The organism is Streptomyces sp. NRRL B-1347, assembly GCF_000720325.1.
Classification (GTDB): Bacteria; Actinomycetota; Actinomycetes; order Streptomycetales; family Streptomycetaceae; genus Streptomyces.
Genome location: NZ_JOJM01000042.1, coordinates 1 through 56,369, shown reverse-complemented (window position 1 = coordinate 56,369; position 56,369 = coordinate 1). Strand labels below are relative to the sequence as shown.

51 protein-coding genes (1 of these 51 running past the window's edge) are annotated in these 56,369 nt (G+C 73.6%); 20 read left to right on the top strand and 31 right to left on the bottom strand.

Going from position 1 to position 56,369, the window contains the following annotated elements:
- Both IG74_RS0129685 and treY read right to left on the bottom strand, forming a co-directional pair.
- Positions 1-235, bottom strand: the beginning of a protein-coding gene (locus tag IG74_RS0129685) for a M14 family zinc carboxypeptidase (protein WP_030683648.1). The gene continues 1,016 nt to the left of window position 1, outside the view; 235 of the gene's 1,251 nt are visible here — the first part of the coding sequence; its start codon is at positions 233-235; its stop codon lies off the left edge, out of view.
- Between the two features lie 179 nt (positions 236-414).
- Positions 415-2,898 (bottom strand): malto-oligosyltrehalose synthase, encoded by a 2,484-nt coding sequence (gene treY / locus IG74_RS0129680; protein WP_030683646.1) that lies wholly within the window; start codon positions 2,896-2,898, stop codon positions 415-417.
- Positions 2,899-2,979: 81 nt separating this feature from the next.
- Here treY and IG74_RS0129675 point away from each other — a divergent pair, with 81 nt between their 5' ends.
- Entirely contained in the window at positions 2,980-4,302 is a 1,323-nt protein-coding gene (locus IG74_RS0129675) for an MFS transporter (RefSeq protein ID WP_051855619.1), read from the top strand.
- On the opposite strand, the gene glgX is transcribed toward IG74_RS0129675, so the two are convergent.
- Entirely contained in the window at positions 4,277-6,388 is a 2,112-nt protein-coding gene (glgX, locus tag IG74_RS0129670; protein ID WP_030683642.1) for a glycogen debranching protein GlgX, read from the bottom strand. The two genes, IG74_RS0129675 and glgX, sit on opposite strands and share 26 nt — an antisense overlap.
- Positions 6,389-6,605: 217 nt before the next feature.
- Between glgX and IG74_RS0129665 the strand changes: the two genes are divergently transcribed.
- From IG74_RS0129665 to IG74_RS0129650, 4 genes are all read left to right on the top strand, one after another.
- A complete protein-coding gene (locus tag IG74_RS0129665) occupies positions 6,606-7,343 on the top strand; it encodes a Tat pathway signal sequence domain protein (protein WP_234334492.1) in 738 nt (245 codons plus the stop codon).
- Positions 7,344-7,398: 55 nt separating this feature from the next.
- Positions 7,399-8,715 carry a copper amine oxidase gene (locus tag IG74_RS0129660; protein ID WP_030683640.1) on the top strand — a complete coding sequence of 439 codons (1,317 nt, stop codon included), beginning with the start codon at positions 7,399-7,401 and terminating at the stop codon, positions 8,713-8,715.
- A 109-nt stretch (positions 8,716-8,824) separates the two neighbouring features.
- Positions 8,825-10,066 carry an SAV2148 family HEPN domain-containing protein gene (locus IG74_RS0129655; protein WP_030683639.1) on the top strand — a complete coding sequence of 414 codons (1,242 nt, stop codon included), beginning with the start codon at positions 8,825-8,827 and terminating at the stop codon, positions 10,064-10,066.
- A gap of 103 nt (positions 10,067-10,169) precedes the next feature.
- Positions 10,170-10,889: a 3'-5' exonuclease gene (locus IG74_RS0129650; RefSeq protein WP_030683637.1), complete on the top strand. Its 720-nt coding sequence runs from the start codon at positions 10,170-10,172 to the stop codon at positions 10,887-10,889.
- Positions 10,890-11,015: 126 nt separating this feature from the next.
- Here IG74_RS0129650 and IG74_RS0129645 read toward each other — a convergent pair whose 3' ends face one another.
- Complete coding sequence (locus IG74_RS0129645) at positions 11,016-11,882, bottom strand: phosphotransferase enzyme family protein (RefSeq protein ID WP_030683636.1); 867 nt, start codon at positions 11,880-11,882, stop codon at positions 11,016-11,018.
- 201 nt (positions 11,883-12,083) lie between these two features.
- On the opposite strand from IG74_RS0129645, the gene IG74_RS0129640 reads away from it, so the two are divergent.
- From IG74_RS0129640 to IG74_RS0129630, 3 genes are read left to right on the top strand one after another with little or no spacing between them, the layout of a single operon-like run.
- The gene (locus IG74_RS0129640; RefSeq protein WP_199818899.1) at positions 12,084-13,016 is read left to right on the top strand and encodes a carbohydrate ABC transporter permease; all 933 of its coding nucleotides are present in this window, start codon (positions 12,084-12,086) and stop codon (positions 13,014-13,016) included.
- Positions 13,013-13,885, top strand: a complete 873-nt coding sequence (locus tag IG74_RS0129635; RefSeq protein ID WP_030683632.1) for a carbohydrate ABC transporter permease — start codon at positions 13,013-13,015, stop codon at positions 13,883-13,885. Before IG74_RS0129640 ends, IG74_RS0129635 begins: the two co-directional genes overlap by 4 nt.
- Complete coding sequence (locus IG74_RS0129630; protein WP_030683630.1) at positions 13,885-15,174, top strand: ABC transporter substrate-binding protein; 1,290 nt, start codon at positions 13,885-13,887, stop codon at positions 15,172-15,174. Before IG74_RS0129635 ends, IG74_RS0129630 begins: the two co-directional genes overlap by 1 nt.
- Before the next feature lie 13 nt (positions 15,175-15,187).
- Here the strand turns inward: IG74_RS0129630 and IG74_RS0129625 are convergent, their stop codons facing one another.
- Positions 15,188-16,222: a hypothetical protein gene (locus IG74_RS0129625; protein WP_030683628.1), complete on the bottom strand. Its 1,035-nt coding sequence runs from the start codon at positions 16,220-16,222 to the stop codon at positions 15,188-15,190.
- A gap of 141 nt (positions 16,223-16,363) precedes the next feature.
- Between IG74_RS0129625 and IG74_RS0129620 the strand changes: the two genes are divergently transcribed.
- From IG74_RS0129620 to IG74_RS0129595, 6 genes are all read left to right on the top strand, one after another.
- Positions 16,364-16,816 (top strand): MarR family winged helix-turn-helix transcriptional regulator, encoded by a 453-nt coding sequence (locus IG74_RS0129620; RefSeq protein WP_030683626.1) that lies wholly within the window; start codon positions 16,364-16,366, stop codon positions 16,814-16,816.
- An 85-nt stretch (positions 16,817-16,901) separates the two neighbouring features.
- Positions 16,902-18,143 (top strand): macrolide-inactivating glycosyltransferase, encoded by a 1,242-nt coding sequence (gene mgt / locus IG74_RS0129615; protein ID WP_037826232.1) that lies wholly within the window; start codon positions 16,902-16,904, stop codon positions 18,141-18,143.
- A 277-nt stretch (positions 18,144-18,420) separates the two neighbouring features.
- A complete protein-coding gene (locus IG74_RS0129610) occupies positions 18,421-19,461 on the top strand; it encodes a CDP-alcohol phosphatidyltransferase family protein (protein ID WP_051855617.1) in 1,041 nt (346 codons plus the stop codon).
- Positions 19,462-19,764: 303 nt separating this feature from the next.
- Complete coding sequence (locus IG74_RS0129605) at positions 19,765-20,973, top strand: S8 family peptidase (RefSeq protein ID WP_030683620.1); 1,209 nt, start codon at positions 19,765-19,767, stop codon at positions 20,971-20,973.
- 109 nt (positions 20,974-21,082) lie between these two features.
- The gene (locus IG74_RS0129600; protein ID WP_030683618.1) at positions 21,083-21,649 is read left to right on the top strand and encodes a DUF1697 domain-containing protein; all 567 of its coding nucleotides are present in this window, start codon (positions 21,083-21,085) and stop codon (positions 21,647-21,649) included.
- Positions 21,646-22,032 (top strand): DUF4440 domain-containing protein, encoded by a 387-nt coding sequence (locus IG74_RS0129595; protein WP_030683616.1) that lies wholly within the window; start codon positions 21,646-21,648, stop codon positions 22,030-22,032. The genes IG74_RS0129600 and IG74_RS0129595 overlap by 4 nt, the downstream gene beginning before the upstream one ends.
- A gap of 9 nt (positions 22,033-22,041) precedes the next feature.
- Here IG74_RS0129595 and IG74_RS0129590 read toward each other — a convergent pair whose 3' ends face one another.
- The 15 genes from IG74_RS0129590 to IG74_RS0129525 form a co-directional block, all read right to left on the bottom strand.
- Positions 22,042-22,947, bottom strand: a complete 906-nt coding sequence (locus IG74_RS0129590; RefSeq protein ID WP_030683614.1) for a transglutaminase domain-containing protein — start codon at positions 22,945-22,947, stop codon at positions 22,042-22,044.
- Between the two features lie 52 nt (positions 22,948-22,999).
- Positions 23,000-23,809, bottom strand: a complete 810-nt coding sequence (locus IG74_RS0129585) for a sirohydrochlorin chelatase (protein ID WP_051855628.1) — start codon at positions 23,807-23,809, stop codon at positions 23,000-23,002.
- A gap of 5 nt (positions 23,810-23,814) precedes the next feature.
- Positions 23,815-24,723, bottom strand: a complete 909-nt coding sequence (locus tag IG74_RS0129580) for an ABC transporter permease (RefSeq protein ID WP_030683609.1) — start codon at positions 24,721-24,723, stop codon at positions 23,815-23,817.
- A complete protein-coding gene (locus tag IG74_RS0129575; protein ID WP_030683608.1) occupies positions 24,710-25,519 on the bottom strand; it encodes an ABC transporter ATP-binding protein in 810 nt (269 codons plus the stop codon). The genes IG74_RS0129580 and IG74_RS0129575 overlap by 14 nt, the downstream gene beginning before the upstream one ends.
- A gap of 43 nt (positions 25,520-25,562) precedes the next feature.
- A complete protein-coding gene (locus tag IG74_RS0129570) occupies positions 25,563-26,624 on the bottom strand; it encodes an aliphatic sulfonate ABC transporter substrate-binding protein (RefSeq protein ID WP_420709956.1) in 1,062 nt (353 codons plus the stop codon).
- 332 nt (positions 26,625-26,956) lie between these two features.
- Complete coding sequence (locus IG74_RS0129565) at positions 26,957-28,306, bottom strand: sulfate adenylyltransferase subunit 1 (protein WP_030683606.1); 1,350 nt, start codon at positions 28,304-28,306, stop codon at positions 26,957-26,959.
- 2 nt (positions 28,307-28,308) lie between these two features.
- Entirely contained in the window at positions 28,309-29,280 is a 972-nt protein-coding gene (gene cysD / locus IG74_RS0129560; protein ID WP_030683605.1) for a sulfate adenylyltransferase subunit CysD, read from the bottom strand.
- A gap of 91 nt (positions 29,281-29,371) precedes the next feature.
- On the bottom strand, positions 29,372-29,938 hold the full coding sequence (cysC, locus tag IG74_RS0129555; protein WP_030683604.1) for an adenylyl-sulfate kinase: 567 nt from the start codon (positions 29,936-29,938) through the stop codon (positions 29,372-29,374).
- A complete protein-coding gene (locus IG74_RS0129550) occupies positions 29,935-30,654 on the bottom strand; it encodes a phosphoadenylyl-sulfate reductase (protein WP_030683602.1) in 720 nt (239 codons plus the stop codon). Before IG74_RS0129550 ends, cysC begins: the two co-directional genes overlap by 4 nt.
- A complete protein-coding gene (locus IG74_RS0129545; protein ID WP_030683601.1) occupies positions 30,651-30,839 on the bottom strand; it encodes a hypothetical protein in 189 nt (62 codons plus the stop codon). The genes IG74_RS0129550 and IG74_RS0129545 overlap by 4 nt, the downstream gene beginning before the upstream one ends.
- A 193-nt stretch (positions 30,840-31,032) precedes the next feature.
- Entirely contained in the window at positions 31,033-32,730 is a 1,698-nt protein-coding gene (locus IG74_RS0129540; RefSeq protein ID WP_030683599.1) for a nitrite/sulfite reductase, read from the bottom strand.
- Positions 32,731-32,842: 112 nt separating this feature from the next.
- Complete coding sequence (locus IG74_RS54445) at positions 32,843-32,926, bottom strand: putative leader peptide (RefSeq protein WP_318783855.1); 84 nt, start codon at positions 32,924-32,926, stop codon at positions 32,843-32,845.
- Positions 32,927-33,002: 76 nt separating this feature from the next.
- On the bottom strand, positions 33,003-33,575 hold the full coding sequence (locus IG74_RS0129535) for a GNAT family N-acetyltransferase (protein ID WP_030683597.1): 573 nt from the start codon (positions 33,573-33,575) through the stop codon (positions 33,003-33,005).
- Positions 33,576-33,719: 144 nt separating this feature from the next.
- Positions 33,720-35,021 carry a GAF domain-containing protein gene (locus IG74_RS0129530; protein WP_030683595.1) on the bottom strand — a complete coding sequence of 434 codons (1,302 nt, stop codon included), beginning with the start codon at positions 35,019-35,021 and terminating at the stop codon, positions 33,720-33,722.
- A 312-nt stretch (positions 35,022-35,333) separates the two neighbouring features.
- Positions 35,334-36,968, bottom strand: coding sequence for an acyl-CoA dehydrogenase family protein (locus IG74_RS0129525; protein ID WP_030683594.1), 1,635 nt, complete (start codon positions 36,966-36,968; stop codon positions 35,334-35,336).
- Positions 36,969-36,985: 17 nt separating this feature from the next.
- On the opposite strand from IG74_RS0129525, the gene IG74_RS0129520 reads away from it, so the two are divergent.
- On the top strand, positions 36,986-38,116 hold the full coding sequence (locus tag IG74_RS0129520) for a YihY/virulence factor BrkB family protein (RefSeq protein WP_030683593.1): 1,131 nt from the start codon (positions 36,986-36,988) through the stop codon (positions 38,114-38,116).
- Positions 38,117-38,138: 22 nt separating this feature from the next.
- Here IG74_RS0129520 and IG74_RS0129515 read toward each other — a convergent pair whose 3' ends face one another.
- Complete coding sequence (locus IG74_RS0129515; RefSeq protein WP_051855615.1) at positions 38,139-39,011, bottom strand: NmrA family NAD(P)-binding protein; 873 nt, start codon at positions 39,009-39,011, stop codon at positions 38,139-38,141.
- A gap of 80 nt (positions 39,012-39,091) precedes the next feature.
- On the opposite strand from IG74_RS0129515, the gene IG74_RS0129510 reads away from it, so the two are divergent.
- Positions 39,092-40,027: an AraC family transcriptional regulator gene (locus IG74_RS0129510; RefSeq protein WP_030683589.1), complete on the top strand. Its 936-nt coding sequence runs from the start codon at positions 39,092-39,094 to the stop codon at positions 40,025-40,027.
- 10 nt (positions 40,028-40,037) lie between these two features.
- Entirely contained in the window at positions 40,038-40,787 is a 750-nt protein-coding gene (locus IG74_RS0129505) for a DUF6597 domain-containing transcriptional factor (protein ID WP_030683585.1), read from the top strand.
- Between the two features lie 48 nt (positions 40,788-40,835).
- Here IG74_RS0129505 and IG74_RS0129500 read toward each other — a convergent pair whose 3' ends face one another.
- Positions 40,836-41,246 carry a VOC family protein gene (locus tag IG74_RS0129500; RefSeq protein WP_030683581.1) on the bottom strand — a complete coding sequence of 137 codons (411 nt, stop codon included), beginning with the start codon at positions 41,244-41,246 and terminating at the stop codon, positions 40,836-40,838.
- A gap of 122 nt (positions 41,247-41,368) precedes the next feature.
- Between IG74_RS0129500 and IG74_RS0129495 the strand changes: the two genes are divergently transcribed.
- The gene (locus IG74_RS0129495) at positions 41,369-41,791 is read left to right on the top strand and encodes an NUDIX hydrolase (RefSeq protein ID WP_030683580.1); all 423 of its coding nucleotides are present in this window, start codon (positions 41,369-41,371) and stop codon (positions 41,789-41,791) included.
- Here the strand turns inward: IG74_RS0129495 and IG74_RS0129490 are convergent.
- The 3 genes from IG74_RS0129490 to IG74_RS0129480 form a co-directional block, all read right to left on the bottom strand.
- On the bottom strand, positions 41,772-42,578 hold the full coding sequence (locus IG74_RS0129490) for a hypothetical protein (protein WP_107059050.1): 807 nt from the start codon (positions 42,576-42,578) through the stop codon (positions 41,772-41,774). The two genes, IG74_RS0129495 and IG74_RS0129490, sit on opposite strands and share 20 nt — an antisense overlap.
- A 58-nt stretch (positions 42,579-42,636) precedes the next feature.
- Positions 42,637-44,028 (bottom strand): hypothetical protein, encoded by a 1,392-nt coding sequence (locus IG74_RS53580; RefSeq protein WP_030683576.1) that lies wholly within the window; start codon positions 44,026-44,028, stop codon positions 42,637-42,639.
- 135 nt (positions 44,029-44,163) lie between these two features.
- Positions 44,164-47,079: a glycoside hydrolase family 2 TIM barrel-domain containing protein gene (locus tag IG74_RS0129480; protein ID WP_030683574.1), complete on the bottom strand. Its 2,916-nt coding sequence runs from the start codon at positions 47,077-47,079 to the stop codon at positions 44,164-44,166.
- A 384-nt stretch (positions 47,080-47,463) separates the two neighbouring features.
- Here IG74_RS0129480 and rsgA point away from each other — a divergent pair, with 384 nt between their 5' ends.
- Together rsgA and IG74_RS0129470 are read left to right on the top strand one after the other, a co-directional pair.
- On the top strand, positions 47,464-48,603 hold the full coding sequence (gene rsgA / locus IG74_RS0129475) for a ribosome small subunit-dependent GTPase A (protein WP_030683572.1): 1,140 nt from the start codon (positions 47,464-47,466) through the stop codon (positions 48,601-48,603).
- A gap of 165 nt (positions 48,604-48,768) precedes the next feature.
- A complete protein-coding gene (locus tag IG74_RS0129470) occupies positions 48,769-50,160 on the top strand; it encodes a bifunctional transcriptional activator/DNA repair enzyme AdaA (RefSeq protein WP_030683569.1) in 1,392 nt (463 codons plus the stop codon).
- Here the strand turns inward: IG74_RS0129470 and IG74_RS0129465 are convergent.
- From IG74_RS0129465 to IG74_RS52270, 6 genes are all read right to left on the bottom strand, one after another.
- A complete protein-coding gene (locus IG74_RS0129465; protein WP_037826224.1) occupies positions 50,150-52,246 on the bottom strand; it encodes a hypothetical protein in 2,097 nt (698 codons plus the stop codon). The two genes, IG74_RS0129470 and IG74_RS0129465, sit on opposite strands and share 11 nt — an antisense overlap.
- A 16-nt stretch (positions 52,247-52,262) precedes the next feature.
- The gene (locus IG74_RS0129460) at positions 52,263-52,796 is read right to left on the bottom strand and encodes a hypothetical protein (protein ID WP_030683564.1); all 534 of its coding nucleotides are present in this window, start codon (positions 52,794-52,796) and stop codon (positions 52,263-52,265) included.
- Positions 52,797-52,958: 162 nt separating this feature from the next.
- Complete coding sequence (locus tag IG74_RS0129455; RefSeq protein WP_030683562.1) at positions 52,959-53,336, bottom strand: PPOX class F420-dependent oxidoreductase; 378 nt, start codon at positions 53,334-53,336, stop codon at positions 52,959-52,961.
- A gap of 97 nt (positions 53,337-53,433) precedes the next feature.
- Positions 53,434-53,919 carry a DUF456 domain-containing protein gene (locus tag IG74_RS0129450; protein WP_030683561.1) on the bottom strand — a complete coding sequence of 162 codons (486 nt, stop codon included), beginning with the start codon at positions 53,917-53,919 and terminating at the stop codon, positions 53,434-53,436.
- Positions 53,920-53,994: 75 nt separating this feature from the next.
- A complete protein-coding gene (locus IG74_RS0129445; RefSeq protein WP_030683559.1) occupies positions 53,995-55,002 on the bottom strand; it encodes a helix-turn-helix transcriptional regulator in 1,008 nt (335 codons plus the stop codon).
- 283 nt (positions 55,003-55,285) lie between these two features.
- Positions 55,286-55,741 carry a hypothetical protein gene (locus IG74_RS52270; RefSeq protein WP_158857823.1) on the bottom strand — a complete coding sequence of 152 codons (456 nt, stop codon included), beginning with the start codon at positions 55,739-55,741 and terminating at the stop codon, positions 55,286-55,288.
- Positions 55,742-56,369 lie beyond the last annotated feature (628 nt).

Below are 56,369 nucleotides of genomic sequence, written 5' to 3'. Positions count from 1 at the left end.
ACTCGGCCAGGGCGACGAGGGTCGAGCCCCCGGTGGGTTCGTTGGCGTGCGCGCCCGCCACCACGAGCACCGCGCGCGGGGCGTGCCCGACGGACAGCAGGTGCAGGGGGCGGCCCGCGCGTGAGACGCCGACCTGGCGCAGCGTGCACAGATCAGGACGGTGAGCCGCCAGCTCCCGTGCGGACACGACGAGTTCGGGAACACTGGGATAGCGGTTCGCCGCCAGTTGACTCACCCCCGACTGGTCCGCTGACGCAATCCGCAGTACGCCACGCGACGGTACGGGTGTCAAGCACCCGGTGGACGGGCTCCACGGGGTCCACCCCCGGTACACACGGCTCCGCTCGCTCCTTGCGTCCCACCCACTAGGCGGTATGCCACGTTCCGCTCGGCGCACGCTCCTGGCGCCCGCCGTCAAACACGCTCCAAAAGAGCCACCGGAAGCGGCGTGAGCAGATCGCTCACGCGCGTGCTGCCATCGAACTCGCGCCCCGGCGTGAGCAGATCGGCCCACGCCCCCCGCGGCAGCGCGAGCGCGGTGTCCCGCCAGCCGCCCGCTTCCGCGAGGCGCAGCGAGAGCCGCGTCACGGCCACCACCACGCCCCCGGAGCGGCAGTAGGCCACGCAGTGCGCCGCGCGCGGCCCGGTCGCCGCGAGCGGCTCGTACGTGCTCCCGCCGCCGAACAGGCCGGGGCGCCGCGCGCGCAGCCGCAGCGCCGCCGCGGTGACCGCGAGCTTCTCGTCCGACAGGTCCCAGGAGTCCCGGCGCGCGCCGAGCCCCTCCAGCAGGCCCGTGTCGAAGCTGGCGGGGCGGCGGTTGTCGGGGTCCACCAGGGCGTGGAAGGCCCGCTCCGTGCCCTGGTAGAGGTCGGGCACCCCCGGCATCGTCAGGTGCAGCAGCGTGCCGCTGAGGACGTTCACGCGCGCGTGCGGGGCGAGTTCGGCCGCGAACGCGGCGACCGTGTCCAGCGGCGGCCCGCACGGACCCGCCGCGAGGAACGCCGTCACGGCGCCCTCGTAGCCCTCGTCGCGCTCCGTCCAGCTGGTGTGCAGGCCCGCCTCCCGCACGTGCTTCAGGAGGGCCTCCTGAAGCCGCCGACCGTAGCCCCCGGACTCACCGCGGCCCTCGGACTCACCGCGGCCCCCGGAATCACTGCCGCCGTCGGGCTCGCCGCGCGCGGCCGGGGCGAATCCCACCGCCGTCTGCCAGGCCGCCCAGGCCAGTTGGGGGTCGGGCGCCCGGGTGCCGCCCGCGCGCGCGGTCTGCCGCGTCACCTCGGCGAGCAGCGCGTCCCACCGCCCGGGAGCCTGCGTCAGGACGCTGATGCCCGCCCGCACCTCGGCGCTGCGCTTGGTGTCGTGGGTCGTCAGGACCGTGCCCGAGTACGGCCAGTCGCGCCGCACGCGCGCGCAGTACGCGTGGAACTCCGCCACGTCCAGCGCGGGCCGCCCCGGCTCGGCGCCCACCTCGGACGCCGACAGGAGCGGCACGTGCCGGTAGAACGCCGTGTCCTCCACGGACTTGGCCCGCAGCGCCGCCGCCGTCTGCGCGAACCGCGCCCGGAACTCCGCGCACCGCTCCCCGTCCCCCCGCCTGCCGAGCGCCAGGTCCCGGACCGCGTCGACCGCCTCGGCCTCCTCGGGCACCGCGAACACCGCCCTGGCCTCGGCGGCCGCGCCCGCCGTCAGGACCGTCGCCGGGTCGGCGCCGCCGACCGCGTACGGACGGTAGACCTCCAGGCGCACGAGCAGCTCCCGCAGCGCCGTCCGCAGCGCCCACGGGGCGTGGTCCCGCAGGCCGGGGTCCGCCGCGCACAGCGCGTCCGCCGCACGCGTGAGCCGCTCCACCTCGGCGGCCAGCTCCCGCGTGACGACCTTGTACGCGGCGCGCCGCACGGTCGCCCGCCAGTCGCCGCCGCGGTCGGCGGGCGGCGCCGCGAACCGGCGGTAACGGCTGAGCAGTTCGCGCGCGCCCGCCCCGTCCGTGAGCACCCCGTCGACGTGCCGCAGCGCGTCGTAGCCGGTGGTGCCCGCCACCGGCCAGGCCGCGGGCAGCCGCTCGCCGTCGGCCAGGATCTTCTCGACGACCGTCCAGCGCCCGCCCGTCGCCTCGTGCAGCCGCTGGAGGTAAGCCCCCGGGTCCGCGAGCCCGTCCGGGTGGTCGACGCGCAGCCCGTCGACGACGCCGTCGCCCAGCAGCCCGAGGACCGTGGCGTGCGTCGCGTCGAACACCTCGGGGTCCTCGACCCGCACGGCGATCAGGTCCGAAATGGTGAAGAAGCGCCGGTAGTTGAGCTCGGTGCGGGCCAGCCGCCACCAGCCGAGCCGGTACCACTGCGCGTCGAGCAGCCGCGGCAGCGGCAGCCGCTCGGTGCCCGTGCGCAGCGGGAACACCCGGTCGTGATAGCGCAGCACGCCGCCGTCGACGCGCAGGTGCGCGAGGTCCGCGCCGACTCGGTGGGCGAGGACGGGCAGCAGCAGCTTGCCGCCGCCCGCCGCCCAGTCGACGTCGAACCAGCGCGCGTACGGCGACGCGGGCCCGTCGCGGAGGACCTCCCACAGCGCGCGGTTGTGCACCGGGTCCGCCGCCATGTGGTTCGGCACGATGTCCACGACCAGGCCGAGCCCGGCCGCCCGCGCCGTGCCCGCGAGCGCCCGCAGCCCCGCCTCGCCGCCCAGCTCGCCCCGCACGCGCGCGTGGTCCACGACGTCGTAGCCGTGCGCGGAGCCGGGTACCGCCTCCAGGACCGGCGACAGATGCAGGTGCGAGACCCCGAGGGCGGCCAGGTAGGGCACCGCCGCCTCGGCCGCCGCGAACGGGAACTCCGGACACAGCTGCAGCCGGTACGTGGCGGTGGGCGGCTGCGGGACATCGGGCGCGGGGCGCGGAGACGTCATGCGAACGTACGTACCCGCCTGGGCGGCTTTCGTGCCTTCGACGCATGCGCGGGTTCGCAGGAGCGTCGATAGCGTCCGACGATGACTGAGAAGGGGCGGTACGGGCGGGGCGGCCGTCGCGGCCGGATCCGGCGCACGGCCGACGCCTACGGGGACGCGCTCGCGATCACCGGGGCGGCGCTGCCGGTGCTCTCGTTCCTCGGCCGGCTGCCCGTGGCCGTGATCCAGTTCGGCAGCGTGCTCCTGGTCGCCGAGACCAGCGGGTCGCTCGCGACCGGCGGAGCCGTCGCCTGCGCCCTCGCCCTGGGGCAGGTGACCGCGGGGCCGTTCGTCGGGCGGCTCGCCGACCGGCGCGGGCAGCGGCCGGTCGTCCTCGCCTTCGCCGCGCTCAACGCCGTCGCCGTGGCCGCCTGCGCGCTCGGCGCCCTGCTGCGGCCGCCCACGCCCGTGCTGCTGGTCCTCGCGGCCCTGGCGGGCGCGAGCGTGCCCGGGATCGGCCCGCTGGCCCGCGCCCGCGTCGTGGCGCTGCTGCGCCGCGGGGACGCGCCCCCGGGGCTCGTCAACACCGCGCTGTCCCTGGAGTCCACGATGGACGAGCTGTCCTTCGTGCTCGGGCCCGCCCTGGTCGGCCTCGCCGCGGTCGCGGGCCACCCGGCGTACGCGTTCGCCGTCGCGGCCCTCCTGGTCGCGGTCTGCGGCACCGGCTTCGCGCTGCACCCGACGGCACGGGCGGCCGCCCCGGCTGCCGCCTCCCGCGCGCGGGAGGCGCACTCCGCGCTCCCGCGCGCGGTGTACGTCGTCCGCGTCGGACTCGTCTTCCTGGGCGTCCTGCTGGGCGCCTGCGGGGCCGGGATCGCGGCGCTCACCGATGAGCTCGGCGCGCCGGGCCACGCGGGTCTGGTCTATGCCGCGATGGGCGTCATGAGCGCCGTCGCGGGCCTTTCCATGGCCGCGCTGCCGGACCGCTTCGGGCTGCACGGCCGCTGGCGCGCCGCCACGGCGGCCGCCGCGCTCCTGTCGCTGCCGCTGGTGTGGACGGACAGCCTGCCGGCCCTGTACGCCGTCGTGACGGTCTTCGGCGCGGTCTACGCCCCGAACCTCGTCACCGGCTTCGCGCTGACCGAGCGGGCCGTGCCCCGGCCGCGGCTCGCCGAGGGCATGACGTGGGCGGCGAGCGCCTTCGTCGGCGGCCAGGCGGTCACGCTCGCCGTGGCCGGGCGGCTCGCCGAAGCCCACGGCGCGGGCGCCGCGTTCGCGCTCGGCAGCGCGGCCGCCGTGGTCGCCTTCGCCATCGCCCTGGCGGCCCGCCCGGAGGCGCTCGCGGTCGAGCGCGTCGGCCACGTCGGCCACGCGCGCGTGGCCGACGCCGCCGACGCGCCTACGCCGGGCGCTGCAGCACCGTGAGGCTCCGGTCGGTCAGCGTCACGCGCTCGCCCGCCCGCACCTTCACCCCCGTCCCCGGCGGCACCCCTTCCTCGCGGGCCGTGTCGACCACCACCTGCCACTGCTGGCCCTGGTTGACCGGCACCACGAACTCCAGCGGGTCCGGGGACGCGTTGAACATCAGCAGGAACGAGTCGTCGGTGATCCGCTCGCCGCGCGGCCCCGGCTCGGAGATCGCGTTGCCGTTGAGGAACACCGTCAGAGCCCGCGCCTGGGCCGCGCCCCAGTCCTCCTGAGCCATCTCCTCGCCCTCCGGCGTGAACCAGGAGATGTCCGACAGCTCGTCGTGGGTGCCCTCGACGGGACGGCCGTGGAAGAACCGGCGCCTGCGGAACACCGGATGGTCGCGCCTGAGCCACGCCATCGCGCGCGTGAACTCCAGGAGGGTGCTCTCGCCCTCGGGCCAGCACACCCAGGCGACCTCGTTGTCCTGGCAGTACGCGTTGTTGTTGCCGCCCTGGGTGCGGGCGAACTCGTCGCCGTGGCTGAGCATCGGCACGCCCTGGGACAGCATCAGCGTGGCGAGGAAGTTCCGCAGCTGCCGGGCGCGCAGGGCGAGGACGCCGGGGTCGTCGGTGTCGCCCTCGACACCGCAGTTCCAGGAGCGGTTGTGGCTCTCGCCGTCCTGGTTGTCCTCGCCGTTGGCGTCGTTGTGCTTGTCGTTGTACGCCACCAGGTCGTGCAGGGTGAAGCCGTCGTGGCAGGTCACGAAGTTGATCGAGGCGAGCGGACGGCGGCCGTCGCCCTGGTACAGGTCCGACGAGCCGGTGAGCCGCGAGGCGAACTCCGCGAGGGTGCGCGGCTCGCCGCGCCACAGGTCCCGCACGGTGTCGCGGTACTTGCCGTTCCACTCCGTCCACAGCGGCGGGAAGTTGCCCACCTGGTAGCCGCCCTCGCCGACGTCCCAGGGCTCGGCGATCAGCTTCACCTGGCTCACCACCGGGTCCTGCTGCACCAGGTCGAAGAACGAGGAGAGCCGGTCCACCTCGTGGAACTGCCGCGCGAGCGTCGCCGCGAGGTCGAAGCGGAAGCCGTCCACGTGCATCTCGGTGACCCAGTACCGCAGCGAGTCCATGATCAGCTGGAGCACGTGCGGATTGCGCATGAGCAGCGAGTTGCCGGTGCCCGTGGTGTCCATGTAGTACGCCGGATCGTCCTCCACGAGGCGGTAGTACGAGGCGTTGTCGAGACCCCGGAAGGACAGCGTCGGGCCCAGGTGGTTGCCCTCCGCCGTGTGGTTGTAGACCACGTCCAGGATGACCTCGATGCCCGCCTCGTGCAGCGCGCGGACCGCCGACTTGAACTCCAGGACCTGCTCGCCCCGGTCGCCCCAGGAGGCGTACGCGTTGTGCGGGGCGAAGAAGCCGATCGTGTTGTAGCCCCAGTAGTTGTTGAGGTCCATGTCGACGAGCCGGTGGTCGTTCACGAACTGGTGGACCGGCATCAGCTCCAGGGCGGTCACGCCGAGCCGCGTCAGGTGCTCGATGACCGCCGGGTGCGCGAGGGCCGCGTAGGTTCCGCGCAGCTCGTCCGGCAGCTCCGGGTGCAGCATCGTCAGGCCCTTCACATGGGCCTCGTAGATCACGGTCTCGTTGTACGGCGTGCGCGGCGGGCGGTCGTCGCCCCAGTCGAAGTACGGGTTGACCACCACCGAGGTCATCATGTGCGGCGCGGAGTCCAGGTCGTTGCGCTTGTCCGGGGCGCCGAAGCGGTAGCCGTACACCTCCTCGCCCCAGTCCACCGCGCCGCCCACCGCGAGCGCGTACGGGTCGAGGAGGAGCTTCGCCGAATTGCAGCGCTGCCCGCGCGCGGGTTCGTACGGGCCGTGCACGCGGAAGCCGTACCGCTGGCCCGGCATGACGCCGGGGAGGTACGCGTGCCGCACGAAGCCGTCGGACTCGCGGAGCTCCACCGCCGTCTCCGAGCCGTCGTCGTGCAGCAAGCACAGTTCGACGCGGTCCGCGGCCTCGGAGAAGACCGCGAAGTTCGTACCGGCGCCGTCGTACGCGGCGCCGAGGGGATACGCCTGCCCAGGCCAGACCTGCATGTCGTCGACTCTTCCACGCTCGTCACTCCCGTGGGGGCTGCCTTGGCCAGAGTGTGCTCGAAAGTGGGGCAACCACAAAGGAGTTGAGCCCGTCTAACCGACTGACCACATACTCGACATGCCCATGAATTGGGCCCATCAGGGGAGATTGGGGGAGGATGTGCGCAAGCTAGTCAGACGTCACCTCGGGAAGGTCGTGGCGGGGGGTGCCCTCGCCGTGGCGGCCACCGCGGCGCTCGTGGCCGTCACGCTGCCCGACCAGGCGGGGGCGGGGGAGTCCGACCGCAGCACGGCCGCGGGCTCCTCGCGCCAGGACGCCGTGGCACCGGACGGCCGGGTGGAGGCCGCGCCCGACGAGGGCTCCGAGGGGGTCGGCAGCGACCCGCTGACCGACGCCGAGACCGAGCGGGCCCAGAAGATAGCCCTGGACAGCAACGGCCTGCGCTCCAGCGCACGGGACGTGGAGGGCGACAGGGGGCCGGAGCGCCTGTCCACGAACCTCGCGGAGAACGAGCCGGGGGCGACCGGGGACGACGCGGCGCGCCGGGCCGAGATCGTCTACTACGACTACAAGAAGGACGCCGTCGTCGCGAAGACGGTGAACCTGAAGACCGGCAAGGTCGAGTCGACCAACACGGCCCAGGACGTCCAGCCGCCGCCCAGCGAGGAGGAGCTGAACGAGGCCGCTCAGCTGCTGATCGCCGACGAGCACGGCAAGGGCCTGCGGGAGGACTACAAGAAGGCCACCGGCAAGAAGCTGGAAGGCCCCGGGGACCTGGACCTGAGCGGGTTCGTCTTCCGCAAGGAGACCCTCGACAGCGTCCCCTCCGACCTCCAGGACTGCGGCAAGCACCGCTGCATGCAGGTCGTGGCCAAGGTCAAGAACGGTCCGTGGATCGACACCCGGGCCTTCGTCGTCGACCTCAGCGACCGCCACGTGGGCCGGCTCCGCTGACCGCCCGCCCAGGGCATCCACACGTCTACCTCCTCACTGAAGGAGCCTTCTTCGCATGCACGTCTCGCACGGCAAGAGATTCCCGCGCGCCCGCAAGGCGGCCGGTACGGCCCTTGCGGTCTCCGCGCTCCTGGGAGCCGCGATAACCACCGCGGGCCCCGCCACCGCGGCCCCCAAGGCCGCCCCGCAGGCGCCCGCGGCCGACTGCAGCGCCGACTACCGCATCGAGCAGACCCTCGACGGCGGCACGACCTGGCGCATGTGCTGGCACTACAACACGTACTCCGGGCTCATCCTCGACAAGATCAGCTACCAGCCCAAGAGCGAGCCCAAGCCCATCCCGGTGCTCACCAGCGCCCGCCTCGCGCAGATCCACGTGCCCTACGACGACGGTGAAGCCGAGTTCGACGACGTCACGGGCACGGACTTCGGCAGGCGGCTGCAGAAGCTCAAGACGAGCGAGTGCCCCGGCGGCACCATCAAGACGGTGAAGGTCCCGGACGGGGGGAACGTCCCGGGCCTGTGCACCACCACCCGCGCGCGGGGGCACGCCTACCGTCTCAACAACGACGCGAGCACCGGCGGCAGCGGCAAGGTCTACGCGGCCCAGGGCAAGGACCTGCTCGTCTACACCGTCAACAAGGCCTCCTGGTACGAGTACATCACCGAGTGGCGGTTCTCGTCGGACGGCACCATCACGTCCAACGTGGGCGCCACCGGCAGCCTGTCGCCGTACGACTTCGACGGCGGCGACGACCGCGGCTGGCCCATCGGCAAGGGTGACCAGGCCAAGGCCGAGAGCCACTCGCACAACGTCTTCTGGCGGCTCAACTTCGGCCTGGACGGCTCGCCCAAGTCCAAGGTCGAGCAGTACGACTCCAAGGTCACCCCGCCGGCCGGCCGGGGCAGCCCCACCACGAAGACGACCCGCACGCCCATCACCAAGGAGCTCGCGGGCGACCGCCAGGACATGCGCTGGTGGCGCATGGTGAGCACGGCGGGCAAGAACAAGGACGGCCACCCCCGCAGCTACGAGTTCGTGCCCGGGGCCAGCCAGAAGCACGCGGGACGGCCGTTCACACGGCACGACGTGTTCTTCACCGAGTACAAGAAGTGCGAGCAGTACGCGAGCAACAACATCGGGTGCCCCAACGGCTACCCGGGCAGCGTCGACAAGTGGTCGAACGGCGAGACCCTGAAGCACCCCATCAGCTGGGTCAACATCGGCTTCCACCACATCGCCCGGGACGAGGACCAGCAGCCCATGCCGGTCCACTGGCAGGGCTTCTCGCTGGCCCCGCGCGACGTGACGGCCATGAACCCGCTCACTCCGCAGGACCTGTCCGGTGTGAACGGACGGCCGCGAACCTGAAGTTGCCGCACGACCCTGCCCATCCGGCTGCACCGCCCGCCGGTCCCGGAGTACCCTTCCTTGATCGTTGGCTGGGGGAGAGCCCGGGGGAGCGGAAGGCGGTGCACGGGTGAGCTCGGAGGGGCGGGAGCTGCCCCCTGGTGACGAGGGTCACGAGGGGAGCTCCGCGGACGTCCCGCCCTCGGCGGTGTCGTTGGCACGGCCGATGGAACCGGTGTCCCAGATCGGACCCGAACTGGACTGGGACGCCGACGCCTGGCGCGAGGTGCGTACGCGCGCCCAGCGGGCCGGGCGGGCCTACATCTGGCTGAACCTCGTGGAACAGCGGCTGCGCGCGGTCGTGGCCGCTGTTCTGCGCCCCGTCTACGAACCCGTCCACGCGGACGACTGGGTGGTCGCCGCAGCGGGACCCGCGGGGCAGGAGTGGGTGCAGCGGGCCGTCGCCGTGCGCGAGGTGAGCCGCCGCAAGGGCTACCTCCTGGACCCGGCCGACGACAACGTCCTGAGCTTCCTCACGCTGCCGCAACTGCGCGAGCTGGTCGTCCAGCACTGGCCGTGCTTCGAGCCCTACCTCGACGACCGGCGCGAGGTCGAACTGGCCCTGGACGAGCTGGAGGTCACCCGCAACGTGGTCTCGCGCAACCGCGCCCTGTCCCCGACGGTCCTGGCCCAGGCCGAGCGCGCCTCCGCGCGCCTGCTGGAGATACTCGGCGCGGGCTCGGACGCGCCCTCCGCGCGGCGCCTTCCGGTCGACGCCGTGGAGCAGCTCGTCGGCGACCGGTACGCGGACGTCGTGGGCGTGCACGCGGACCGGGTCCGGCTGCTCCGGCAGTTCCCCGCGGAGGACCTCTTCGGCGGCGCCCGGCGCGTCGACGCGATCGGCATAGGCCTCAACCTGCTCGTGCAGAACTTCTCGGGCCGCCGTCTGGTGCGCCTCGCCGAGTCCGGCTGCCGGGTCCGGCTGCTCTTCCTGAACCCGGCGAGCAGCGCGGTCAAGCGCCGGGAGCGCGAACTGGGTCTGAAGCGGGGCGAGCTGGGCCGGGCCGTCGAGTCGAACATCCTCCACATGCGGCGCGTGCGGTCGCGGCTCCGGGACCCCGGCGCCTTCGAGATCCAGGTCTTCGACGAGACCCCGCGCTTCACGGCCTACCTCGTCGACGGCGACGGCTCGGACGGCATCGCCGTCGTCCAGTCCTATCTGCGGCGCACGCGCGGCATGGAGGCGCCGGTCCTGGTGCTGCGCGGCGGCGGCCGGGTGGTCAAGGCGGACGACCTAGGCGAGCACGGCCTTTTCGCGACGTACCGGGAGGAGTTCGAGACGGCCTGGGCGGACTCGCGTCCGGTGTCGTAGGGCGGCCTCCCGGCGCGGTAGCGGAATCCGGCCATCTGATTGTCAGTGGCGCATGGGATCGTGGAGGCCATTGGGGGAACGCACCACGACGAAGGGGGCGGCCATGGGCTGGCACCGGGAGCTGCTGATCGGCTTCGACCTGGAGACGACGGGCACGGATCCGCACGAGGCGCGGATCGTCACGGGGGCGGTGGTCGAGGTCAGGGCCGGGCAGGAGCTGGGCCGCCGCGAGTGGCTCGCCGATCCGGGCGTGCCGATACCGCCGGACGCGGTGGCCGTGCACGGCATCACCGACGAGCGGGCGGCCGCCGAGGGACGGCCCGGCGCGGAGGTCGCCGACGCGATCGCCGAGGTCCTGGTCTCCGCCTGGCGCTCGGGCGTCCCGGTCGTCGCGTACAACGCGGCGTTCGACCTCACCCTGCTGGCCGCCGAGCTGCGCCGGCACGGGCTCGCCTCCCTGCGGGACCGGCTCGGCGGGGCCGACCCCGCGCCAGTGATCGACCCGTACGCCATCGACCGCTCGGTGGACCGCTACCGCCGTGGCAAGCGCAATCTGGAAGCGGTCTGCCGGGAGTACGGCGTGGTCCTGGAGTCCGCCCACGACGCCTCGTCCGACGCCCTCGCCGCGGCGCGGCTCGCCCGCGCGATAGCCGACCGCCACGCCAAGGTCGCCGACCTCGGCCCGGCGGAGCTGCACCGACGCCAGGTGGAGTGGTACGCGGAGTGGGCCGCGGACTTCCAATCCTTCCTCCGCCGCAAGGGCGACCCCACGGCAGTGGTCGACGGCACCTGGCCCCTCCGAGAGCCGGCCCGCGTGCCCTAGCGGGGCTGAAACCTCCAGCCTCTCCGGCGTTTGAGGAGCGGGGTCTGGGGCGGCGCCCCAGGAGCGGGAAGGGGCGCCCGCGCGCGGAGCGTGCTGATGGACACAGCGGGGCGCACCCGCGAGGGTTTAGAACGGGTGCCAGCGGACCTCGGTGTCGCCCTCGCGAAGCGAGGCCACGCGGCGGCGGAATTCGGCCAACGCCCGCTCGTTGGCGGGCGCGTGCTGAGCCACCCAGGCACAGCTCGCGGTCTCCCGTGCCCCGCGCAGCACCCCGCACCCCTCCCACTCCCGCACGTCCCACCCGTACTCCCGGGTGAACTCGTCGTACGCGTCGTCCCCGAGCCCGTACCGGTCGCGGGACAGCGCCATGACGACCAGATCGTGCTCGCGGAAGTCCGAGGAGAAGGTCTCCAGGTCGACCAGGACGGGCCCCTCCGGGCCCACCAGGACGTTGCGCGGCAGCGCGTCCCCGTGGATCGGCCCCGGCGCGAGCCGGGGCACGAGCGCGGCGGCCGCCGCCGCGAACCCGTCCCTGCGCTCCCGGAGGTAGTCCGCGTCGGCGGGGTCGATCGCGTCCCCGGCGAGCCGCAGCCACCGCTCCACACCCCCGAGCAGCTCGCGCCGCGGCAGCTCGAAGGGGGGCGCGGGCAGGGCGTGCACGAGCCGCAGGAGTGCGGCCAGGTCACCGGGGCGCGCGGGCCGCACCGCCGCGGGCAGGCGGTGCCAGACCGTCACCGGGTGGCCCTCGACGAGCCGCGGCTCGTCCTCGGCGGCCCGTACGGCGGGCACCCCGGCGTCCCGCAGCCACGCGGCGACGGCGAGTTCGCGCCGCGCCCGGTCGAGCAGCTCGGGCGCGTCCCGGCCGACCTTGACCACCAGGCCGCCCACGGCGAACACCGCGTTCTCACCGAGGGCGAGGAGCTCGGCGCCCGCTTCGGGGCGCGCCGCGAGCCCCGCGCCGCCCAGGACCTTCCGTGCCCGTGCCTCGTCCATCCGTTGCCTCCCACAGCCTGTGCCTCACCGTGCTCCGCGGCGGTCACAGCCGGACCAGCCGCCGCGCAAGTGTCGCATTCGTACTGGCCAGCCGGACTTTCGGCGTGCGCGGTCGCTTGACGTACGCCGGTCGCGTCAGCACGATGACGGAGGCCGTCAGGTCGGCCAAACAGTCATCATCCGCTCAAAGGAGCCGATTCCGTGACATTGGCGACCGCGCGAGCGCGGTCCGGCAAGGGCTCCCGAGGCCGCCGCCCCGCCAGGGCCATGGACCACGGCGCCTGGTTCCTGGTCCTGCCCGCGCTGCTCCCGATCCTGGTGCTGAGCCTCGGCCCGCTGCTCTACGGCATCGCGCTCGCCTTCACCGACTCCCAGTCGGGCCGCACCGAGGCCACCGAGTGGATCGGGCTCCTCAACTTCCAGGACCTGCGGCACGACACCCTGTTCTGGGACTCGTTCCGGATCGGCCTGCTCTGGGCGGTCGGGGTGACGGTGCCGCAGTTCCTGCTCGCGCTCGGCCTCGCGCTCCTGCTCAGCCAGAACCTGCGCTTCCGCTGGCTGGCCCGCTCGCTCGCGATCGTCCCGTGGGCGATGCCCGAGGTCGTCGTCGGCATCATGTGGCGGCTCGTCTACCACCCGGACGCGGGCATCCTCAACGAGACGCTGCGCGACCTGGGGTTCGGCGACGGCCGGGACTGGCTGACCGGCCTCGGCACCGCGCTGCCCGCCGTCATCGTCGTGGGCGTCTGGGCGGGCATGCCGCAGACCACGGTGGCCCTGCTCGCCGGGCTCCAGAACGTGCCCCGGGAACTGCACGAGGCCGCCGCGATGGACGGCGCGGGCGCCTGGCGCCGCTTCACCACCGTCACCTGGCCCGCCCTCAGGCCGATCGCGCTCGCCATCACCGCGCTCAATTTCATCTGGAACTTCAACTCCTTCGCCCTGGTCTACGTGCTCACCAACGGCGGCCCCGGCGGGCGCACCCGCCTGCCGATGCTGTTCGCGTACGAGGAGGCCTTCCGCTACGGCCAGTTCGGCTACGCGGCGGCGATGGGCTGTGTGATGGTCGCGGTGATCTCGGTGCTGCTCGCCGTGTACCTCGTGGGCCGCCTGAGAGGAGCCGACGAGCGATGACCTCGCGTACGAAAGGGGCCGCGCGCACCGGAGCCGCGCGGACGAAGGGGGCCGCGCGGGCCGGGCAGTACCTCGCGCTCCTCGCCTATCTCGTCTTCCTGGTGTTCCCGTTCCTCTGGCTGCTCTCCACGTCCTTCAAACCGGCCACGGAGCTGGGCAGCCTGCACCCCACCTGGATCCCTGAGGACCCGACCCTCGCCAACTACCGCCAGGCCTTCGACGAACAGCCGCTCCTGCGCGCCGCGGGCAACTCGCTGGTCGCCGCCCTCAGCGCCGCCGTGATCGCCGTCGTCATCGCCACCCCGATGGCGTACGTGATGGCGCGCCACCGCACGCTGCTCGCCCGGGCCGCGACCGGCTGGGTCGTGGTCAGCCAGGCCTTCCCCTTCGTCCTGGTGATCATCCCGCTGTTCCTCGTCCTGAAGAACCTGCGCCTGATCAACTCGCTGCCCGGTCTGATCATGGTCTATGTGGTGTGGGCGCTGCCGTTCGCGCTGTGGATGCTCGTCGGGTACGTCCGCGCCGTGCCGGTGGAGCTGGAGGAGGCCGCGGCCGTCGACGGGGCGAGCCGCCTGCGCACGCTCGTGTCGGTCACCGCGCCGCTGCTCGCGCCGGGCATCGGGGCGACCGCGCTGTTTGCCTTCATCACGGCGTGGAACGAGTTCTTCTTCGCGCTCGTCCTGCTCAAGACCCCGGAGAAACAGACGTTGCCGGTCGTCCTCACGCACTTCATCGGCGCGGAGGGCGTGGCCGACCTCGGCCCGCTCGCCGCCGCCGCGTTCCTCGCGACGCTGCCCTCGCTCGTCGTCTTCGCCCTCATCCAGAAGCGGATCACGGGCGGCATGCTCGCCGGGGCGGTGAAGAGCTGATGCGCCGCGTCCGCGCCCTGGGCGCCGCGGCCGCCGCGCTCGTCCTGCTGCTCGCGGGGTGCTCGGGCGACGGCGGGGACTCCGACGGGCGGATCACCCTGCGCTTCCAGTCGCTCGCCTGGCAGCAGGAGTCCGTCGCGGCGAACAAGGAACTGGTGGCGGAGTGGAACGCGCGCCACCCCGACGTCGAGGTCGAGTACGTCCAGGGCAGTTGGACGAGCGTCCACGACCAGCTCCTCACCTCCTTCGAGGGCGGCGAGGCCCCGGACGTCATCCACGACGCGTCCGACGACCTCGCGGACTTCGCGTACGGCGGCTACCTCGCCGACCTCGGGAAGCTGCTGCCGCGCCGCCTTCGGGACGACATCCCGCAGGCCAGCTGGGACACGACGACCTTCGGCGGCAAGGTGTACGGCGTGCCGTTCCTCCAGGAGCCGCGCGTGCTCATCGCCAACGCCAGGTGGCTGAAGGAGTCCGGCGTCCGGATCCCGACCCCCGACAAGCCGTGGAGCTGGCCGGAGTTCCGCTCGGTGACGCGGGAGCTCGGCGCGGGCAAGGGCAGGTTCGGAGTGGCCTGGCCGCTGAAGGAGCCGGTGTCGGCCACGCTCAACCTGTCGCTCTCGGCGGGCGGCGAGCTCTTCCACCGGCGCCCGGACGGCAAGGCCGAGATCCGCTTCGAGGACGCCGAAGCCGTGGTGCCGCGCACCGTCCACGACCAGGTCAACGTCGACGGGAGCGCGTCCGGGGCGACGCTCGGCATGGGCGGCTCGGACACGCTGCCCGGCTTCTTCGGCGGCAAGTACGCGATGGTGCCGCTCGGCTTCTCCTACCGCCAGCAGATCGTCCAGCAGGCGCCGAAGGGCTTCGACTGGCAGGTCCTGCCCGCGCCCGCAGGGGCGGAAGGGCTCGCGCAGGGCGTGAGTCCGCAGACCCTGTCGGTCGCCGAGGACAGCCCGCACAAGAAGGAGGCGGCCGCGTTCATCGACTTCTTCCTGCGCCCCGCCAACATGGTGCGGCTCGCGCGCGGCGACTGGATGCTGCCCACCGGCAAGGAGGCCCTCAAGGACCCGGCGCTGCGGACGGCGAAGGACGACTGGGCGACGGGCACGGCGCTCGCCCGCCACCTCCGGCCCGCCCCCGCGCAGTCGGTGCGCGGCTACCCCGAGTGGTCGGACAAGGTCGCCACGCCCGCGCTCCAGGAGTACTACAGCGGCGCGATCGGCCTGGACGAGCTGAGGAAGCGCCTGGTCAAGGACGGGAACCTGGTGCTGCGCCGCTATCAGCGCTGAGCCCGGCGCGCCCTCAGACGCCGACCGACTCCTCCATCTCCTCCTCCGCGGCCGCCACCGCCGCGGGGGCGGCGGCCACCGCGGCCCGCCGCCGCTCGACGAGCCCCGCCACCGCAGTGAGCAGCGCGCCCAGGGCGAGCCAGGCCACCAGCGTGCCCACGTGTCCGCCGAGGCCGTGCCCGCCGAAGTACAGATGGGCGCGGACGCCCTCGACGAAGCCCGCGCCGTTCCAGAAGGCGTGCAGGGAGCCGAAGAAGCCGTTCTGCAGCTCGGGCCGGAAGAGCCCGCCGGAGCTGGTGAAGTTGAGCATCACGAAGAGGACCATCATCGCGAGCGTCGTCCAGCGCTTGAGGAACGTGTGCAGGCCGACGCCGATGAGCAGGATGCCCGCCGAGTACAGCCAGGACATGGCCCACACGCCCCCCAGGCCGTGGTGCGCGAGGTGGAAGACGGGCCCGGCGAGCGCGGTGCCGATCAGGCTCACGGCGAAGGCGACGCCGACGGCGAGGCCCGCGCGCGCCCGCATCCGCAGGGCCCCGCCGGCGGCACCGAGCGCGGCCACGGACGCGTACGAGCCGATGCTCACCGCGACGAGCAGGAAGAACAGGCCCTGGCCCGTCGGGTCGTCGGCGACCGGGGGCGCCACGTTGGTGACCTTCAGCGGGGTGCCCTGGGCGGCGGCCACGGGGGTGAAGACCTTCTCGGCGGCCAGCGCGCTCATGTCGGACCCGGCGGAGGCGACGAGGAGCTCGGGGGCCTTGGCGTCCGGGACGTAGGCGCCGGATATGTCGAGGGACTTCAGCGCGTCGACGGCCTTGGCGCGCGAGGCCAGCGTCCGTACGTCGAGGGCGTCGCCCGCCTTGTCCGCGACGGACTCGGCGAAGGCGTGGGCGCGGGCGTCCGAGCCGACGACGGCGACGGGCATGTCGTGCGGCTCGGGCGTGACGAACGCGCTCATGTAGGCCAGGCCCATGCCCAGGCACATCAGCAGCGGGGTCAAGAGATGGACGAGGACGTGGCGCAGGGGGCCACGGGCAGGCGCCGTCATGCGGACCTCTCCAGATAGTTGGTATATACAACTCTTACGTCATGTTGTACTGTACAACCATTGCTGCCGGGACGGAAACGCGGGGCGTGCCGCGGGGGTGCGGCCGGGGCCGGGCGGCGTCGACGCGAGGAGGCGGAGGTCGTGGCCGACCGGGACGATTCGATCGAGGTCATCCAGCGGGAGATGACGGCGTTCGCGCGGCGTGCGCGCGCCACCGCGGCCCGGATGCACCCCGAGCTCTCCCTCGTCTCCTTCACGCTCCTCAGTCATCTGGAGTACCAGCAGGGCTGCCGCGCCACGGATCTGGCGGCGCACTACACCCTCGACAAGTCGACGATCAGCAGACAGGTCGCGGCCCTGGAGAAGGCGGGCCTGGTGGAGCGCCGCCAGGACCCGGCCGACCACCGCGTGCACGTGCTGCATCTGACCGAGCGGGGGGTGGGGGTGCTCGCGCAGGTCACGGACAGCCGTCGGATCGCCTTCCATGAGCGGCTCGCGGACTGGAGCGGTCCGGATCTGGAGCGGTTCGCGGAGTACCTGCTGCGGTACAACGCGGGCGCGGAGTGCGGCCCGGGCGAGGGGTCCGCCGGGTAGACCCGGACGGAGCCGGTCGCCGCCGCGGCGCGAAGAGCCCCGAAAACTATTGCACGAGACGTCTCGTCTCGTTTATGGTCAGCGCATGACCACACGCAAGCGTGCCCACATCGCCATGTTCTCCATCGCCGCCCACGGGCACGTGAACCCGAGCCTCGAAGTGATCCGGGAGCTCGTCGCCCGCGGCCACCGCGTCACGTACGCGATCCCGCACGCCTTCGAGGAGAAGGTCGCCGAGACCGGTGCCGAGCCCGTGCTCTACCGCACCACGCTGCCCGGCCCCGACGACGACCCGTCGGCCTGGGGCGAGACCCTGCTCGACAACGTCGAGCCGTTCCTGGCCGACGCGATCCAGGCGCTGCCGCAGCTGGCGAAGGCGTACAAGGGCGACGAGCCGGACCTCGTCCTGCACGACATCACCTCGTACCCGGCCCGGGTCCTCGCCCGCCGCTGGGGCGTGCCCGAGGTCTCGCTCTCGCCGAACCTGGTCGCCTGGGAGGGATACGAGGAGGAGGTCGCCGAGCCCATGTGGGCGGAGCCCCGGCGGACCGAGCGCGGCCGGGCGTACTACGAGCGGTTCGAGAACTGGCTGACGGAGAACGGCGTCACCGAGCACCCCGACCCCTTCGTCGGCCGCCCGCCCCGCTCGCTCGTCCTCATCCCCAAGGCGCTCCAGCCGCACGCCGACCGGGTCGACGAGGACGTGCACACCTTCGTCGGCGCCTGTCAGGGCGACCGCGCGGCACAGGGCGACTGGGAGCGCCCGGCGCACGCGGAGAAGGTGCTCCTCGTCTCCCTCGGCTCGTCCTTCACCAAGCAGCCCGCGTTCTACCGCGCGTGCGTCGAGGCCTTCGGCGGCCTGCCGGGATGGCACGTGGTGCTCCAGGTCGGCCGCCACGTCGAGGCGAGCGAGCTCGGCGACGTACCGGACAACATCGAGGTGTGCCGCTGGGTGCCGCAGCTGGCGGTCCTGCGGAAGGCCGACGCGTTCATCACGCACGCGGGCGCGGGCGGCAGCCAGGAGGGCCTCGCCACCGGGACGCCGATGGTCGCCGTGCCGCAGGCCGTCGACCAGTTCGGCAACGCCGACATGCTCCAGGGCCTCGGCGTCGCCCGCCATCTGCCGATGGAGGAGGCCGACGCGCGGACGCTGCGCGAGGCGGTGCTCGCGCTCGTCGACGACCCGGAGGTGGCGCGCAGGCTCGGCGAGGTGCGCGCCGGGATGGCGGGGGAGGGCGGCACGAAGAGGGCGGCCGACCTCATCGAGGAGGAGATCGTGCGCGGTCGGCGTGACGGCGGCGTGAAGAAGGGAGGTGCGGACGCGTGACCGTTTGGTGGTGCTTCAGGGCCGGTTGGCCGGGATTGGGGCTTGGTGCGGGATGGTCCGACACGGCGTGACATAACGCTCTGTGAGGCCATTCGGTAACGGTCGGGGCATTTGGTAACGCTCGGATAACGCACGGGCGTCCTGGCGCGTCCATGGACCCGACCCACTGGTTCGACCCATACCCCCGGCCAAAGGTTGCATGGGCCACTTCTTGTTCCTTGGGGCAACGGCTTCCTAGCGTGAGGTGAACTTCATTCGAACGCCAGGAAGTTGACCCATGTCACAACAGTCCCCGCGACGAGACACGGCCGCGCGACGGGAGCCACGGGAGATACCGCCCCTCGCCGAGGTGCGCCGCATCACCGAGAAGAAGCGCGACGCCTGGTGGACCGTGCTGCTCGTCGACCCCGTCGCCACGCCGCTCGTCCGCCAGACCGCGCTGCGCACCCGGATCACGCCGAACCAGATCACCTGGGGCGCGTTCCTGCTCGGGCTCGGCTCCGCGGTGTGCTTCGCCTTCGGCGACTGGCGGTGGCTGTGTCTCGGCGCCGTGATCTACCACCTGAGCTTCGTTCTGGACTGCATGGACGGCAAGGTCGCGCGTCTGACGGGGCAGGGCTCGGTCTTCGGCGCGTGGCTCGACTTCGTCTTCGACCGGATCCGGGTGATGGTGTGCGGGGTCGCCCTGATGGGCGGCCAGTACGAGCGCACCGGGGACGTCACCTACGTCTGGCTCGCGCTCGCGGTGGTCGGGCTCGACACACTGCGGTACATCAACTCCCTTGAGATCTTCAAGGTCCGTTACACCATGCGCAAGCAGATCAAGGCGCGGGTGCGGGCCGCCCGGCGGGCCGAGAACCAGGCCGAGCTCGCCTTCATGGAGGACCTGCTGCGGGAGAACCCCGAGGCGGACGTGGAGCGGGACCAGGCCGTCGGCGCGGCGGCGCCCGGGGAGCCGGAGGCGCCGACGGGCCCCGCGGCCGTACCGGTGGCGGCGGGCGCGCCCGCGGGCGGCGCGCGCTCCCGGCAAGTCATCGACCTCCACCAGGAGTTCCGGCACCGGTTCCCCGCCTATCTGCGGGCGCGCTCCTTCCTGCTGCGGCACCGCATCCGCACGCACCTCGTGAGCGGCGTCGAGTTCCAGATGGGCGTCTTCATCCTCGGGCCGCTCTTCGACGCGGTGATCCCGGCGACCATCGTCTCCGGCGCGCTGCTGCTCGTCTTCGAACTCGCCATCATCTACAAGCTGCTCCTGTCGACCCGGGACTTCACGCGGACGATCGACTCCTTCGAGCAGCCGGTCTCCGCGGTGGCCTAGCCGCCGCCCGCCGAAGGTCTTCTGCGTCCTGCCCGCTCGGGGGAGGGGCAGGGCGCAGAGGGGGCGGGGAGGGGTGGGGTGCCCGAAGTGTCATGGGCGGGGTGATTTGTTATTACAGAACCTTGTTGAACAAGTCACAGCCGCATGAAGGTATTGATCTGCGCGCGTCATTCAGACAGGGTTTCGTCCCAACGCCCGGAGATCTTCAGTTCTTTCGGAGCGAACCGGGCGCCGCAGTGAAAGCTTGACAACCCCACAAAGCACCACATCCCCCCACAACACCCCACGAGGAGACGCCTCTTCATGGCAGCTCACAAGCGCGCTCGCACGATGAAGCTCACCGCAGGGATAGCCACCGCCGCCACCGCGGTGGGCGTGACCGTCTTCGCCGGTACATTCGCCGGAGCCTCGACCCCCGCCGAAGGCAAGGTGTACGGCACCGAGGCCAAGGGCGCCGTGGCCGGCAGCTACATCGTGCTGCTCGACGAGAAGGCCAGCAAGGACACCAAGGCCGACCTCGCCGAGGAGTACGGCGGCGACCTCAGCCGCAACTACTCCTCGGCCGTCAACGGCTTCTCGGCCAAGGGCCTGAGCGAGACCGAGGCCAAGCGCCTCGCCGCCGACCCGGCCGTCGGCAAGGTCGTGCAGAACAAGAAGTTCTCCATCAAGGCCACCCAGGACAACCCGCCGTCGTGGGGCCTGGACCGGGTCGACCAGGCCGACACGGCGGGCGACAAGAAGTACACGTACCCGGACAAGGCCGGTGAGGGCGCGACCGCGTACGTCATCGACACCGGCGTCCGCGTCAGCCACAAGGACTTCGGCGGCCGCGCCGTCTCCGGCTTCGACGCGGTCGACAACGACGACAACGCGGACGACGGCAACGGCCACGGCACCCACGTCGCCGGCACCATCGCGGGCGGCGCGCACGGCATCGCCAAGAAGGCGAAGATCGTCGCGGTGCGCGTCCTGGACGACCAGGGCTCCGGCACCACCGAGCAGGTCGTCGCGGGCATCGACTGGGTCACCAAGAACCACCAGGGCCCGTCCGTCGCCAACATGAGCCTCGGCGGCGGCGCCGACGAGGCCCTGGACGAGGCCGTCCGCAAGTCCATCGCCTCCGGCGTCACCTACGCTGTGGCCGCGGGCAACGAGTCGAGCGACGCGGGCCAGAGCTCTCCGGCGCGCGTCAAGGAGGCCATCACGGTCGCCTCCTCCACGAAGGACGACGAGCAGTCGGACTTCTCCAACTTCGGCTCCGTCGTGGACATCTACGCCCCGGGCTCGGACATCACGTCCGACTGGAACACCGGTGACGACGCCACCAAGACGATCTCCGGTACGTCCATGGCGACCCCGCACGTGGTCGGCGCCGCCGCCCTGTACGTGGCCGCGCACCCGGACGCCAAGCCCGCGGACGTCGCCAAGGCGCTGACCGACGGCGCGACGCCGGACAAGATCTCCAACCCGAGCGAGGGCACGCCCAACAAGCTCCTGAAGGTCGTCGAGTAGTTTCCCGAGGCCGCCGCCCCGCCCGCACGGGCGGGGCGGCGGCCCTCTTCGGACCGGCGGCCGTCGTGCCCACCCCCACGGGGCGCGGCGGCCGCCTTATCGTGTGCGCATGGCGACGAAGATCTACGCGGCGCTCCTTCGCGGCGTGAACGTGGGCGGCAGCAGGAAAGTGCCGATGGCCCGGCTGCGCGCGCTCCTCGAAGGGCTCGGGCTCACCGGCGTACGGACCTATCTGCAGAGCGGCAACGCCGTGTTCGCAGCGGACCGCGGCGACGAGGACTCCCTCGCGGCGGAGCTCGCCGCGGCCCTGGAGCAGGAGTTCGGCTTCGGCGTGGACCTCCTTGTGCGCGACCACGCGTATCTGCGGGCGGTGGTCGACGCCTGCCCCTTCCCCGCCGCCGAGCTCGAAGGCAGGCAGCTGCACGTCACCTACTTCTCCGGGGCCGTGGAAGCCGCCCGCTTCGCCGCCCTCGACCAAGCGGGCTTCCTGCCGGAGGAGTTCCGGCTCGGCGATCGCGCCCTGTACCTGTACGCGCCCGAAGGGCTCGGCCGGTCCAAGCTCGGCGAGGCCCTGGGGCGCCCCGCCCTCACCAAGGGCCTCGTCGCCACCAGCCGCAACTGGAACACCGTCAGCAAGCTCGCGGAGCTGACCGAGGCCCCGGAGGCCGGCCGATGACCGACCGCTCGCCCGCCGTGGAGGCGGCCATCGAGAACGAGCTGCGCCTGCTCGACCCCGAGGTACGGGCCTCGCCCGAGCTGTTCGGGGAACTGCTCCACCCCGAGTTCACCGAGTTCGGCGCCTCGGGCGCGCGCTGGGACCGGGAGTCGATCGTACGGGTCCTCACCGCGAGCCCCGAGCCCGGCGGCCGCCCCGTCACGACGTCCCGCATGCGGGGCGTGGAGCTCGCCGCGGACCTGGTGCACCTGACGTTCGACACCGAAAGCAACGGCCGTCTGGTGCACCGCAGTTCGCTGTGGCGGCGGACGGGGCACGGCTGGCGGCTGTGGTTCCACCAGGGCACGCCGTTCACACCCCCCGACGGGGGCGGCCAGGAGTGACGGGGACGCTTACGCCGCGCGCGGCAGCGTGACGGTGCGGACGCCGCAGTAGGTCGTGTGCGAGACGACCTCGGCGGGCACCGCGAGCCGCGGATCGGTGAGGAGCCGCCGCACGGCGTCGGGCCGGGCGGCATCGGGGGCGTGCCCGGCCGCGGAGGTGACGGCGGCGACGGAGTCGAGCAGCGCGAGGTCCTCCGCCGTGACCTCGGCCTCGTCCTTCTCCATCAGCCCCCAGCCGTCCCACGGCAGCGGCTCCGTGCCGCCGAGCGCGGCGAGATCGGCCACCACGTCGGCGCGGACGAGCCCGAGCCCCTTGATCTCGGGCACGGTGAACACGCCGAAGGTCTCCGGGTCCGCGCGCCCCTCCCGGCACGCCCGCCAGGCGTCCCCGGCGACCAGGAACGCGTCGCGCGGCACGTCCATCGGGTCGAACGGGGTGTCGTGCAGGTCGCCGTACACCTGCGGGTCGGCGAGGACCCAGCCGCGCCCCTCGCTCCAGTACTCCGTCACCCAGTGGTTGTCGTGGAACCCCGCCTGGAAGTACGTCCCGTAGCCGCCCCTGAGCCGGGCCGGGGTGCCGGTCTCGCGCAGGAGCGAGCACAGCAGCAGCGCGAAGTCCCGGCAGGTGGCGACGAACCGCGCCGCGGGCTCCCGCTCCGCGGTGAGCGGCGTGTCCCCGCGCTCGGCGAGGATGCCGAGGATCCGGGTGACGTACCGGGACTCGGCGTCCTCGTGCAGCCGCTCGTCGGGCACCGCGTAGGAGAAGGTCTCCCGCTCCTCGCGGTGCAGCAGCACGCCGCGGACGAGGGCGGCGAGGGCCTCGGGCGCGCGGGGCAGCGGGTCCGGGCCGAGCAGGGCGTCCAGACGGGGGCCGGGGGTGCTGTACGGGCTGTGGGTCAGGTAGTCGCTGTCCATGGGCGACAGGGTGGGGTCTGCCCCAGGGGCAAGGTCCAGGGCCGCGGTGAGATTACCCGGCGGCGGCGAGGTGCCCCGTACGGGCGGACGGGTGGGCGAAACCCGCCGCGAAGCGGCGGCACGCGTCGAACCGTTCGAGCACCACCCGGGCGACGAACAACGAATCCCCCAGCACACCCCCGAGGACATCCGCGTCGGCGGCCCCCCGGGCGATCCGGTCGGGCAGGAACCCCGGAGCCAGTACGTAGGGAGCGACGGCCACCTGCCGCACCCCGGGCACACCCCGCAACGAGCGGACTGCCCCCTCCGTAGGGGGCAGTTCCGCGGAGGCGAACGCAGGCCGCACGGCGCACCAACCGGTACGCCGCCACTCCCGCGCGATGTCAGCGATCACTGCGATCGCCTCCGGGTCAGTGGAGCCAGCCGAGGCGAGGACCACCCCGGTCGTGGCCTTGTCGGCGGGGTCGAGCCCCGCCTCGTACAGCCGCTGTTCGAGCGCGGTGAGCAGCAGCGGCGAGGGGCCGAGCACCCCCGCCTGCCGCACCCGCATCCCCGCCGGGGCCGCGCGCAGCACGGCGGGGATGTCGGCCTTCGCGTGGAAGGCGCGGGTCAGCAGCAGGGGCAGCGCGATCACGTCCCGTACGCCCTGTCCTGCCAGGGACTCCAGCGCCTGCGGCACGGAGGGCGCGTCGAAGTCGAGGAAGCCGACCTCGACCCGAAGGCCGGGACGCAGGCCCCGCACCCGGCGCACCAGGGCCCGCACGGTCCGGGCGTGCCGGGGGTCGCGGCTGCCGTGGGCGACCACGAGCAGGACGGGACCGAAGGGGTCCGCGGGACCGGCGGAGGGGACGGTTTCGCGCATCGTGATCACTTCACCAGCAGGCCGCGGCTGCGCAGGACCCACCGCTCCAGAGGGCTGAAGATCAGCAGGTCGATGGCGATGCCGACGATCAGGATCAGCAGGATGGCGAGGAAGACCTGCGACATGCTGCTGTTGGTGCGGCCCGCCTCCAGGAGCTGGCCGAGTCCCATCCCGAGGTCCGGCGACTGCGCGATGATCTCGGCGGCCATCAGCGACCGCCAGGAGAACGCCCAGCCCTGCTTCAGACCCGCCAGATATCCGGGCAGGGCGGCGGGCATGACGATGTGCCAGGTCCCGCGGAGCCCGGTGGCGCCGAGCGTGCGGCCCGCCCGCAGGAACAGCGGCGGCACCTGGTCCACGCCCGCGACCAGGCCGTTGGCGATCGACGGCACCGCGCCGAGCAGGATCACCGCGTACATCATCTTGTCGTTGAGGCCGAGCCAGATCACCGCAGGCGGCACCCACGCCACCGACGGCAGCGACTGGAGGCCGGACAGGACCGGGCCGATGGCCGCCCGTACGAAGCGGACGCGGGCCACGAGCAGACCGAGCGGCGTGCCGATGGCCAGGGCCATCAGGAAGCCGAACATGCCGCGCGAGACGGACGTCCAGATGTAGTCGAGCAGCACGCCCTGCCGCCAGGCGATCTCGACCTCGTGCCAGACCGCGTCCGGCGCGGGCAGCTTGTAGCTGTCGGTCACCTCCGCCCAGACGAGGATCTGCCAGACCACCAGGACCAGCAGGACCGCCGTCACCGGCGGCAGGACCTTCTGGACCAGCGTCTCGCGCAGCGGGGTACGCCGCGTCTGCACGGTGTCCAGGGCGTCGAGCCCCGCTTCGAGGCCCGCCAGGTCGTGGGTGTCCCGCTCGGCGCCCTTGCGCGGCGCGGGGGTCGTCGTCTCAGTGCTGCCCATGGCGGCGGATCTCCCCACGCAGTTCTTCGGTGATCTCGACGGAGAGCTCCGCCACGGCCGCGTCCTCGATGCGGCGCGGCTGCTCGATGTCGACGGTCCACTCGCGCGCCACCCGGCCGGGCCGCGAGGACAGCAGGACCACGCGCTGGGCGAGCCGCACCGCCTCGCGGACGTTGTGCGTGACGAACAGGACCGAGACGCCGGTCTCGCGCCAGATCCGGGTCAGCTCGTCGTGCAGCACGTCCCGGGTGATCGCGTCGAGCGCCGCGAACGGCTCGTCCATGAGCAGCAGCTTGCTGTCCTGGGCGAGCGCCCGGGCGAGCGCGACCCGCTGGCGCATGCCGCCGGACAGCTCGTGCACGCGCTTGCCGTACGCGCCCTGGAGCCGGACGAGCGTCAGCAACTCCTCGGCCCTGGGGCGGCGTTCGGCCTTGGGCAGGCCGCTCAGCTTCAGGGCCAGCTCGATGTTCTTGCCCGCGGTCAGCCACGGGAAGAGCGCGTGCTCCTGGAACATCAGGGCCGGGCGGCCGTCGGTGCCGATGCTGCCCGCGCTCGGCCGGTCGAGCCCGGCCACGAGGTTGAGCAGGGTCGACTTGCCGCAGCCCGAGGCCCCCAGGAGGGTGACGAACTCGCCCTGGCCGACGTCCAGGGTGATGTCGTCCAGGACGAGCTGCTGCCCCGCCGGTGTGGCGAAGGACTTCGAGACGTGCTCGATGCGCGCGGCGACCCCGCCCGCACCCGTGGTCTGCACGGCCTGTGCGGCCCCGCGCGGTGCCTTGGCAAGCGTCGTGCCCATGGTCGTCACCTCCTGAGAACCTGAACTGATAGGCGTTGTCGGGCTACTTGACGCCGAGGCCGGCGTCGTCGACCGCGGGCGAACCCGCCGCCTTCAGGACCTTGTTGAGCGGCCCCAGGTCGTAGATGCCCTTGAGGTCGGGCTGCTCCAGGAGGCCCGCCTGCACGGCGTGCTCGGCCTCGGTGTCGAGCGTCGCCGCCAGCGGGTCGTTGGTGAACTGGATCGACTTCCAGGCCGGGTCGATGACCTTGGCGGGCAGTTCCTTGCCGGAGTGCTGCTTCAGCACGGCGTTGGCGGCGGCCTTGGCCTTCTCCGGGTTGTCCTTGATGAACTGGTTCGCCTTCACCGCGCCCCGCAGCACGGCCTCGACGACCTTCGGGTGGTCCTTCAGGAACTGCTGCCGCACGATGATGTTCGTGATCACGAACTTCTTGCCGGGCCACAGGTCGGCCTCGTCGAGCAGCACCTTCGCGCCCTCGGACACCAGCTTGGACGCGGTCGGCTCCGGCACCCAGGCGCCGTCGATCGAGCCGGACTTGTAGGCGTCCGGGGTGATCTTGTTGTCGGTGCGGACCACGGAGACGTCGCCCTTGCCGCTCTGGGCGTCGACCTTCCAGCCCTTCTCCTTGATCCAGTTGAGGAAGGCCACGTCCTGGGTGTTGCCGAGCTGCGGTGTGGCGATCTTCTTGCCCTTGACGTCGTCCAGGGACTTGATCTTCTTGGGGTTCACCACGAGCTTCACGCCGCCGGACGCCGAACCGCCGATGATGCGCAGGTTCTCGCCGTCGGACTTGGTGTAGCCGTTGATGGCGGGCGACGGGCCGATCCAGCCGATGTCGATGGACTTCGAGTTCAGTGCCTCGATCTCCGAGGGCCCCGCGTTGAACTGCGCGTACGACGCCTTGGTGGCGCCCAGCTCCTTCTGGAACAGGCCCTCGTGGTCGCCGACGAGCGCCGTGCCGTGGGTGAGGTTCGGGAAGTAGCCGATCTTCACCTCGTCCAGTCCCTCGATCTTCTTCGCATCGGCGGCGATCTTCGCCTTGCCGTTGTCGTCCTTGTCGGAGTCCGAGCCGTATCCGCAGGCGGAGAGCGTGAGCGCGAGCAGGGGGAGCGCGGCGACGGCGGCGAGGCGGCCGGTGCGGCGCGCGCGGGCGGAGCGGGGAGCGCGGGGAGAAAGGGGACCGGAGGTGCGGATGGCAGGCACGGGAGGGGTTCCTCTCGTTGGCCCGGCGGGAGCACGGTCAGGGTGCGGCCGGGTGGATGTCGGCGGATCTTCGTCTGCGTACGAAGGGACGGCGGGGGGTGAGGGCGCGCGAGCGGTGCGCGTACGTCATCGCACACATCGCGTCACGCCGCCGGACCCCGCGCCGAGGGCGCCGCTGCCCACGCGGCCGCCCTCCTTGGCGAAGGTCGAGTAGACATCGGGGGAAGCCATGGTCAGAAGTCCCACCCTTCCTCGTCGGCCGCGGCGGGTGCGGGCGCCTCGGCCTTGGCGAAGGCCTCGCCCGCCATCCCGGCGGCGAGCGTCGTGCCGTCCGCCGGGTCGATCAGCAGGAAGGAGCCGGTGCGGCGCGAGTCCGCGTACGCGTCGAGCGCGAGCGGCTCGGCGGTGCGCACCAGGACCCGGCCGATGTCGTTGGCGGCGAGGAGCCCCGGGTTCGGGTGCTGGGAGAGGTCGTCCAGGGTGAGCCGGGACGGGATCTGCTTCACGATCGCCTTGACCGTGCGGGTGGTGTGCTTGAGCAGCACCCGCTGGCCCACCCGCAAGGGCGTGTCGGCGACGTGGCAGACGGTGGCGGCGATGTCCTGGGTGCGCGTCGGCGTATCACCGCTCGGGACGATCATGTCACCACGTGAGATGTCGAGGTCGTCCTCCAGGAGCACCGTCACGGACTGCGGCGTCCACGCCACGTCCACCTGCCTGCCCAGCAGATCGATGCCCGCGACCTTCGTGGTGCGCCCCGAGGGCAGCACCGTCACCTCGTCGCCGACGCGGAACGTGCCCGCGGCGATCTGCCCCGCGTAGCCGCGGTAGTCGGGGTGCTCGGCGGTCTGCGGCCGGATCACGTACTGCACCGGGAGGCGCGCGTGGCAGCTGGTCAGGTCGTGGCTGACCGGCACGGTCTCCAGGTGCTCGAGGACGGTGGGGCCGCCGTACCAGTCCATGTTCGAGGACGGTTCCACCACGTTGTCCCCGGCCAGGGCGGAGATCGGGATGGCGGTGACCTCCGGGACGCCGAGTTCGGTGGCGTACGCGGTGAACTCCTCGGCGATCTTGGTGAAGACCGGCTCCGCGTACGCGACGAGGTCCATCTTGTTCACCGCCAGGACCACGTGCGGCACCCGCAGCAGCGCGGCCACCGCGGCGTGGCGGCGGGTCTGTTCGATGACGCCGTTGCGGGCGTCGACCAGGACCACGGCGAGGTCGGCGGTGGAGGCGCCGGTGACCATGTTGCGGGTGTACTGCACGTGGCCGGGGGTGTCGGCGAGGATGAAGCGGCGCCGGGCGGTGGCGAAGTAGCGGTAGGCCACGTCGATGGTGATGCCCTGCTCGCGCTCCGCGCGCAGCCCGTCGGTCAGCAGCGCCAGGTCGGGACCTTCGGCGCCGCGGGCGCGGGAGGCGTGCTCGACGGCTTCGAGCTGGTCGGCCAGGACCGACTTGGAATCGTGCAGGAGGCGGCCGACCAGGGTGGACTTGCCGTCGTCGACGGAGCCCGCGGTGGCGAAGCGCAGCAGGGTGGTGGCCGAGAGCCCGGCCAGCTCCCCGGCGGCGGCGGTGGTGGTCATGGTTAGAAGTACCCTTCGCGCTTGCGGTCTTCCATCGCGGCCTCGGAGAGCTTGTCGTCGGCGCGGGTGGCGCCGCGTTCGGTGAGCCGGGACGCGGCGATCTCGGCGATCACGGCCTCCAGGGTGGTCGCGTCGGAGTCGACGGCCCCGGTGCAGGACATGTCCCCGACCGTGCGGTAGCGCACAAGCCGGGTCTCCACCGCCTCGCCGTCCCGGGCACCGCCCCAGTCCCCGGCGGTCAGCCACATCCCGGCGCGCTGGAAGACCGGGCGGCGGTGGGCGAAGTAGATCCCGGGCAGCTCGATGCCCTCCCGCGCGATGTACTGCCACACGTCCAGCTCGGTCCAGTTGGACAGCGGGAAGACGCGCACGTGCTCGCCCGGGGCGTGCCGGCCGTTGTACAGCTGCCACAGCTCGGGCCGCTGGCGGCGCGGGTCCCACTGCGAGAACTCGTCGCGCAGCGAGAACACCCGCTCCTTGGCCCGCGCCTTCTCCTCGTCGCGGCGTCCGCCGCCGAAGACCGCGTCGAACCGCTCGGCGGCGATCTTCTCCGTCAGCGGCAGCGTCTGCAGCGGATTGCGCGTACCGTCCGGGCGCTCCTTGAGCACACCCCGGTCGATGTAGTCCTGCACCGAGGCCACATGCAGGCGCAGCTTGTGCTCCGCGACCACGCGGTCGCGGTAGGCGATGACCTCGGGGAAGTTGTGCCCGGTGTCCACGTGCAGCAGCGAGAACGGCACCGCCGCCGGAGCGAAGGCCTTCAGCGCCAGGTGCAGCATGACGATGGAGTCCTTGCCGCCGGAGAACAGGATCACCGGCCGCTCGAACTCACCCGCCACCTCACGGAAGATGTGCACGGCCTCCGACTCGAGCGCGTCCAAGTGGCTGAGCGCGTACGGGTTGTCGGCGCCCTGGACGCCGTCGGCCCGCTCGGGATGTGACGCGTCCTCGGACACGGCGGCGGCGGTCGTCATGCGGTGACCCTCTCGTTCGCTTCTGCGCCCGCGCGGCGCACGGGCGCAGGCATCGTGGTCGTCAGCGGCCGGGCGGCCGCGCGTGCGTCGCTCATACGACACCCCTCTCCGTGAGCAGTGCGAGGACGGCCGCCGCGGACTCGCTCACCGTCTGGTCCTGGGACTCCACGCGCAGGTCGGGCGACTCGGGCTCCTCGTACGGGTCGTCGACGCCGGTGAGCCCGGACAGCTCGCCCGCGGCCTGCTTGGCGTACAGGCCCTTCACGTCGCGCACGGAGCACACCTCCACCGGCGTGGCGACGTACACCTCCAAGTACGGCGTGCCGCCGGACTGGTGGCGCTTGCGCACCGCCTCGCGGCTGTCCGCGAACGGGGCGATCACGGGGACGAGCGCGAGCACGCCGTTGCGGGCGAGCAGCTCGGCGACGAAGCCGATGCGCTGCACGTTGGTGTCCCGGTCCGCGCGGCTGAAGCCGAGGCCCGCCGAGAGGAACTCGCGGATCTCGTCGCCGTCGAGCACCTCGACCGCGCGGCCCCGCTCGCGCAGGGTGCGCGCGAGCTCGTGCGCGATGGTGGTCTTGCCCGCGCTCGGCAGGCCGGTGAGCCAGACGGTGGCTCCGGTCACGTCGGTCTCCTGAACGGTTCGGGGGGCGGTCATCCGTGCAGCCCGCATTCGGTCTTGGCGCGTCCGGCCCAGCGGCCGGCGCGCGCGTCCTCGCCGTCGAGGAGGCGCCGGGTGCACGGGGCGCAGCCCACGGAGCCGTAGCCGTCCATGAGCAGCGGGTTGGTGAGCACGCCGTGCTCGGCGACGTACGCGTCCACGTCGCCTTGCGTCCAGCGGGCGATGGGGGAGACCTTCACCTTGCGGCGCCGGTCGTCCCAGCCGACGACGGGCGTCCGCGCTCGCGTCGGCGACTCGTCGCGGCGCAGCCCCGTGGCCCACGCGAGGTACGGCGTCAGACCGTCCTCCAGGGGCTTGACCTTGCGCAGGGCGCAGCACAGGTCGGGGTCGCGGTCGTGCAGCCGCGGGCCGTACTCGGCGTCCTGCTCGGCCACGGACTGCCGCGGCGTCAGGGTGAGGACGTTGACGTCCATCACGGCCTCGACGGCGTCACGGGTGCCGATGGTCTCCGGGAAGTGGTAGCCGGTGTCGAGGAACACCACGTCCACGCCGGGGCGCGCACGGGACGCGAGGTGGGCGACCACCGCGTCCTCCATCGAGGAGGTCACGCAGAAGCGGGCGCCGAAGGTGCCCGCGGCCCAGGTGAGGACCTCCAGGGCGGAGGCGTCCTCCAGGTCGCGCCCGGCCCGCTCGGCGAGCGCCTTCAACTCGTCGGCCGGGGTGTCGGCCGTCACCTGCTGAACGGTCGTCATATCGCTGCCTCTCCACCGTCGTTCCGCTGAAGTCCACGGGTGAGCAACCCGAGGAACTTCAACTGGAAGGCACGGTTGCACGCCGCGCATTCCCACGCGCCGTGGCTGTCCTTCAGCGCTTCACTCGGCCGCAGGTCCTCGTCGCCGCAGTAGGGGCAGTAGAAGGGGGCGGCGCGCTCGCTCATGCGGTACCCCTCGTGTTGCTCGCTGCGGCCACGCTGCGCCTATGGGCTCGGCGCGCTCCGCTCACACTGCTCTCTTGAGTGTCCCGAACTCCGCTCGCGTCGCGCCCATGCGTTTCGGTCGCTTCGCCCACGCCGAGCCCACGCGTTTCGGCCGCTCCGCCCGTGCCGTGCCGGCTCGTTGTGCTCGCCGCGCTCACGACAGCGCTTCCTCGGACGCCCGCGCGGCCCAGACGGCGAACCGCTCGCCGTGCGCGCGCTCGGCCTGGAAGCGCTTGAGCACCCGCTCCACGTAGTCGGGCAGCTCGGCGGACGTCACCTTCAGGCCGCGCACCTTGCGGCCGAACCCGGCCTCCAGGCCGAGCGCGCCGCCCAGGTGCACCTGGAAGCCCTCGACCTGGTCGCCGTTCTCGTCGAGGACGAGCTGGCCCTTGAGGCCGATGTCGGCGACCTGGATGCGGGCGCAGGCGTTCGGGCAGCCGTTGATGTTGATGGTGATCGGCTCGTCGAAGTCCGGTACGCGGCGCTCCAGTTCGTCGATGAGCGAGGCGCCGCGCGCCTTCGTCTCGACGATGGCGAGCTTGCAGAACTCGATGCCGGTGCAGGCCATGGTGCCGCGCCGGAAGGCGGAGGGGCGCACCGTCAGGTCGAGCGACTCAAGGCCCGCCACCAGGGACGCGACCTGGTCCTCGGCCACGTCGAGGACCAGCATCTTCTGCTCGGCGGTGGTCCGCAGGCGGCCCGAGCCGTGCCCGGCGGCGAGGTCGGCGATCTTCGTGAGCGTGGTGCCGTCGACGCGGCCGACGCGCGGGGCGAAGCCCACGTAGTAGTTGCCGTCCTGCTGCCGGTGCACGCCCACGTGGTCGCGCCAGCGCTGGACGGGCTGCTCGGGCGCGGGCCCGTCGACGAGCTTGCGCAGCAGGTACTCGTCCTCCAGGACCCGGCGGAACTTCTCCACGCCCCAGTCGGCGAGCAGGAACTTCAGCCGGGCGCGGGTGCGCAGCCGGCGGTAGCCGTAGTCGCGGAAGATCGAGATGACGCCCTCGTAGACGTCCGCCACCTCGTCGAGGGGCACCCAGGCGCCGAGCCGCTGGCCGATCTTGGGGTTGGTGGACAGACCGCCGCCGACCCACAGGTCGAAGCCGGGCCCGTGCTCGGGGTGGCGCACGCCCACGAACGCGATGTCGTTGATCTCGTGCGCCACGTCGAGGAGCGGCGAGCCGGAGATCGCTGACTTGAACTTGCGCGGCAGGTTCGAGAACGCCGGGTTGCCGACGATGCGGCGGTGGATCTCGTCGATCGCGGGCGTGCCGTCGATGATCTCGTCCTCGGCGATCCCGGCGACGGGCGAGCCCAGGATGACGCGCGGGGTGTCGCCGCAGGCCTCGGTCGTGGACAGGCCCACGCCCTCCAGGCGGCGCCAGATCTCCGGCATGTCCTCGATGCGGATCCAGTGGTACTGGATGTTCTGCCGGTCGGTGATGTCGGCGGTGCCGCGCGCGAACTCCTGCGAGATCTCGCCGATGACGCGCAGCTGCTCGGTGGTGAGCCGGCCGCCGTCGATCCGCACCCGCAGCATGAAGTACTCGTCGTCCAGCTCCTCGGGCTCCAGGATCGCGGTCTTGCCGCCGTCGATCCCGGGCTTGCGCTGGGTGTAGAGGCCCCACCAGCGCATCCGGCCGCGCAGGTCGTTCGGGTCGATGGAGTCGAAGCCGCGCTTGGAGTAGATCGTCTCAATGCGTGTCCGCACATTGAGACCGTCGTCGTCCTTCTTGAACTGCTCGTTGCCGTTCAGCGGCGTGAAGTGACCGGCGGCCCACTGGCCCTCGCCGCGGTGGCGGCCCGCCTTGCGGCGGGGGGCGGCAGGCGTGGATCGATCCGTGTCGGTGGCCATGGGTACGTCCTTCACAGCAGACTGAGAGCGGCTCTGACCTGCGTACTCGCGCAAAAGGCGCGGCGGTGCGCGGGGAGGGGTCAGTACAGGGAAAGCGGCGGTGCTGGGTCTCTCAGCTCGCCGGACACATGGCGCTGGACACGCGAACGAGGTCGACGTGACGTCGACTCACCAAGGCGATTCCAGCTCGAGACATGGCGAAAGCGTGGCATGCGCCTTTCCGCACCGTCCACCACTGTCCACATCTCGGATGAAGTTGTCTCACATATTGGTCATTCGGAGGTGTGGGCGCCCGGCCAGGGGCCCGGGGTTGGCTGCTCGGGCTCCTCGGAGGTCTCCGTCTTGAAGAGCTTGAAGCCGCGCCGCGTGTAGTTGTCCATGGCGTGCTCGCCGTCGAGGCTGCACGTGTGCAGCCACACCCGCTTCGTGGGCGTCCGGTCCGGCCAGCGGTCGGCCAGGTCCCAGGCCCGGGCCGTGCCGTAGGACAGGAGGTGGCCGCCGATGCGGCGGCCCCGGAAGGCCGGGATCAGACCGAAGTAGACGATCTCCACGACCCCGTCGTCCTGCGCGTCGAGCTCCACGTACCCGGCGGGCGTGCCCTTCTCGTACGCGACCCACGTCTCGACGCCCGGTCGCGTCAGATGCTCCCGCCACTGCTCGTAGCCGAGCGCGAGGCGGTCGATCCACTTGATGTCGCCGCCGACGGCGCAGTAGAGGAACCGGCTGAATTCGGGCGAGGGCACCTCGGCCCGCACGATCCGCACGTCGCCGGCGGGCTCGGCGGCGGGCCGCAGATCGGTGGGAGCGGTCTGCTCCAGGGACCAGGTGGTGACAGTGATGCTCATGGCGGCCAGGGAATCACGGGGCGGTCCCGGGCCGCCACGAGGGGCCGCGCGGGGGCCGCTACGAGGGGCCGCGCGGAGGGCCGCCCGACCCCGCATGACTCGTGTCACCACGACGGGGGTGCGACTGTCGGCCCGCCCGCGGCGTCAGGGCACCGCGCCCGCCCGGGCCCGTATCACCGCGGGCGCCATGGAGTGCGGCAGCAGCCGCGCCGCGTCGGCGGGCAGCACCAGATCGACGTCCGCCTCCTCGTGGAAGCGGTACGGGCGGTGCGCGACGAGGCCGCCCAGATAGCGCCGGACCCGGGACAGCTCGGCCCGGACCGTCACCGTGCGGCCCGGATCGCCGAACAGGTCGGCGGCGAGCCCCGCCGCGCTGCGCCCCGCCCGCTGCGTGCCGAGCAGGTAGAGCAACTCGGCGTGGCGCGGCGACAGTTCGTGCGTCCAGCAGCCCGCGCTGCCGGTGACGGTGACCGACCAGCGGTGCGCCCCGCTGACGTCCACCACCACCCGGGTGGTGGCCGAGGTGGCGGCCACGGCGGCCTCGTCGTCCTCCACGCGGAGCAGCCAGCCGCCGGGCAGCGGCGCCACCGCGCACCGGCCGAGCGACGGCAGCCACGCCCGGCCGTCCGCGAGGGACTTGGGCAGTGTGATCCGGTCCACCGGCGGCATGCCGGTGACCGCCGCGGTCCAGCCGTGCGTGTCCACCGCCACGGCGCGCCCGTCGAGGCGGGCGAGGAGCGGCGCCGCCACCGAGCGCAGCCGGTCGAGGGCCGTCAGATGCCCCTCGCGCAGCCGGGCCTCGGCGAGCTTGGCGACCGAGCCGACCAGGGCCAGGGTCGCCGGGTGCATGGTGTCGAGCGGGCCGCTGATGTCGACGACGCCGATCAGCCGCCCGTCGCGCGGGTCGGTGATGGGCGCGCCCGTGCACGTCCACGGGTGGTGCGAGCGCACGAAGTGCTCGGCGGCGAAGACCTGGACGGGCCGCCGGGTGACGATCGACGTGCCCACGCCGTTCGTGCCGACCACGGTCTCGCGCCAGTCGGCGCCGACGTCGAAGCCGTGCCCGTCCGCCATCTTGAGCACCGACTTGTTGCCCTCGCGCCACAGCAGCCGCCCGTCGGCGTCCGCGATCACCATGATGTGCTGCGCCACGTCCGCCACGGAGAGGAGTCCCTCGCGCAGCACCGGCAGGACGGCCTTCAGGGGCGAGGTCTGCCGCCGCCGCTCCACCTCGTCCGTGCTCAACACGCCCGAGCGGTGGTCCCGTTCGGGGTCGACGCCGTTCGCCAGCATCCGGTCCCACGAGGCGCCTATGACGGGCCGCGGCCCGAACCTGGCGCGCTGCCCCGCGATCCGGGCGTCCCGCATCTCCAGGAGCACCCGCGTGGCCTGGCTGGCGTTCGCGGCGGCGAGCCGTTCCAGGTCGAACGTCGCGTGCGTGTTCATCACCGGTTTCCTCCCGCTCTCCGAGCAGGCCCACAGAGGGGACACGTACTCATCGTGCCCGCTGGGGCATGCCGAAGGACATGCTTCGGGCGTGTTGTTGAAGGCCGGAGTTGCAACCCCCTGCAACTCTGGCGAACAGTCGTGCGGTGTCCAAAACTTGGCAGCACGCCGCCTCGTGCGGCGCCCGTCCCGACGGGGACCTGAAGACCGGGGGTGGTGCCGTGTCGGCGCAGCACCACCCCCGTGACAGGACCGCGCGGCAGCCCGTGCCGAGCGCCCCCGCGCCCCGCGAAGGGGTCCGGTCCCCGTCGGTCAGAGGTCTACGGCCGCCCGGTCCACGACCGCCCGCAGATCCAGGCTGTGCGGCAGCGTGCCGAACGCCGCGCCCCAGTCCCCGCCGAGCCGTGAGGCGCAGAACGCGTCCGCCACGGCCGACGGCGCGTGGCGCACGAGCAGCGAGCCCTGGAGCACGAGCGCCATCCGCTCGACGAGCCGCCGCGCCCGTGCCTCCACGCCCTCCAGGTCGGCGAGCTCCGTGAGCAGGTCCTTGATCGCCGCGTCCAGGCGGTGGTCGGCGCCGCGGGCCGCGCCCACCTCCTCCAGGAACGCGTTCAGGGCCAGCGGCTCCCGCTGGAGCGCCCGCAGCACGTCGAGGGCCTGGACGTTCCCCGAGCCCTCCCAGATCGAGTTCAGCGGCGACTCGCGCAGCAGCCGCGGCATGCCCGAGTCCTCCACGTAGCCGTTGCCGCCCAGGCACTCGAGGGCCTCCGCGGCGACCGGGGTGCACCGCTTGGTCACCCAGTACTTGGCCGCGGGCACCGCGAGCCGCAGGAACGCCTGCTCGCGCTCGCTCCCGTCGTCGTACGCGGCGGCGAGGCGCAGCGCGAGCGTCGTCGCCGCCTCCGACTCCAGGGCCAGGTCCGCGAGCACGTTGCGCATGAGCGGCTTGTCGACGAGCCTGCCGCCGAACGCCTCCCGGTACGTGGCGTGGTGCACGGCCTGCGCGACGGCCTGGCGCATCAGCGCCGCCGAGCCGATCACGCAGTCGAGCCGGGTCGCCGCCACCATCTCGATGATGGTGCGCACCCCGCGCCCCTCGTCCCCGACCCGCCGCGCCCACGTGCCGTCGAACTCGACCTCGCTGGAGGCGTTGGAGCGGTTTCCGAGTTTGTTCTTCAACCGCTGAATGGCGAAGGCGTTCCGCGAACCGTCGGCCAGGACCCGGGGCACGAGAAAACACGTGAGCCCGGCCTCCGCTTGCGCGAGCACCAGGAATCCGTCGGACATGGGAGCGGAACAGAACCACTTGTGCCCGACGAGTTCGTACGTGCCCTCCTCGGAAAGCGCGGTGGCCCGCGTCGTATTCGCACGCACGTCGCTGCCGCCCTGCTTCTCCGTCATTCCCATGCCGAAGATCGCGCCCGCCTTCTGCGCGGCGGGCCGCAGCCCCTCGTCGTACACGGTCGACGTCAGGAGCGGCTCCCACTCGGCGGCGAGCGCCGGGTCGGTGCGCAGCGCCGGCACCGCCGCGTGCGTCATCGACACCGGGCACCCGTGCCCGGCCTCGGCCTGCGTCCACACCAGGAACCCGGCGGCGCGCCGCACGTGCCCGCCCGGCCTGCTCCACGCGGAGGTCAGACCCGCCGCGACGGCCTTGCCGAGGAGCCGGTGCCACGCCGGGTGGAAGGCGACTTCGTCGACACGGTTCCCATAACGGTCGTGCGTGTGCAGAACGGGCGGATTCTCATTGGCGAGCGCCCCCCACTCCTGCGCCTGCGCGGAGCCCGCGGTGCGGCCGAGCAACGAGAGCTCCGCGCGGGCGTCGCCGAGGAGCGACGGGTCGAGATGACGTTCGACGCCCTCGGCCAGAGCCCGGTCGCACGTGAAGACGTCGTATCCCACCAGGGGCGGAGCCTGGTTGGTCACTGTGTGGGTGGTGGCTGCCATGCCGCTACGGTAAGGAGGTGCACCAGGCAAAAGAAACACCCGGGCGGCCACCGGGCCGCTGGAACCGGGCCCGCGCTCTTTACCGCAACGTCTCCAAGCGCAGGACCGCCTGGCTGCTGCTGAAGGACACCGTCAACTCCTGCATCGAGTACCGCATCCTGGGGCTCGCGGCGGAAGCGGCGTTCTTCACGCTCCTTTCCGTCCCGCCGCTGCTCCTCAGCCTCATCGGGCTCCTCGCCTACGTGGACCGCTGGACCGGCGCCCACACCATCGAGAGCGTCGAGAACAACATCCTGGAAGCGGCCCGCACGATCCTGTCCGAGAAGGGCGTGCGCGAGATCGCCCAGCCGATCCTCGAAGACGTCATGAAGGTCGGCCGCCCGGACGTCGTCTCCATAGGGTTCCTCTTCGCCCTGTGGTCCGGCTCCCGTGCCGTCAACGTCTTCATCGACACCATCACCGTCATGTACGGGCTCGACGGCGCCCGCGGCATCGTCAAGACCCGGCTGCTCGCCTTCGGGCTCTTCCTGGTCGCCCTCGTCATCGGCTCGGTGGCGCTGCCGCTGATGGTGGCGGGCCCGGACGCGGTGGTGAAACTGGTCCCGGGCTCGACGACGGTCGTGCAGATCCTCTACTGGCCCGTGGTGACCCTGCTCTCCGTCGTCTTCCTCACCACGCTCTACCACGTGTCCGTTCCGGTGCGCTCGCCGTGGGTGGAGGACATGCCGGGCGCGCTCATCGCCCTCGGCATGTGGGTCCTCGGCAGCTTCCTGCTGCGCATCTACCTGACGAGCACGGTGGAGGGGCCCACCATCTACGGCTCCCTCGCCGCGCCCGTCGCCGTCCTGCTGTGGATCGGCGTGTCCGCCTTCGCCGTCCTCGTCGGCGCCGCCGTCAACGCGGCGATCGACCGCGTCTGGCCGTCGCTCCAGACGGCCGCGGCGCGCGCCGCGCAGGACCGGGTCAAGGAGGCCAAGGCGGCCGAGCTCATCGCCCGGGCCGCGGCGGCACGGGCCGACGACGACCCCGACGACCCCGACATGCCATCGGAGTTCCCCGAGCGCTGGTCCCGCTTCCTGCCCCCGGACGACGTCTCGGGCCGCCTCCGCGCCCACCACGCCAAACGGGACGACTCCCCGGACCCCTGACGCCCGCTCCGGTTCCGGGAGGTCACGCCTTCCAGACGCCCGCTCCCGCCGTCTCGCGCACGAACGCCGTGAATTCCCGCGGCGCCCGCCCGAGAACCTCCCGCACGCCATCCGAAACGTGCGCGTTGCGCCCGTCCAGATTCGTCTCGAAAAGCTCGACCAGGAATTCCACTTCGCCTTCCGGAACGCCGAAGTCGGCGAGCGCGGCACCGTATTCCCGCGCTCCCACCGGCACATAAACGAGCGGGCGTCCGCTCGCGGCCGATATCTCCGCCACCGCGTCCCGGAAGGAGAGCAGCCGCGCCCCGCTCACCTCGATGATCCGCCCGGCGTACCGCTCCCCGGCGGCGAGCACCGCGACCACCACGTCCGCGATGTCCCGTACGTCGATGAACGGTTCGAGGACCTCCCCCGCGGAGAAGACGAGCTCCCCGGCCCGCAGGCCGTCGACGAGCGGGCCCTCGCTGAAGTTCTGCGCGAACCAGCTGGCGCGTACGACCGTCCACCGGGCGACCCCGGAGTCCGCGAGCGCACGCTCCGTGGCGTGGGCCTGGTGCTCGCCGCGCGCGGAGAGCAGGACGAGGTGCCGCACGCCCAGCTCCGCGGCCCGCCGGGCGAGCCCGCCCACGGTGTCCGCGGCGCCGGGCGCGCCGACGTCCGGGAGGTAGGCGAGGTACGCCGCGTCGGCGCCGCGCAACGCCTCGTCCCAAGTGGAGCGTTCGTTCCAGTCGAAGCGGACCTCGCCGGAGCGGGACGCGGCCCGCACGGCGTGCCCCGCCTCGCGGGCGGCCCGCGCGACCCTGCCGCCGGTGCGCCCGGTGGCCCCGGTCACGAGGACCGTCAGGGCGGCGCCGGTGGTCGGTTCGTCCGTCGTGTGCTGCGAGTTCGTCGTCATGCCCCCAGTCAACTGCCGCCCGCGCCGCACGACCATCCGTCAGGAACTCACCCTCATGCGCGTGCGTCTACGCTGCCCCCATGGACGTACTCGCAGGCTTGCTGGAGGGCCCGCGCGCACGGGGGGCCTTCATGATCAGGGCGTGCTTCGAGCCGCCGTGGGCCGTGCGCATCGCGGACGAGGCACCGGTCTCGGTCATGATCATGGTGCGGGGCGACGCCTGGATCGTCCCCGAAGGCCCGGCCCCGGCCCAGCTGATCCGCCCCGGTGACGTGGCCGTCGCGCGCGGCCCCGACCACTACCTCGTCACGGGCGAGCGGGACACCCGGCCGTTCGCGGAGATCCGGCCCGGCCAGGCCTGCGTGCCCCTGAACGGCGCGCCGGACGGCCACTACGCGCGCTTCGGGATGCGCGAGTGGGGGCAGCCCGGAGGCCCGGTCCAGATGCTGATCGGCACGTACCAGATGCAGGGCGAGATCACCGCGCGGCTCCTGGACGCGCTGCCGCCGCTGCTCGTGCTGCCCACCGAGGTGTGGGACTGCCCGCTCACGCCGTTCCTCGCCGAGGAGATCGGCAAGGACGAGCCGGGCCAGGAGGTCGTCCTCGACCGCCTGCTCGACCTGCTGCTCATCGCGGCCCTCCGCGCGTGGTTCTCCCGCCCGGAGGCGGCGGCCCCCGCCTGGTACCGGGCGCTGGCCGACCCGGTGGTCGGGCCGGTCCTGCGACTCCTCCAGGACGACCCCGCGCACGCCTGGACGGTGGCCGCGCTCGCCGCGAAGGCGGGCGTGTCCCGGGCCGCGCTCGCCCGCCGGTTCACCGAGCTCGTGGGGGAGCCCCCGATGACGTATCTGACGGGCTGGCGGCTCGCGCTCGCCGCGGACCTGCTGCGCGACAGCGAGCAGACGATCGCCGCCATCGCCCGCAAGGTCGGCTACGGCAGCGCGTTCGCGCTCTCCAGCGCCTTCAAGCGGGTGTACGGCGTCAGCCCGCAGGAGCACCGCACGGGCGCGGCGTAGCCTGGGCACCATGGCCGCAGGGGAGCGGGGCGAGCCGGCCGCCGGGTACGCCGAGCGGCCGTCCCCGGTGCTGCCGGGGGCCGTCGTGTGGAGCAAGGCCGCGGACCCCTCGGGCGCCGGCTCCGCCGTCCTGCCCGACGGCTGCATGGACCTGCTGTGGACCGAGGGCAGGCTGTTCGTCGCGGGCCCGGACACGCGTGCCCACGTGCCCGGCGCCACGACGCCCCCGGGCCGCTACGTCGGCATCCGCTTCGCCCCCGGCACGGCCCCCGCGGTCCTCGGCGTCCCCGCGCACGAACTGCGCGACCGGCGCGTCGACCTCGCCGACCTGTGGAGCGGCGCCGAGGTCCGCCGCCTGACCGCGCGCGTGGACGCGGCCGCCGACCCGCTGACCGCCCTGGAGCGCGTCGCGTACGAGCGCACGGACCGGGGCCCGGCGCCCGACCCGCTGCTCGCCCGCGTCGTGGCGCACCTCGACGCGGGCCGCGGCGTCGCCGAGACGGCCGCCGCCGTGGGGCTCGGCGCCCGGCAGCTGCACCGCCGCGCGCTGCCCGCCTTCGGCTACGGTCCCAAGACGCTGGCACGCGTACTGCGCCTCCAACGCGCACTCGCACTGGCCCGCGCAGGCCTCGGCCAGGCCGAGACGGCAGCCACCGCGGGCTTCGCGGACCAGGCCCACCTGTCCCGCGAGGTAAAGGACTTGACGGGCCGACCACTGGGCGCGCTGCTGCGCCCCGAAGGGGACGCGGGGCTCCGCTGATGTGCGGCTCCGCCGCGCGGGCGCGCTCAGCCACAGACGGCCCACAGGCTAGGCAAACAGATCAGCCCCATTGCCGTCCGGGTCGAGCACCACCGCGTACCGCTGCCCCCAAGGCGCGTCGAACGGCTTGAGCTCCGACCGGTATCCCGCCGCCACGAGCTCCTCGTACACCGCGTCCACACCCGCGGACGTGCCGCAGTGGAAGGCGAGCCCGAGCCGCCCGGAGTCGGCGGGAGGCCGCCAGCCGGGGACGAAGGAGCGGATGGTGTCCTCCGTGTCGAAGGCCACCCGCAGACCGCCCGGCAGGGTGGTCTCCACGTGCGGCGACTCCTCGGATCCGGCCGCGAACACGAGGCCGAGCCGACGGTAGAAGGCCAGCGAGGCCGCCATGTCGGAGGTGACGATGCCGATCAGATCGAGCCGCGGCGTGACCTGGGGTGTGCTGCTTTCGCTGTTCATGCCGGGAGCGTAGGCGGGGCGCCCGCACACGGTCTTGAAGGAAACGGACACCACTGGGAAGAGCGCCCCGCGCCGCCCCTGCCTGACTGTCCCGGGTGCCGAATCCTCGCTACGGTGGAGCCATGGGTATCCCGGGTGAGAACCATCTGGCGGCAGCCGTCGTGGCCCACCGGGGCCGTGTGCTGCTCGTGCGCCGCAGTGAGACCGAGCGGTTCCTGCCGCGCGTGTGGGGGGTGCCCTGCGGAAAGCTCGAACCGGGCGAGAGTCCCCGCGACGGCGTGCTGCGGGAGCTCAAGGAGGAGACCGGCCTGCTCGGCCACGTCGTGTGCAAGGTCGGCGAGTCCTCCTTCGTCAGCGACTACCGCGGCCGCGAGGTGAAGAACTGGCAGGACAACTTCCTCGTCCGCCCCCTCACCCTCGACGTGACGCTGCCCCACCGCGACCAGGAGCACCGCTGGCTCACCCCCGACGAGATCGGCGCGGTGGACATCGACGACTACAACCTCGACGTCGTCCGCCAGGCGCTCAGCCGCCGACGCCGCTGACGCCCCCCGGGCTCTCGAAGCCCGGCCCCGGCCCCGGACCGCCCGACACGCCCTCGCCGCCGATCAGTTCGGCGAGCAGCCGCAGCTCCGCCAGGTACTCCGCCACCTCCATCGGCTCCTTCGCGTACGCCTGCGCGCGCCCCGCGTCCCGGTCCCCGTCCCCGCCCGTGAACACGTCCGTGTACCGCCGCCTGCTCGCGCCCGTCTCCAGGAAGAGCGTCACCGTCGGGCCCGGCGACGCGCACCACGCGCGGTGCAGCGCGTACGACGACAGGGCGTAGCCGCTGCCCGCCGCGTACTCGGCGGTCTGCGTCAGGCGAAGGCGGGCCCGGCCCGCGGGCTCCAGGAGCCAGTCGTTCACCCGCGCCGACAGCGACTCGCGGTAGCGCGCCGCGGTCAGCGTGCCGTCGCCCGCCGTCTCGTACAGCTCCATGCCGAGCCGGCCGCGCACGACGTACGACGCCAGCGGGGAGCGGTGGTTGTGGATGTCCTCGCGGCCCGCCCGCAGCGTCCCCGGGTGCCAGACGTGCGCGCGCAGCATGTGCCGCGACCCGGTGCCGACGAGGAGCAGCTTGTCGAAGCCCAGGACGTGCCGGTACGACAGGAGCGCGCAGCCCGAAGGGTCCCCGAGCCCGGACGCCAGCTCCGCCACCAGGGCCGAGAGCCGTCCGGGAGAGCCCAGTTCGGCGACGACCGCGCGGGCGGCCCGGGCCAGATCCTCCTCGTCGCTCCCCGTCAGGGTCGCGTCGAGCAGCTTCCGGGCCCGCAGGACGTGCCGTCCACCCATGCGGTCGCTCCGCCTCTCTCCACCCGCCACGCCCGCCGGGACCGGCGGCGGCCGGAGGTCAGCCCTCCGGCTGGTACATCCATACGGCATGGGCGCGCAGCGCCGAAAGGCCCTGATAGGTCATCCACAGCGGACGGCCCAGGTCATGCCCGTCCCAGTGCCAGACGCCGTCGCGCTCCGCGCGCAGCACGGCCGTGACGGCGCTCGCGACGAGCGCCCGCCACGCCTCCTCGCGCCCCTCGGCGGCGGCGACCTCCCAGGCGCCGGGCGTCAGGAGCGCCCGCACCATCCAGGCGGCCGTGAAGTGCCGTACGAAGAGCACCTCCTGACGCCACGCCACCTCGGGGTGCGGGCGGCGCACCTCCTCCTGGGCGTTGACGAGGTCCGCGCACGTGTCGTGGTCGGGCGTCGGGCAGGCAAGGAGCCAGCGGATGCCGTCCTCGCGCGCCGCCCGCGTGTTGGCGTCCTCGCCGAGGACGCGGGCCGCGCGGTCCAGGGCGACGACGGCGAGGGCGGTGTGCACGGGCGAGGGCCGCGTCGCGTGCGCGGCGGGCAGCCCCAGGGTCGCGCCCCAGCAGCGGCGGTGCTCCCGGGCCGGGTCGGTGATCGTGTGGTCGACCAGCGAGTCCCGCAGCCGGGCGATGGCGGGCGCGTCGGGCGCCGCCCGCAGCAGGCCGCGCAGCACCGTGGTCACCACATGGGTGCGGGCCAGGCCCGACGGCTCCAGGTCCGCGGTGAAACGGGCCGCGCAGCGCGCCGCCTCGTCGGCGAGCCGCGCCGGGTCCGCGCCCGCCCGCGCGAGCGCGCCGAGCACGAGCGCCGTCACCTCGGGCCGGGGCACCGAGCCCTGCGAGCGCGCCGCCCAGCCGCCGTCCGGGAGCCGCAGCCGCCACAGCGTGTCGACCAGGTCCGAGGTGCTCAACCTGCCGTCCTGCACGCCCAGTTCGAGCAGCACGTGCAGGCCGTACGCCGTGCCGGTCGGGGTCGGGAGCACCGGCCGGGTCTGCTCGTCGAGGGCGTGCGCCCAGCCCGTGAGCAGGCCCCGGACGGGGTCGTCGACCACCGCGAGGTCCGCGCGCAGCGCCGTGTGCGCGGCCGCGGCCAGGGCGGGGAACGGCCCCGGGGCCGGGGCGAGCGCGGCCCGCGCGGGCGCGGCCACCGGGCCGGGGCCCGCGGCGCCCTGCTCCGGCCTGGCGCGGAGCAGGGCCGCAGCGAGCCACGCGGCGACGCCCGTGCCGACGCCGCTGACCGCCGCGATGCCGTACCGCGCGGCGTCGGCCGACAGGGTCTCCGGCAACACGCCTACCAGGGACTGGAACACGGCGTACGCCGCCGCGGCGCAGCCGAAGCCGCCGAGCCAGCCCACGAACCGGCCCGGCCGCGAGGCGTCCGGGGGAGGGGGAGGGGGATCGGGGCGCACCGGGCTGCGGCCCAGCTGCTGTTGTGACACGAGGTGCTCCCTCCCCCCAGGGCGGCGCGTGAGTCGTCGTCCTCTCCATTCTAGGCGGCCACGACGGCATATCCCCGGGTCACACGGGGTCGGCGCCCGGCACTCGCCGGGCGCGCCGTCCCCGTCGGTCTTCTCTCACCGGCCCGGTTCGGCCACCGAGAAGGTGAGGGCGAACTCCGCGAAGGCCGCGCGCAGTTCGTACTGCGGCAGGACGCCGGGGCCGCACGACTGGGAGCCGATGCCGCGCTGCCCGTGGTCCAGGTGCACCCACAGCGTGTCGCCCGGCACCAGGTCGGTGCGGTGCGTGGCGGCGTCCAGCTCCTCGGTGGACCACGGGCGCGCCGTGAACCAGAACGCCGGATCGCCCACGATCCGCACCCCCGGCCCGTCGAAGCCCGTGCGCAGCTCCGCCCAGCGCACGTCCGCGCGGGCCCCGTTCTCCTGCGGCCGCAGGTACGGCGTCTGCAACTGCTCCACCCACGACGACCACCACCCCATCCGGGCGGCCGCCCGGGTGTCCGGGTACGCCTCGCCCGCGCTGCCGAACCAGTGCGCGCGCCGGTAGGCCGCGGGCAGCCCGACCCGCACGCCGAGCCGGGGCAGCGGCGCCTCCCAGTCGCCCTCCGGCGTCACCGACACGGCCAGGCGCAGGGCCGTGCCGTCGGACGTCCAGCGGTAGACGGTGCGCAGCGCGAGGTCACGGGCGGCGGGCGCCACGCGGGTGCGCACCGTCAGCGCGTCCTCGGCCACGTCGAGGCCGTCGAGCCTGTGGTGCATGCGGTGCAGGCCGAGCGCGCGCCACAGCGGGCCGTAGCGGGTGTCGGGCTGCCACGGCGCGCCGTCGTCGTTGTCGGTGGGGGCCCGCCACACGTCGAGGCGCGGCGCGGACGGCAGCGTGATGTCGCCGAGGGCGCGCAGGTCGCCGGTGCGGACGTCGAAGCGGCCGGGCCCGAGCATCAGGTCGTAGCCGCGGCGGCGCGGCCGCGCACCCGTGGCGACCGGCACGGGCGGGCGCGCGGTGACAGGGAAGTCGGCGAACGCCACCGCGTGGTCGAGGGCCGCCCAGTTGGTCTCCTCGCAGACGAGCGCCGACAGGTGCAGCCAGGTCTCGGCGTCCCGCGCGGTGGCGGGCGGATCGGGCAGCTTCAGCTCGACGCTCTCGCCCGGCCCGAGGTCCGGCGGCACGTCCAGGGGCCCGGAGACCGACGGGACGTCGCCGCCGGTGCCGCCCGCGGCGCCTGTGCCGCCCGTGCTGTCGGAGTGGTACGTCCACTCGAAGGACAGCTCCGACAGGTCGGCGAAGTCGTACAGGTTGGTCACCCGGACCGTGCCGGTGTCCGCGTCGTACGCGAACCGCACCGGCTGGATCACCCGCTTGTACTCGGTCAGGCCCGGCGACGGCCTGCGGTCGGGGAAGCACAGGCCGTCGCAGACGAAGTTCCCGTCGTGCAGCTCCTCGCCGAAGTCCCCGCCGTAGGCGTAGCCGAGCGTGGGGTGCTTCAGGCCGTGGTCGGCCCACTCCCACACGAACCCGCCCTGGAGCCGCTCGTACGTCTCGAAGAGCCGCTGGTAGTCGCTCAGACCGCCCGGGCCGTTGCCCATCGCGTGCGCGTACTCGCACAGGATGAAGGGCAGCGCGCCGCGCGCCGGCGGGCCGCCGTCCTCGCGGCGGCCGATCCGCTCGACCTCGGCGTGGTCGGCGTACATGCGCGAGTACATGTCGGTGTCCGCGCACGACGGGTCGCCCTCGTAGTGCAGCAGCCGCCCCGGGTCGCGGGCGCGGATCCACTGGGCCATGGCGGTCAGGCCGCGCCCGGTGCCGCACTCGTTGCCGAGCGACCAGATGACGACCGACGGGTGGTTCTTGTCCCGTTCGACGGTGCGGGCCGCGCGGTCCAGGAGCGCCGGGGTCCAGCGGTCGTCGTCGACCGGATTGCCGCGCCACTGCCGCATGGTGAAGCCGTGCGTCTCCAGGTCGCACTCGTCGATGACCCACAGGCCGAGCTCGTCGCACAGGTCGAGGAAGGCGGGGTGCGGGGGGTAGTGGGCGGTGCGGACGGCGTTGATGTTGTGCATCTTCATCAGCCGGACGTCGGTGCGCATGGTGGCGATGTCGACCGCGCGGCCGGTCTCCGGGTGGAACTCGTGCCGGTTCACGCCGCGGAACAGGACGGGCTTCCCGTTCACGGTGATCAGACCGTCCGTCAGGGCGACCGTACGGAAGCCGATGCGCAGCGGCACCCGCTCGCCCGGCGTGGCGAGGACCCCGTCGTACAGCCGCGGCCGCTCCGCCGACCACGGCTCCACGGCCACCGTCGCGCTCTCGCCGGTGGCGACGTCGATGCCGAGCTCCGGCACGGTCACGCGGCCGGCCACGTCCGACTCCACGCGGAGCGTGCCCGTCCCGTCGCGGTGGTCGTACGACGCGTGCGTGAAGTGGTCGCGCACCGCGCCCTCGGGCCGGTGCAGCAGCGTGACGTCCCGGAAGACGCCCGGCAGCCACCACTGGTCCTGGTCCTCCAGGTACGACCCCGACGACCACTGGTGCACCCGCACCGCGAGCACGTTGTCGCGGGGCCTGAGCAGCGCGCCCACCGCGAACTCGTGGGGCAGGCGCGACCCCTTGAACTCGCCCAGGAGCGAGCCGTTGAGCCACACCCGCGCGCACGACTCGACGCCGTCGAAGCGCAGCGTCACGTCCCCGCCCGCGGGCCAGCCGTCGGGCAGGTCGAAGCCGCGCAGGTGGTCACCCGTCGGATTCTCGGTCGGCACCCGCGGCGGATCCACGGGGAACGGATACATCTGATTCGTGTAGACCGGCGCGCCGTGGCCCTGCAGCACCCAGTGCCCGGGCACCACGACCTCGCTCCAGGCCGCCGCGTCGTACCCGTCGGCGGCGAACGACTCGTCCTCGACCGCGGCCCCGGGCGAAAGGCGGAACCGCCAGCTTCCGTTCAGCGAGAGCACGGCGGCGTCCGACCCCGCGTACCACGCACGGGGCGGCAGACCGCCGGTACCGGGGGACACGTCCTCGTGGTAAGGGAGCTCCATGCCTCCATCAGAACGCGCGGGGGCGGGGCCACTCAATCATTTCGGGCCGGGCGTTGTTGGATTTCTGCCGGGGGGCTTGGACGGAGGACGGGCCGGTGGCGGGCGGGTGGCCGGGGGACGACGTGCGGGCGGCCCGGCGGAAAAGCAGTGGCGTGGCGTCGGCGGGCGGGTCTAGAGTCCTGTCCGTTCCCCGGCGGCGTGTGTCGCCGCCGCAGGTCGAGTCGTGAGTGGAGGTGTGACCAATGGCTGTCGTTGCGATGGGTGCTGCCCGCGTTCGGACGTTCGTCATCACATCCACCTCCGTGGTCTCCGGCTGACTCTCTCAGCGTTTTCCGCCGCGTCGTCGTGCGCGGGCCGGGGCCACCCTTGTGAAGGGTTCTCCCCTTGTCTTCGTCTTCTTCTGACTTCTCCTCCTCGTCTGCTTCCGCCGTTCCGGCCGTCGGCGCTCACGCGCTCGCCGCGTACGGCTGGGACGCGGACTGGGAGGCCGCCTTCGCCCCGTACGCGGAGCGCGGGCTGTTGCCCGGCCGGGTGATCCGGGTCGACCGGGGCAGCTGCGACCTGGTCGTCACCGAGGAAGGTGTCATCCGGGCCGACACCACCTTCGTCACGCCGCACGACCCGCTGCGGGTCATCTGCACCGGGGACTGGGCGGTGGTGGACGCGCCCGGCGGCGACCCGCGGTACGTGCGCGACTATCTGCCGCGGCGCACCTCGTTCGTGCGGTCCACCTCGTCCAAGCGGTCCGAGGGGCAGATCCTCGCCGCCAACGTCGACCACGCGGTCATCGCCGTGTCCCTGGCGGCCGAGCTCGACCTCGGGCGCGTCGAGCGGTTCCTCGCGCTCGGCTGGGAGTCCGGCGCACAGCCCGTCGTCGTGCTCACCAAGGCCGACCTCGTGCCCGACGCCGCGTCGCTCGGCCACCTCGTGCAGGACGTGGAGACCGCCGCGCCCGGCGTGCCGGTGCTGCCCGTCAGCGCCGCGCACGGGGACGGCGTCGACGTGCTCGCCGCCGTCGTCTCCGGCGGCACCTCCGTCCTGCTCGGGCAGTCGGGCGCGGGCAAGTCGACCCTCGCCAACGCGCTCGCGGGCGCGGACGTCATGGACGTGCGGGCCGTCCGCGACGTCGACGGCAAGGGACGGCACACCACCACCACCCGCAACCTCATCCCGCTGCCCGGCGGCGGCGTCCTCATCGACACGCCGGGGCTGCGCGGCGTCGGCCTGTGGGACGCCGGGAGCGGCGTCGGGCAGGTCTTCGCCGAGATCGAGGAGTTGGCAGGCGGCTGCCGCTTCCAGGACTGCGCGCACGTCGCGGAGCCGGGCTGCGCGGTGCTCGCCGCCCTGGAGGACGGCACGCTGCACCAGCGGCGGCTCGACAGCTACCGGAAGCTGCTGCGCGAGAACCAGCGGATCGTCGCGAAGACGGACGCGCGGGTGCGGGCGGAGATGCGGCGGGAGTGGCGGCGGCGGGGGGCCGAGGGCAAGGCGGCGATGGAGGCGAAGCGGGGGCGGCTCCGGTAGCGCCTCCGTTCGGGGCAGCCGGGGTGTTCCCTCCCGGCTGCCCCGGGGCGGGCCCCGGTCGTCCTGTTGGTCGGCGCCCGGGGCTGTGCCCACAGCGAGCGGGGCGGCGAGCTGCGTGTCCGAATTCCGCTAGCTGGCTTGTCCGGGGCCGCTCACACTGGACGTGTGAACGATCTCGATACCAGGTATGAAGCCGTCCGCAGTCGCGATGCCCGGTTCGACGGGGAGTTCTTCTTCGCCGTGTCCACGACCGGGATCTACTGCAGGCCGAGCTGTCCCGCCGTGACGCCCAAGCGGCAGAACGTGAAGTTCTATCCGACGGCGGCCGCCGCGCAGAGCCAGGGTTTCCGGGCCTGCCGGCGGTGCCGTCCGGACGCCGTGCCGGGGTCCGCGGAGTGGAACGTGCGCGCGGACGTCGTGGGCCGCGCCATGCGGATGATCGGCGACGGGGTCGTGGACCGCGAGGGCGTCGGCGGGCTCGCGGTGCGGCTCGGGTACAGCGCCCGGCAGGTGCAGCGCCAGCTCACCGCCGAGGTGGGCGCGGGCCCGGTCGCGCTCGCCCGGGCGCAGCGCGCGCACACCGCGCGCGTCCTGCTCCAGACCACCGACCTGCCGGTCACGGAGATCGCGTTCGCGGCGGGCTTCGCGAGCGTGCGGCAGTTCAACGACACCATCCGCGCCGTGTACGAGCTGACGCCCACGGCCCTGCGCGCCGCCGCGCCCAAGCGGGGCGGCGGCCGGGCCACGCCCGCCGCGGGCATCCCGCTGCGGCTCGCCTACCGCGGGCCCTACCAGGCCGTCGCCGCCTTCGACCTGCTCGCCGACGAGGCGCTGCCCGGTGTGGAGGACGTACGCGGCGAGCGCGGCGCCCGCACCTACCGGCGCACGCTGCGCCTTCCGCACGCCTCGGGCATCGTGGCCGTCGAGGAGCGCGACCCGCGCAGGCGCGGCGAGGCCGGGCAGAGCGGCTGGCTCGAAGCCCGGCTGCACCTGACGGACCTGCGCGACCTGACCACGGCCGTGCAGCGGCTCCGCGGCCTCTTCGACCTGGACGCCGACCCGTACGCCGTCGACGACCGCCTGGGCGCGCACGCCCGCCTCGCGCCGCTGGTGCGCGCCCGGCCGGGCCTGCGCTCGCCGGGCGCGGCGGACCCCGAGGAGTTCGCGATCCGCGCGGCCGTGGGCCGGGAGGCCGCCGCCCGGATCGTGGCGGAGTACGGCACTCCGCTGCCGTCCCCGTGCGGCGCCCTCACGCACGTCTTCCCCGGGCCCGCCGCCCTGGCCGGCCGGCTGCCGCTCGCGGCCGCGCTCGCCGAGGGCGTCGTACGCCTGGACGCGGGCGTCGACCGCGACGACGCCGAGCGGCGGCTGCTCGCCGTGGACGGCGTGGACGCGGCGGCGGCCGCCGTCATCCGCATGCGGGCCCTGGGCGATCCGGACGTGGCCCTGCCCGGCGAGCGGGTGGACGACGCGTGGCGGCCCTGGCGGTCGTACGCGGTGCGGCACTTGCGTGCCCAGGCGCGTGCGGAACCGTCAGGGCCGTCGGTCACCGGCTGAGTCCGGTGCGCCGGCCGCGGCGCAGCGCGTACCAGCCCGTCGCGACGAGGGCCGCCGCGAGGGCCGCGGCCGATGTCACCGTCAGGCCGGTGGAGGCGAGGCTGCCGCCGGTGGGGGAGGTGGCGTCGGACCCGCCGCCCACCGAGCCGCCGCCGGAGCCGCCACCGGACCCGTCGCCCGATCCGCCGGTGGTCCCGGAGCCCGAGCCGTCGTCTCCGGAACCGTCGTCGCCGGAGTCGTCGCCACCGCCTCCGTCGCCGCCGGTGTCATCTCCGTCGCCGCCGTCGTCCCCGCCGTTCGCGAACGTCACCGGCACCCGTACGTCCTGCGACCGGTCGCCCGGTCGGGTGTGGTCGGCGCGGGTGGCGAGCACGCACCGCGTCGTCAGGCAGTCGGTGTACGCGTCCTTCGCGTCGAGGGTCAGGCCGACCTCGAAGGAGCCGTTCGCGCCGTAGGGCTTGGCGAGGTCGCCGCCGTGCGGCGGCGGGTTGTCGGAGATCCACGCCGAGGACTTGGCGCCGCCGGTGGTGGCCGCCCCGCCCACGCAGGGCGTCGGCGTCTTTCCGGGGCCGTTGTCGACGCAGAGGGCGACGTAGATGCCCTTCTTCCGGTCGTAACCGGTGCCCGTGACCGTCACCTTCTGGTCGTGCGGCGCGAGGCCGCGCACCGGTGTGACCGTGAGCTTCTGGCCGCCGGGGCCGGTGGCGGACCCCTCGTCGCCGGGCTTCGCGCCCTTGACCGTCAGGGTCGCGGGCTCCGTGTGCGCGGTGCCCGCGTCGTTCCTGAACTCCGCCCGGAAGCGGTGGCCGTCCTGGGCCGCGCGGGCCGTGAAGGTGTACGAGGAGCCGGTCGCGCCCTCGACGGCGCGCCAGGAGCGGCCGCCGTCCGTGCTGCGCTGCCAGCGCGCGACCGGCTCGGGGGAGCCGTCGGCGCGGGCCTTGAGCGTCACCTCGGCGCCGTCCTTCGCCGTGACGTCCTGCGGCGACTCGGTGACGCGCGGCGGCGTCGCGCGGACGATCCGGGTGACGCGGCCCTGGGCGGGGCTGGTGACGAAGACCTCCGCGCCGCCCGGCGCCACCGCGACGGCGGCGGCGCCCAGTTGGGCGACGTTGCCGTGCAGCGGCACCGGCTTCGCGGCGGGCTTGAGGGTGCCGGTGTCGAGGACCGTCAGGGCGCCCTGCCCGTCGTAGCCGGGCGCGTCCGGGTCGCCGACGTCCTGCCAGGCGACGTACGCGCGGCCGCCGTCGAAGGCCACGTCCCGGGCGAGGTCGGTGCCGGTGAGGGTGGTGCGCGGGGCGCCGTCCGCGCCGAACACCATGATCTTGTCCTGGCGGCCCACCCAGACCGCGCCGGTGTCCGGGTCGACGGCGGTGAACCCCTCCGACCCCTCGGCGACGGGGAGTTCGACGGTCTTGGTCACCGTGAAGGAGTCGGTGTCGACGCGGTACAGGCGCCGGTTCGCGAGGTCCGCGGACCACACCGCCTTGCGGCGCGCGTCGACGGCGAACTGCCCGCCGCCCGCCAGGGTCACCGTCCGCCTGGCCGCGCCGGTGGCCGTGTCGACCTCCGCGAGGTCCGCGCCCCGCACGACCAGGGTCGTACCGGCGGAGACGCCCGGCCCGACGTCGGTCACCTTGGCGCCGGGCAGCCAGACGCCCTTCGCCTCCGGGTCGCCGCCCCTGGCCGTGCCGAGGCCCTTGAGCGGGTAGTGGAAGACGACGCCGTCGCCGGGCAGCGGCTCCGCGATGCGGCGCACGGCCGCCTCACGGGGCGTGCCCGTGGAGCCGGGCGCCTTGGCGGTGCGGCCGCGCACGGTGCCGTCGGCGCGGTCCAGGACGTACAGGCCCATCTCGTTGGCGTCCGCCGTGCCCGCGTCGTCGTCGGAGCCGACGTAGAGCTTGCCGGACTCGGGGTGGATCAGGACGTCGAGGGGTTTGCCCGCCGTGGTGAAGTCGGCGGCGCGGTGGTAACCGAGCCTGCCCGCCGGGGGGTTCGCGCCGTCGGCGGCCGGTGCGAACCCCGCGAAGGGCACCGCGAGCGCGGCGAGGGTCGCCGCCGCCGCGGACAGGGGAAGGTGGCGTCTCATGGCGGCAGCGGCCCGCCTACTGGAAGGTGACCGGGATGTGCACGTCGTACTTGCGGTCACCGGAGTCGAAGTGGTCGGCGCGCGTCACGATCGCGCACTCCACCGTCTCGCCGCACACTTTGCCGCCGCCGAGGTCGGCCTTCACGTGGATCTTCACCGAGAAGCTGCCGTTGGCGCCGAACCGGGAGCTGTTGGGCACGGTGCCGCCGCCGGTGTTGGACACCCAGTGCGAGGCGCCGGTGGTGCCGGACTGGTCCTGGCCGCCGAGGCACGGGGTCGGCTTGTTGGCGCCGGGCGCGCCCTCGACGGCGCACAGGCCGACGTAGACGCCCTGCGAGGTGTTGTAACCGGTGCCGGACACGGTGACGTTGGCGCCGCCGGCCGCCGCCGCGTTCGGTCCCGTCAGGGCGAGGTGGTACGTCTTGCCCCCGTCGGTGATGGTTCTTTTCGCGGTGACGTCGGCGGCGGACGCCGAACTCGCGAGGCCGACGGTGAGCGCGGCCGCCATGAGCGGGGCGAGGGGCAGGAGGGCGCGGGTACGCGTACGCATGGGTGCGGGCACCTTTCTGGGCCGAGCGAAGCCCCGGAGGGCTCGCTAGTTAGGTAAGGCATACCTAAGCTTGCTCGCTCTCCGGTGTCAACGCCGCCACCGCCCGACCCCGTGGCCGCCCGTGCCCCAACTGCGCCGCGGCGCAGGCCCGCTGGCCCGGCGTCAGCCCGCGTCCCCCTCCAGGCCCCAGCTGTGGATGCGCCGCGGATGGATGCGGATCAGCTCCTTGCTCAGCTGCGGGCCCAGCTCGTGCGGCCCGGTGAGCAGCTCCGCGTGGCCGCGGACGTCCACGCCCCGCACCCGCCACGGCCGTTCGCTCACGATGTCGTCCACGACGAGCGCCACCTTCGGATTCGCCCGGAGGTTGCGCCACTTCTTGGTGGTGCCCATCGCGTAGCCGCCGATGAGGATCGTGCCGTCGTCCTGCGGGAAGAAGCCGACGGGGTTGGCCTGCGGCTGCCCGTTCGGGTCGACGGTGGCGAGCCTGCCCAGACGCTGGGACTTCAGGTACGCGCGCTCGGCCGCGCTGAATTCGGTCATGGGGTGAGGCTGGCACGCGGACCTCGTGCGCGCACCGGTGCGTGGGCCGCGCCATGACACCCGGCCGAGCGTGCCCCGGTGGCCGCGCGGCGCCGCGTCACCCCCTGGCGAGCACCGCGCCCACCCACGCGCCCACGATCAGCAGACACGCGTACAACTCCACGAACACGCTCCAGCCGCCCGCCCGCAGGGCCGAGCGCACCGCCGTCACGGCCTCGCCGCGCCCGCCGAGCCGCAGCCGCTCCGCCAGATACATCCCGCCCACGAACCCCGGCGCCGCGCCGAGCACCGGAAGCAGACAGAACCCGAGCAGCGCCCCGGCCCCCGCGTACGCGGCCAGACGGTGGCCCGCACCCGACTCCCGCAGGCGCCGGGGCGGCAGCTGCCAGCGCACCGCCCGGGACAGCAGGAGCACCAGGGTCGCGCCCACCAGGACGCCCCAGGCCAGGCCGTGCGGGTCCTGGAGCGCCCACCACAGCACCCCGGCCCACACCAGCCACGAGCCGGGCACGCCGGGCACAAGGACGCCGCAGAGGCCGAGCAGCATCACCACCCCGACCAGTGCGAGCTCCCACGCTCCCATCTGCCAAGCGTGCAGGAGCGGGTGCGAAACCGCAGGTCGCGTTAGTCCCGGTGCCCCCGCGCCCGGACCGGCCGGCTAGCCGCGGGCCGGGCGCGGGGCGCCCGCCTCGCGGGCCACCCAGCCCCGTTCGTACGCGTGCCAGCCCAGCTGCAGCCGGGTCGTCACGCCCGTCAGCTCCATCAGCCGCTTGACCCGGCGCTGCACCGTGCGCAGGCCGAGGTCCAGCTGTTTCGCCACGCTCGCGTCCGTCATCCCGGCGAGCAGCAGCGACAGGACCTCCAGGTCCGTGCCGTCGGGCCCGTCCGCGGCCTCGCGCACCGCGCCGCCCTCGCCGAGCCGCAGCGGCAGGGCGCCCCGCCACACCGCCTCGAACAGGCCGGTGAGGGACTCCAGGAGCCCGCTCGCGTGCACCACGAGCGCCGCTGGCTCCGCCGTCCGCGACGTCAGCGGCACCATCGCGAGCGAGCCGTCCGCGATCACCAGCTTCGTCGGTACGCGGTCCACGACCCGCACCCGCTCGGCCCGCCCCATCGCCTCCGCGATCTCCGTCAGACCCGTCGGCGCGGCGAGCACCGCGCGCTCCACCACCACGCGGTAGGCGACGCCCCGGCTCGCCGCCTGCTCCTCCGCGTCGTTCTCCATGCCGGTCACCGCGACCGGCCTGCCCGTCACCAGGGCGCACACCTCGCGGCTCGCGCCGAGCTGGAGCTGGAGGAAGCGCTGCGAGACCGCGGCCGCGCCCGTCACCACCTCGACCAGGTCGTGCACGGTGGGCTCGGCCGCCTTGCCCCGGTACTCCTCGGCGAGCAGCGTCGCCGCGAGCTCCGCCTGCTCCAGGTCGTGGCGCCGCTGGGTGAGCAGCGCGCCCAGGGCCACGCCGGGCGGCGCCGCCACCCAGCGCCCGGCCCGGCCCGAGGCCTGGGCCGCGAGGCCGTGCCGTTCGAGCCGGCGCAGCGCCCGCTCGGTGTCCGGCTCGGCGAGCGTGAGGCGGCGCGCCAAGTCCGGCACGTCGGCCGCCCCGACCGACACCAGCGCGCGGTACGCCGCCTCGTGCGTCTCGTCCAGACCAATAGCGGCCAGCATGCGGCGGCTCCCTCCCCGATCGTTCCGGCGCGTTCCTGCTGCTCTTCCGTGGCTGGCGGAAACTGGCCACGGCGTAAACCCGCCGCGAACATCATCACCGCACCACCTGCCCGTCTGCCAGGGTGGCCTCCTCGCCGGGCGGTCCTCCCGTGGGGGGTGGGCCCGCCCGGCACCCCGCGCCACCCCTGGCCACCCCCGGCTGGAATTTCCGGATGCACCGTTTTCGTACGGCCTGTGCGGTGGACAATAGGGGCATGAGCCAGCAGGGGGAGAGGCCCACCGGTCAGGAGGCCGACTGGTGGGCGCAGTTGTACGACGAGGCGAAGGACGACACGGGGCCCGCGGCCGCGGCCGATTCCCTGGACGACCGGTTCGCGTCGGCGTCGGGGACGGTGGGCCAGGACGCCGGAGGCGGCCCGTCCGTCCCGGCGCCGGGGCCCACACCCGAATCCCGCGACGACCGTGCCGACCGCGACGACCACGTGGGCCCGCCGACCGGGGACCGGCCACCAGGAGGCGCCTTCACGGCGAAGCCCACGGTCGATTCCCGGGGCAGCCGGTCGGCTCCGGCCGCCCCGGCCGCCCCAGCCGTCCCGGAGCGGCCGCCCAGAGACGCCACCGCGTACGCCGCGGGCAGCGCGCGGGTGGGCCCCGCCGAGGACGGCCCGCCCGCCCCGCCCGTCTCCGCGCGTCCCCCCGCACCGTCGAGGCCGCCCGCGCCCACGCGGCCACCCGACACGGGCGGAGTACCGGGGCAACGGGAGGTGCCCGCGGGGGAGTTGCGCCCTCCGGCGACGGGCACCAGGCCTCCGGCGGCCGACGGTCGGCCTCCGGCAGCGGGCGGTCGGTCCCCGGCAGCGGCCACCAGGCCCCCGGCGGCGGGCAGCCAGCCCCCAACTGTGGGCGGTCCGCCGTCGGCAGCGGGCGGTCGGCCCTCGGCGGCGGGCACCAGGCCCCCAGCGGCGGGCACGAGGCCCCCCGCGGCAGGCGCCAGCCCCCCAGCGCCGAGCGGTCCGCCCCCGGCCACGGGCGGCGAGCCCCCGGCACCGCGCGACAGGCCCTGGGCGGCTGGCGCTGAACCCCCGGCGCCGGGCGCCGAGCCCCGGTCGGGAGGCGCCGAAGCCCGGCCAGGAAGCGCCGAGGCCTGGCCAGGGGGCGTCGAGCCCAGGCCAGGACGGTCCGAGCCCCGGCCAGGAGGCGTCGAGCCCCGGCCCCGGGCCGCCGAGCCCCCCGCCCCCGCGCCGAGCGCCAAACCCGCGCCCCCCGAGCCGCCCGCCAAACCCTCACCCCGGGCCCGCGCCGCCGAGCCCCGGCCACGCGGCGCCGAACCCCCGCCCCCCGCACCACCGGACCCCACGCCCCCGGCC

Coding starts and splice junctions, on each gene's coding strand:
- treY (WP_030683646.1), bottom strand. CDS start 2,898: ATGACGTCTCCGCGCCCCGCGCCCGATGTCCCGCAGCCGCCCACCGCC.
- IG74_RS0129675 (WP_051855619.1), top strand. CDS start 2,980: ATGACTGAGAAGGGGCGGTACGGGCGGGGCGGCCGTCGCGGCCGGATC.
- glgX (WP_030683642.1), bottom strand. CDS start 6,388: ATGCAGGTCTGGCCTGGGCAGGCGTATCCCCTCGGCGCCGCGTACGAC.
- IG74_RS0129660 (WP_030683640.1), top strand. CDS start 7,399: ATGCACGTCTCGCACGGCAAGAGATTCCCGCGCGCCCGCAAGGCGGCC.
- IG74_RS0129650 (WP_030683637.1), top strand. CDS start 10,170: ATGGGCTGGCACCGGGAGCTGCTGATCGGCTTCGACCTGGAGACGACG.
- IG74_RS0129645 (WP_030683636.1), bottom strand. CDS start 11,882: ATGGACGAGGCACGGGCACGGAAGGTCCTGGGCGGCGCGGGGCTCGCG.
- IG74_RS0129635 (WP_030683632.1), top strand. CDS start 13,013: ATGACCTCGCGTACGAAAGGGGCCGCGCGCACCGGAGCCGCGCGGACG.
- IG74_RS0129630 (WP_030683630.1), top strand. CDS start 13,885: ATGCGCCGCGTCCGCGCCCTGGGCGCCGCGGCCGCCGCGCTCGTCCTG.
- IG74_RS0129625 (WP_030683628.1), bottom strand. CDS start 16,222: ATGACGGCGCCTGCCCGTGGCCCCCTGCGCCACGTCCTCGTCCATCTC.
- mgt (WP_037826232.1), top strand. CDS start 16,902: ATGACCACACGCAAGCGTGCCCACATCGCCATGTTCTCCATCGCCGCC.
- IG74_RS0129610 (WP_051855617.1), top strand. CDS start 18,421: ATGTCACAACAGTCCCCGCGACGAGACACGGCCGCGCGACGGGAGCCA.
- IG74_RS0129605 (WP_030683620.1), top strand. CDS start 19,765: ATGGCAGCTCACAAGCGCGCTCGCACGATGAAGCTCACCGCAGGGATA.
- IG74_RS0129600 (WP_030683618.1), top strand. CDS start 21,083: ATGGCGACGAAGATCTACGCGGCGCTCCTTCGCGGCGTGAACGTGGGC.
- IG74_RS0129595 (WP_030683616.1), top strand. CDS start 21,646: ATGACCGACCGCTCGCCCGCCGTGGAGGCGGCCATCGAGAACGAGCTG.
- IG74_RS0129590 (WP_030683614.1), bottom strand. CDS start 22,947: ATGGACAGCGACTACCTGACCCACAGCCCGTACAGCACCCCCGGCCCC.
- IG74_RS0129585 (WP_051855628.1), bottom strand. CDS start 23,809: ATGCGCGAAACCGTCCCCTCCGCCGGTCCCGCGGACCCCTTCGGTCCC.
- IG74_RS0129580 (WP_030683609.1), bottom strand. CDS start 24,723: ATGGGCAGCACTGAGACGACGACCCCCGCGCCGCGCAAGGGCGCCGAG.
- IG74_RS0129575 (WP_030683608.1), bottom strand. CDS start 25,519: ATGGGCACGACGCTTGCCAAGGCACCGCGCGGGGCCGCACAGGCCGTG.
- IG74_RS0129565 (WP_030683606.1), bottom strand. CDS start 28,306: ATGACCACCACCGCCGCCGCCGGGGAGCTGGCCGGGCTCTCGGCCACC.
- cysD (WP_030683605.1), bottom strand. CDS start 29,280: ATGACGACCGCCGCCGCCGTGTCCGAGGACGCGTCACATCCCGAGCGG.
- cysC (WP_030683604.1), bottom strand. CDS start 29,938: ATGACCGCCCCCCGAACCGTTCAGGAGACCGACGTGACCGGAGCCACC.
- IG74_RS0129550 (WP_030683602.1), bottom strand. CDS start 30,654: ATGACGACCGTTCAGCAGGTGACGGCCGACACCCCGGCCGACGAGTTG.
- IG74_RS0129545 (WP_030683601.1), bottom strand. CDS start 30,839: ATGAGCGAGCGCGCCGCCCCCTTCTACTGCCCCTACTGCGGCGACGAG.
- IG74_RS0129540 (WP_030683599.1), bottom strand. CDS start 32,730: ATGGCCACCGACACGGATCGATCCACGCCTGCCGCCCCCCGCCGCAAG.
- IG74_RS54445 (WP_318783855.1), bottom strand. CDS start 32,926: ATGTCTCGAGCTGGAATCGCCTTGGTGAGTCGACGTCACGTCGACCTC.
- IG74_RS0129535 (WP_030683597.1), bottom strand. CDS start 33,575: ATGAGCATCACTGTCACCACCTGGTCCCTGGAGCAGACCGCTCCCACC.
- IG74_RS0129530 (WP_030683595.1), bottom strand. CDS start 35,021: ATGAACACGCACGCGACGTTCGACCTGGAACGGCTCGCCGCCGCGAAC.
- IG74_RS0129525 (WP_030683594.1), bottom strand. CDS start 36,968: ATGGCAGCCACCACCCACACAGTGACCAACCAGGCTCCGCCCCTGGTG.
- IG74_RS0129515 (WP_051855615.1), bottom strand. CDS start 39,011: ATGACGACGAACTCGCAGCACACGACGGACGAACCGACCACCGGCGCC.
- IG74_RS0129510 (WP_030683589.1), top strand. CDS start 39,092: ATGGACGTACTCGCAGGCTTGCTGGAGGGCCCGCGCGCACGGGGGGCC.
- IG74_RS0129505 (WP_030683585.1), top strand. CDS start 40,038: ATGGCCGCAGGGGAGCGGGGCGAGCCGGCCGCCGGGTACGCCGAGCGG.
- IG74_RS0129500 (WP_030683581.1), bottom strand. CDS start 41,246: ATGAACAGCGAAAGCAGCACACCCCAGGTCACGCCGCGGCTCGATCTG.
- IG74_RS0129495 (WP_030683580.1), top strand. CDS start 41,369: ATGGGTATCCCGGGTGAGAACCATCTGGCGGCAGCCGTCGTGGCCCAC.
- IG74_RS0129490 (WP_107059050.1), bottom strand. CDS start 42,578: ATGGGTGGACGGCACGTCCTGCGGGCCCGGAAGCTGCTCGACGCGACC.
- IG74_RS0129480 (WP_030683574.1), bottom strand. CDS start 47,079: ATGGAGCTCCCTTACCACGAGGACGTGTCCCCCGGTACCGGCGGTCTG.
- IG74_RS0129465 (WP_037826224.1), bottom strand. CDS start 52,246: ATGAGACGCCACCTTCCCCTGTCCGCGGCGGCGGCGACCCTCGCCGCG.
- IG74_RS0129460 (WP_030683564.1), bottom strand. CDS start 52,796: ATGCGTACGCGTACCCGCGCCCTCCTGCCCCTCGCCCCGCTCATGGCG.
- IG74_RS0129455 (WP_030683562.1), bottom strand. CDS start 53,336: ATGACCGAATTCAGCGCGGCCGAGCGCGCGTACCTGAAGTCCCAGCGT.
- IG74_RS0129450 (WP_030683561.1), bottom strand. CDS start 53,919: ATGGGAGCGTGGGAGCTCGCACTGGTCGGGGTGGTGATGCTGCTCGGC.
- IG74_RS0129445 (WP_030683559.1), bottom strand. CDS start 55,002: ATGCTGGCCGCTATTGGTCTGGACGAGACGCACGAGGCGGCGTACCGC.